The 57,536-nt window shown below is 60.2% G+C and carries 50 protein-coding genes (1 of these 50 running past the window's edge); 23 read left to right on the forward strand and 27 right to left on the reverse strand.

From position 1 onward, the window contains the following. Positions 1–261: 261 nt before the first annotated feature. The 10 genes from ACXAIC_RS19810 to ACXAIC_RS19855 all read right to left on the reverse strand — a co-directional run bounded on the left by ACXAIC_RS19810 (position 262) and on the right by ACXAIC_RS19855 (position 9,301). On the reverse strand, positions 262–663 hold the full coding sequence (locus ACXAIC_RS19810) for a transposase (RefSeq protein WP_475184204.1): 402 nt from the start codon (positions 661–663) through the stop codon (positions 262–264). Positions 664–793: 130 nt separating this feature from the next. Next, complete coding sequence (locus ACXAIC_RS19815; RefSeq protein ID WP_475184207.1) at positions 794–1,468, reverse strand: DUF1028 domain-containing protein; 675 nt, start codon at positions 1,466–1,468, stop codon at positions 794–796. Positions 1,469–1,501: 33 nt separating this feature from the next. Beyond that, positions 1,502–1,924, reverse strand: coding sequence for a RidA family protein (locus ACXAIC_RS19820; protein ID WP_475184210.1), 423 nt, complete (start codon positions 1,922–1,924; stop codon positions 1,502–1,504). A gap of 22 nt (positions 1,925–1,946) precedes the next feature. Then, on the reverse strand, positions 1,947–3,197 hold the full coding sequence (locus ACXAIC_RS19825; protein WP_475184213.1) for a flavin-containing monooxygenase: 1,251 nt from the start codon (positions 3,195–3,197) through the stop codon (positions 1,947–1,949). Between the two features lie 63 nt (positions 3,198–3,260). Continuing rightward, positions 3,261–4,625: an aminotransferase class III-fold pyridoxal phosphate-dependent enzyme gene (locus ACXAIC_RS19830; RefSeq protein WP_475184214.1), complete on the reverse strand. Its 1,365-nt coding sequence runs from the start codon at positions 4,623–4,625 to the stop codon at positions 3,261–3,263. Beyond that, entirely contained in the window at positions 4,622–5,398 is a 777-nt protein-coding gene (locus tag ACXAIC_RS19835) for a carbon-nitrogen hydrolase family protein (protein ID WP_475184215.1), read from the reverse strand. Before ACXAIC_RS19835 ends, ACXAIC_RS19830 begins: the two co-directional genes overlap by 4 nt. Before the next feature lie 16 nt (positions 5,399–5,414). Further along, on the reverse strand, positions 5,415–6,443 hold the full coding sequence (locus ACXAIC_RS19840; protein ID WP_475184217.1) for an extracellular solute-binding protein: 1,029 nt from the start codon (positions 6,441–6,443) through the stop codon (positions 5,415–5,417). Positions 6,444–6,480: 37 nt separating this feature from the next. Next, positions 6,481–7,290 (reverse strand): ABC transporter permease, encoded by an 810-nt coding sequence (locus ACXAIC_RS19845; RefSeq protein WP_475184219.1) that lies wholly within the window; start codon positions 7,288–7,290, stop codon positions 6,481–6,483. Further along, positions 7,287–8,213: an ABC transporter permease gene (locus tag ACXAIC_RS19850; protein WP_475184221.1), complete on the reverse strand. Its 927-nt coding sequence runs from the start codon at positions 8,211–8,213 to the stop codon at positions 7,287–7,289. The genes ACXAIC_RS19845 and ACXAIC_RS19850 overlap by 4 nt, the downstream gene beginning before the upstream one ends. Beyond that, entirely contained in the window at positions 8,213–9,301 is a 1,089-nt protein-coding gene (locus ACXAIC_RS19855) for an ABC transporter ATP-binding protein (protein ID WP_475184222.1), read from the reverse strand. The genes ACXAIC_RS19850 and ACXAIC_RS19855 overlap by 1 nt, the downstream gene beginning before the upstream one ends. 86 nt (positions 9,302–9,387) lie before the next feature. Here ACXAIC_RS19855 and ACXAIC_RS19860 point away from each other — a divergent pair, with 86 nt between their 5' ends. Both ACXAIC_RS19860 and ACXAIC_RS19865 read left to right on the forward strand, forming a co-directional pair. Beyond that, on the forward strand, positions 9,388–10,206 hold the full coding sequence (locus ACXAIC_RS19860; RefSeq protein WP_475184224.1) for a helix-turn-helix transcriptional regulator: 819 nt from the start codon (positions 9,388–9,390) through the stop codon (positions 10,204–10,206). Positions 10,207–10,458: 252 nt separating this feature from the next. Continuing rightward, entirely contained in the window at positions 10,459–12,090 is a 1,632-nt protein-coding gene (locus ACXAIC_RS19865) for an alpha-D-glucose phosphate-specific phosphoglucomutase (RefSeq protein WP_475184226.1), read from the forward strand. 173 nt (positions 12,091–12,263) lie between these two features. Here the strand turns inward: ACXAIC_RS19865 and ACXAIC_RS19870 are convergent, their stop codons facing one another. Both ACXAIC_RS19870 and ACXAIC_RS19875 read right to left on the reverse strand, forming a co-directional pair. After that, positions 12,264–13,598 (reverse strand): MFS transporter, encoded by a 1,335-nt coding sequence (locus ACXAIC_RS19870; RefSeq protein WP_475184228.1) that lies wholly within the window; start codon positions 13,596–13,598, stop codon positions 12,264–12,266. A 149-nt stretch (positions 13,599–13,747) separates the two neighbouring features. Continuing rightward, positions 13,748–15,010 (reverse strand): urate hydroxylase PuuD, encoded by a 1,263-nt coding sequence (locus ACXAIC_RS19875; RefSeq protein ID WP_475184231.1) that lies wholly within the window; start codon positions 15,008–15,010, stop codon positions 13,748–13,750. Positions 15,011–15,117: 107 nt separating this feature from the next. On the opposite strand from ACXAIC_RS19875, the gene ACXAIC_RS19880 reads away from it, so the two are divergent. Then, a complete protein-coding gene (locus ACXAIC_RS19880; protein WP_475184233.1) occupies positions 15,118–16,035 on the forward strand; it encodes a LysR family transcriptional regulator in 918 nt (305 codons plus the stop codon). A 282-nt stretch (positions 16,036–16,317) separates the two neighbouring features. On the opposite strand, the gene ACXAIC_RS19885 is transcribed toward ACXAIC_RS19880, so the two are convergent. Together ACXAIC_RS19885 and ACXAIC_RS19890 are read right to left on the reverse strand one after the other, a co-directional pair. Beyond that, positions 16,318–17,871, reverse strand: coding sequence for a DHA2 family efflux MFS transporter permease subunit (locus tag ACXAIC_RS19885; protein WP_475184235.1), 1,554 nt, complete (start codon positions 17,869–17,871; stop codon positions 16,318–16,320). A 4-nt stretch (positions 17,872–17,875) separates the two neighbouring features. Next, entirely contained in the window at positions 17,876–19,048 is a 1,173-nt protein-coding gene (locus ACXAIC_RS19890; RefSeq protein WP_475184237.1) for an HlyD family secretion protein, read from the reverse strand. Positions 19,049–19,222: 174 nt separating this feature from the next. Between ACXAIC_RS19890 and ACXAIC_RS19895 the strand changes: the two genes are divergently transcribed. The 3 genes from ACXAIC_RS19895 to ACXAIC_RS19905 all read left to right on the forward strand — a co-directional run bounded on the left by ACXAIC_RS19895 (position 19,223) and on the right by ACXAIC_RS19905 (position 21,940). Continuing rightward, a complete protein-coding gene (locus ACXAIC_RS19895) occupies positions 19,223–19,906 on the forward strand; it encodes a TetR/AcrR family transcriptional regulator (RefSeq protein WP_475184239.1) in 684 nt (227 codons plus the stop codon). A 109-nt stretch (positions 19,907–20,015) separates the two neighbouring features. Next, a complete protein-coding gene (gene puuE / locus ACXAIC_RS19900) occupies positions 20,016–21,431 on the forward strand; it encodes an allantoinase PuuE (protein ID WP_475184241.1) in 1,416 nt (471 codons plus the stop codon). Continuing rightward, on the forward strand, positions 21,428–21,940 hold the full coding sequence (locus tag ACXAIC_RS19905; protein ID WP_475184243.1) for an ureidoglycolate lyase: 513 nt from the start codon (positions 21,428–21,430) through the stop codon (positions 21,938–21,940). The genes puuE and ACXAIC_RS19905 overlap by 4 nt, the downstream gene beginning before the upstream one ends. Positions 21,941–22,013: 73 nt before the next feature. Here ACXAIC_RS19905 and ACXAIC_RS19910 read toward each other — a convergent pair whose 3' ends face one another. From ACXAIC_RS19910 to ACXAIC_RS19925, 4 genes are all read right to left on the reverse strand, one after another. Next, complete coding sequence (locus tag ACXAIC_RS19910) at positions 22,014–23,000, reverse strand: type I glyceraldehyde-3-phosphate dehydrogenase (protein WP_475184245.1); 987 nt, start codon at positions 22,998–23,000, stop codon at positions 22,014–22,016. 196 nt (positions 23,001–23,196) lie between these two features. Beyond that, a complete protein-coding gene (locus ACXAIC_RS19915) occupies positions 23,197–24,033 on the reverse strand; it encodes a bifunctional allantoicase/(S)-ureidoglycine aminohydrolase (protein WP_475184247.1) in 837 nt (278 codons plus the stop codon). Between the two features lie 121 nt (positions 24,034–24,154). Then, a complete protein-coding gene (locus ACXAIC_RS19920) occupies positions 24,155–25,093 on the reverse strand; it encodes a LysR substrate-binding domain-containing protein (RefSeq protein ID WP_475184249.1) in 939 nt (312 codons plus the stop codon). Positions 25,094–25,321: 228 nt separating this feature from the next. Beyond that, on the reverse strand, positions 25,322–26,125 hold the full coding sequence (locus tag ACXAIC_RS19925) for a creatininase family protein (protein ID WP_475184251.1): 804 nt from the start codon (positions 26,123–26,125) through the stop codon (positions 25,322–25,324). Between the two features lie 175 nt (positions 26,126–26,300). Between ACXAIC_RS19925 and ACXAIC_RS19930 the strand changes: the two genes are divergently transcribed. From ACXAIC_RS19930 to ACXAIC_RS19940, 3 genes are all read left to right on the forward strand, one after another. After that, entirely contained in the window at positions 26,301–27,350 is a 1,050-nt protein-coding gene (locus tag ACXAIC_RS19930; RefSeq protein ID WP_475184253.1) for a putative metalloprotease CJM1_0395 family protein, read from the forward strand. A 203-nt stretch (positions 27,351–27,553) separates the two neighbouring features. Continuing rightward, complete coding sequence (locus tag ACXAIC_RS19935; protein ID WP_475184255.1) at positions 27,554–28,711, forward strand: MFS transporter; 1,158 nt, start codon at positions 27,554–27,556, stop codon at positions 28,709–28,711. A gap of 365 nt (positions 28,712–29,076) precedes the next feature. Beyond that, a complete protein-coding gene (locus ACXAIC_RS19940) occupies positions 29,077–29,628 on the forward strand; it encodes a MarR family winged helix-turn-helix transcriptional regulator (protein WP_475184257.1) in 552 nt (183 codons plus the stop codon). Positions 29,629–29,647: 19 nt separating this feature from the next. On the opposite strand, the gene chrA is transcribed toward ACXAIC_RS19940, so the two are convergent. Beyond that, complete coding sequence (gene chrA / locus ACXAIC_RS19945; protein WP_475184259.1) at positions 29,648–30,988, reverse strand: chromate efflux transporter; 1,341 nt, start codon at positions 30,986–30,988, stop codon at positions 29,648–29,650. Positions 30,989–31,302: 314 nt separating this feature from the next. Between chrA and ACXAIC_RS19950 the strand changes: the two genes are divergently transcribed. Beyond that, positions 31,303–31,581: a hypothetical protein gene (locus tag ACXAIC_RS19950; protein ID WP_475184261.1), complete on the forward strand. Its 279-nt coding sequence runs from the start codon at positions 31,303–31,305 to the stop codon at positions 31,579–31,581. Between the two features lie 980 nt (positions 31,582–32,561). Here ACXAIC_RS19950 and ACXAIC_RS19955 read toward each other — a convergent pair. Then, complete coding sequence (locus tag ACXAIC_RS19955; RefSeq protein WP_475184264.1) at positions 32,562–33,041, reverse strand: methylated-DNA--[protein]-cysteine S-methyltransferase; 480 nt, start codon at positions 33,039–33,041, stop codon at positions 32,562–32,564. A 126-nt stretch (positions 33,042–33,167) separates the two neighbouring features. Here ACXAIC_RS19955 and ACXAIC_RS19960 point away from each other — a divergent pair, with 126 nt between their 5' ends. From ACXAIC_RS19960 to ACXAIC_RS19975, 4 genes are all read left to right on the forward strand, one after another. Beyond that, complete coding sequence (locus tag ACXAIC_RS19960) at positions 33,168–34,076, forward strand: DMT family transporter (RefSeq protein ID WP_475184266.1); 909 nt, start codon at positions 33,168–33,170, stop codon at positions 34,074–34,076. Positions 34,077–34,408: 332 nt separating this feature from the next. Further along, entirely contained in the window at positions 34,409–35,053 is a 645-nt protein-coding gene (locus ACXAIC_RS19965) for a L,D-transpeptidase (RefSeq protein WP_475184267.1), read from the forward strand. An 81-nt stretch (positions 35,054–35,134) separates the two neighbouring features. After that, positions 35,135–35,635: an OmpA family protein gene (locus ACXAIC_RS19970; RefSeq protein ID WP_475184270.1), complete on the forward strand. Its 501-nt coding sequence runs from the start codon at positions 35,135–35,137 to the stop codon at positions 35,633–35,635. 104 nt (positions 35,636–35,739) lie between these two features. Then, positions 35,740–36,831 carry a LacI family DNA-binding transcriptional regulator gene (locus ACXAIC_RS19975; RefSeq protein ID WP_475184271.1) on the forward strand — a complete coding sequence of 364 codons (1,092 nt, stop codon included), beginning with the start codon at positions 35,740–35,742 and terminating at the stop codon, positions 36,829–36,831. Between the two features lie 151 nt (positions 36,832–36,982). On the opposite strand, the gene ACXAIC_RS19980 is transcribed toward ACXAIC_RS19975, so the two are convergent. The 4 genes from ACXAIC_RS19980 to ACXAIC_RS19995 form a co-directional block, all read right to left on the reverse strand. Continuing rightward, positions 36,983–38,620 carry a BCCT family transporter gene (locus ACXAIC_RS19980; RefSeq protein ID WP_475184272.1) on the reverse strand — a complete coding sequence of 546 codons (1,638 nt, stop codon included), beginning with the start codon at positions 38,618–38,620 and terminating at the stop codon, positions 36,983–36,985. Positions 38,621–38,648: 28 nt separating this feature from the next. After that, positions 38,649–39,062 carry a universal stress protein gene (locus ACXAIC_RS19985; protein WP_475184274.1) on the reverse strand — a complete coding sequence of 138 codons (414 nt, stop codon included), beginning with the start codon at positions 39,060–39,062 and terminating at the stop codon, positions 38,649–38,651. A 240-nt stretch (positions 39,063–39,302) separates the two neighbouring features. Beyond that, entirely contained in the window at positions 39,303–41,471 is a 2,169-nt protein-coding gene (locus ACXAIC_RS19990; protein WP_475184276.1) for a diguanylate cyclase, read from the reverse strand. A 170-nt stretch (positions 41,472–41,641) separates the two neighbouring features. Continuing rightward, a complete protein-coding gene (locus ACXAIC_RS19995; protein WP_475184277.1) occupies positions 41,642–42,811 on the reverse strand; it encodes a pyridoxal phosphate-dependent aminotransferase in 1,170 nt (389 codons plus the stop codon). 349 nt (positions 42,812–43,160) lie between these two features. On the opposite strand from ACXAIC_RS19995, the gene ACXAIC_RS20000 reads away from it, so the two are divergent. The 5 genes from ACXAIC_RS20000 to ACXAIC_RS20020 all read left to right on the forward strand — a co-directional run bounded on the left by ACXAIC_RS20000 (position 43,161) and on the right by ACXAIC_RS20020 (position 47,345). Continuing rightward, positions 43,161–44,243 (forward strand): CobW family GTP-binding protein, encoded by a 1,083-nt coding sequence (locus ACXAIC_RS20000; RefSeq protein ID WP_475184279.1) that lies wholly within the window; start codon positions 43,161–43,163, stop codon positions 44,241–44,243. Positions 44,244–44,249: 6 nt separating this feature from the next. Next, positions 44,250–45,227 (forward strand): WD40 repeat domain-containing protein, encoded by a 978-nt coding sequence (locus ACXAIC_RS20005; RefSeq protein WP_475184281.1) that lies wholly within the window; start codon positions 44,250–44,252, stop codon positions 45,225–45,227. A 5-nt stretch (positions 45,228–45,232) separates the two neighbouring features. Further along, positions 45,233–45,736, forward strand: coding sequence for a DUF2937 family protein (locus tag ACXAIC_RS20010; protein ID WP_475184285.1), 504 nt, complete (start codon positions 45,233–45,235; stop codon positions 45,734–45,736). An 85-nt stretch (positions 45,737–45,821) separates the two neighbouring features. Then, positions 45,822–46,718 (forward strand): LysR family transcriptional regulator, encoded by an 897-nt coding sequence (locus ACXAIC_RS20015; RefSeq protein WP_475184287.1) that lies wholly within the window; start codon positions 45,822–45,824, stop codon positions 46,716–46,718. A gap of 87 nt (positions 46,719–46,805) precedes the next feature. Continuing rightward, complete coding sequence (locus ACXAIC_RS20020; protein ID WP_475184288.1) at positions 46,806–47,345, forward strand: TetR/AcrR family transcriptional regulator; 540 nt, start codon at positions 46,806–46,808, stop codon at positions 47,343–47,345. An 84-nt stretch (positions 47,346–47,429) separates the two neighbouring features. Here ACXAIC_RS20020 and ACXAIC_RS20025 read toward each other — a convergent pair whose 3' ends face one another. Next, positions 47,430–48,521, reverse strand: a complete 1,092-nt coding sequence (locus tag ACXAIC_RS20025; RefSeq protein WP_475184290.1) for a Glu/Leu/Phe/Val dehydrogenase dimerization domain-containing protein — start codon at positions 48,519–48,521, stop codon at positions 47,430–47,432. A gap of 236 nt (positions 48,522–48,757) precedes the next feature. On the opposite strand from ACXAIC_RS20025, the gene ACXAIC_RS20030 reads away from it, so the two are divergent. Then, positions 48,758–50,905 (forward strand): HoxN/HupN/NixA family nickel/cobalt transporter, encoded by a 2,148-nt coding sequence (locus ACXAIC_RS20030; RefSeq protein ID WP_475184291.1) that lies wholly within the window; start codon positions 48,758–48,760, stop codon positions 50,903–50,905. Positions 50,906–50,933: 28 nt separating this feature from the next. Here ACXAIC_RS20030 and ACXAIC_RS20035 read toward each other — a convergent pair whose 3' ends face one another. Next, positions 50,934–51,602, reverse strand: a complete 669-nt coding sequence (locus ACXAIC_RS20035) for a response regulator (protein WP_475184294.1) — start codon at positions 51,600–51,602, stop codon at positions 50,934–50,936. Positions 51,603–51,609: 7 nt separating this feature from the next. Continuing rightward, positions 51,610–52,971 carry a cache domain-containing protein gene (locus ACXAIC_RS20040; protein WP_475184297.1) on the reverse strand — a complete coding sequence of 454 codons (1,362 nt, stop codon included), beginning with the start codon at positions 52,969–52,971 and terminating at the stop codon, positions 51,610–51,612. Between the two features lie 192 nt (positions 52,972–53,163). On the opposite strand from ACXAIC_RS20040, the gene ACXAIC_RS20045 reads away from it, so the two are divergent. The 3 genes from ACXAIC_RS20045 to ACXAIC_RS20055 all read left to right on the forward strand — a co-directional run. Beyond that, on the forward strand, positions 53,164–54,264 hold the full coding sequence (locus tag ACXAIC_RS20045; RefSeq protein ID WP_475184298.1) for a TRAP transporter substrate-binding protein: 1,101 nt from the start codon (positions 53,164–53,166) through the stop codon (positions 54,262–54,264). A 76-nt stretch (positions 54,265–54,340) separates the two neighbouring features. Then, on the forward strand, positions 54,341–55,375 hold the full coding sequence (locus tag ACXAIC_RS20050; RefSeq protein WP_475184300.1) for a TRAP transporter small permease subunit: 1,035 nt from the start codon (positions 54,341–54,343) through the stop codon (positions 55,373–55,375). 21 nt (positions 55,376–55,396) lie between these two features. After that, a protein-coding gene (locus ACXAIC_RS20055; RefSeq protein ID WP_475184302.1) for a TRAP transporter large permease crosses the window boundary here: on the forward strand, positions 55,397–57,536 show its 5' portion. The gene runs 527 nt beyond the window's last position; 2,140 of the gene's 2,667 nt are visible here — the first part of the coding sequence; it begins with the start codon at positions 55,397–55,399; the stop codon falls past the right edge of the window.

Here is a 57,536-nt window from a genome sequence, read left to right on the forward strand (position 1 = left end):
AACCTGAAGGTCGCAGGTTCAAATCCTGCTCCCGCAACCAAATGCGACAACAGCCTCATCCCGAAAGGGGTGGGGCTGTTGTCGTATTCGGGTGGGCATTCCGGATGAGGACCTTGCAAAGCGGGCCAAAAAGGCCCGATACGCGGTTCTCGAAAAGGGCTAAGCCCGAAGGCCCAATGGAACAACACGAACATAAAAGCCTCCGCACCCAAACAAAACGATAATACCCAGCTGAAAAGCGGGGGGGGTTGCGGAATTGGGTCACCGGAGGCCGTGCTTTGAGGGACTTCGGACGTTGTCGCACGTCTGGCCCGATACCCCGTATCGACCGGCGACGCACTCCTGGCCGAAGACCCTCAAAGCACGGTCAAATAGGTCATCATCAATTGTGATTGGTATAACACCATGGCATGAGATAGCTGGCTTGGCAGGACAATCTGCGCCGGACAGTTCCAACTCAACGAAAGACCCGTCCTTAACATTACCCTGGTCAACTGGCGCAGCGGCAAAACGCGGATCCTCCAGCCAATTGCGGTTGATATTGGCGTTCGCCGAATATCGGCGCGCCACCTGGGCAACCGACGTACCGGGAAGGACCGCTTGCCCGCAAATCTCCCGCTTCTCCTCATCAGACCAGATCCGCCGTTTCTTTCGATTCCTCATCAGGAGCCTTAAGTGTCCATTTAAACAAGCGGACACTTTAAGCACCAAATCGAAAAGCGGCAGGTCCGGTTCAACGGACGCTCATAAATGAAGAAGAGCCTCGACCAGACTATGGGCGAGGACCAGGGGCTCACGCTTCTCCGGCAACTCCGTAGTCCGGTGCCGAGGCCGGGTTCAGGGCACGGGTGACATAGTCGTTCAGCTGGGGCTTGTAGAGGTTCCAGAGTGTTTTGAGGTCTGCGATCGGGTCTTGCTCGGCCCAATCGACCCTGAGATCAGCGACCGGCCAGCTGACATCCCGCACCAGATAAAGACCGGCGGAATGGACCGGGCCAGCTTCACCGCCTGTGGCAAGACCCGTCTCAAGGGCTGCGATCAGCCGGTCGCCCAAAGCGCCGGTTGAGGCGCTGAAGGTGTCGGTCATGGCCTGAGGGACATCGCGATTGGCGAGGAGGTTTCCGGCTGCCGCGCAGTCCGGCCCCAGGGCCGTGGCGTTGGTGCCAAGGGTATGCCGGCCTGAGAAGACCGCCGTCTGTCCGTTTGCATCCAGGAAGATAAGCTGGCGCCAGTCCGCCGTGTCGTAGCCTTCCAGAAGGCGGGCAAGGGCGGCTTGCGCACCAAGCCCTCCCGCCATCAGGTCAAGGCCCTTGGGTCCAAGGGACGGATCGGTGATGTTCTGGGTGGCGACAACCCCAGTGCCGGCCCTTGCAAAGGCGCAGCGGGCGGCAACGGCCGGGGAGGAGGACGAAATGGCCATGCCCAGGCTGCCGGTGGTTTGGCAGCGGGCGGCGATGGAAAAGGTCATGATCGTGGCCTCCTTTGGACCGTGGCGGACGGGCTAGGTGTCAGCATCGGGAACAACGGCAATGGCATCGATTTCCACCAGCCATTCGGGCCGGGCGAGGGCGGAGACAACAAGACCGGTGGAAACCGGAAACACCCCTTTCAGCCACTTGCCCACCACCCGGTAGACGTCTTCCCGGAACCGGGGATCGACCAGATAGATCGTGACCTTGGTGATATGCTCCAGCTTGCCGCCGGCCTCTTCCACCAGCATCTTGATATTGGCCATGGCCTGCTCCGCCTGACCCGCCGCATCGCCGATGGCAACGGAGTGTGATGTCTCTAGGTCCTGGCCGATCTGGCCGCGCACGAAGATCATTGTGCCCCTGGCGGCGACCACCTGGCAAAGGTCATTGTCCAGCTTCTGGTCGGGATAGGTGTCCTTGGTGTTGAACTTGCGGAATCTTTTATGGGCCATGAGCCGCTCCAGATGTTGATGGTCAAGCCGGGCCGGGATAGCGCAGATAGGCGGCCTGTTTGGCGATGTGGTCGGCCAGATATCGGGCGTCATACCACACGCCCCAGATGAAGGACGAGCCACGCCGGGTCTGCCAGGGAAGGCCGAGGAAATAAAGGCCGGGCACGGGGGATATGCCGCGCCGGTGAACAGGCGCCCCTTTAGCGTCAAAGGCATCCAGGTTTAGCCAGCTGTCATTGCGGGTAAAGCCTGTGGCCCAGATGACGGTTGAAATGCCCGCCGCCCTCAGGTTCAGCTGCCGCAAAGGGCGGGTTATGCAATCGGGAGCCGGGCCGATCTGCCGGGCCTCAGGTTCTTCCGGCAAGTCGATACCTGTGCGGGTAACATAGGCGTCGGCCTCGTCCAGAAGCGCAAGGTAAGCCGCGTCGCCCCGGGAGATGTTGGCGGCAAGATCGTCTGCCAGATGCAGACTGCCATCCGCATAGCGTTCCGTGCGCCCGAGCAGTACCATGCCTCTTTCTGCAAAGCGGCGGAAATCCACCGTCCGGCCGCCCCTGGCGCCGCTCACCGCGATGGTGACATGCTCATCTGCGGGGGAGGCTTCCTTGTCCCATTTGTTCAGGACGCCGAGCCACCAGACAAAGTCCCGGCCGCGATAGCGCCGGGGCGGGCGGTCATGGGGCCCGACCGAAAGATAGGTCCTGCGCCCGGCGGTCAAAAGCTCTTCGGCGATCTGGCTGCCGGAGGATCCGGCTCCCACCACCAGCACGGCCCCCTCCGGCAGCTCTTCCGGGTTTTTATAGTGGGCCGAGTGGATCTGGTGCAGGCCGCTGTCCCTGGGGAGAATGTCCGGGATCAGCGGTGTCTGAAAGGCGCCGGTTGCGGAGATGACGGCACGGGCCTCAAAAGTCCCGGCGCTTGTGTCAACCTGGAAGCCCGGTTTGCCCCTTAGCTGCGTCACGCTGGTCACCTCGACACCGCAGCGCACCGGGGCCTTGATATGCTCCGCATAACGGACGAAATAGTCCGCCACCCGTTCCTTGGGCACAAAAGCTTCGGGTCCGTCTTCATGAAAGATGAGACCAGGGAACCGGTCATGCCAGGCCGGACCGTTGGCGACAAGGGAATCCCAGCGCTCGGACCGCCAGCGTTCGGCAATGCGGCCCCGTTCCAGAACCACATGGCTGAGGCCGTGGCCGGTCAGGTGTTCGCTCATGGCGATCCCGGCCTGTCCACCGCCAACCACAAGGGCCTCCACTTTTTCCGCTGTCATGGGGCTCATCTCCCGTTCATGGCATAGGGGCCAAGCCTCTGATGGGCCGGCCTTTGCTGCGTCTCAAACGCTTTTGGCGACGTCCTCGATACTGTCTTCCAAAATGGCGCCAACCTGACGGATCTGGTCGTCGGTCATGATCAGGGTGGGGGACAGGATCAGGATATTTCCAAGGGGGCGGGCGATCAGGCCGCGTTTCTGGGCCGCACGTGCCAGTTTCAGGCCGATCTTGTCTTCTGGCTGAAAGCCCAGCTTGGTGGCCTTGTCCTTGACGAATTCGATACCCATCATGAAATGGCTGCCACGCACTTCGCCGACGATCCCGTGCTCCGCCAGCTTGTGCAACGTGCTTTCAAACAGTTTGCCGCTGGTGCGCACCTTTTCCGGAATGCGCTCGCGTTCCAGAAGCGCGATATTGGCAAGGCCTGCGGCGGCGGCGGCCGGGTGGCCGGAATAGGTCATGCCATGCAGGAACATGCCGCCTGGGCGGGATATCACCTCGTGAATCTCGTCGGACACAATGGTGGCTGACAGGGGCTGATAGCCGGAGGTGAGGCCCTTGGCGGTGGTGATGATATCGGGCGTGTGGCCGAAGACCTCTTCAGAGGCAAAGAAATGCCCGAGCCGACCGAAAGCGGTGACAACCTCATCGGCAATATATTTGATGTCATAGGCAGCGCAGACTGCCGCCATGCGCTTGTGATAGCCGTTCGGTGCCGTGATGACCCCGCCCGCGCCCTGGATGGGCTCGGCAATGAAGGCTGCGATATTGTCCGCGCCAAGGCGCTCAACCGTATCTTTGAGATCGGCGACCAGCAGATCGCAGAATTCGCTTTCCGTCAGGCCTTCCCCCTCGCGCCAGTGGTGCGGGCTCTTGAGGTGATGGACAAGGCCGTCCGCAGCGTCCCAGCCGTCTGAATAGACCGGGGTCGTCATGGCCATGGCAAGGTGGGTGGAGCCGTGATAGGCGCCAAAGCGGCTCAGGATCTTTTTCTTGTTCGGCCGGCCCAGACGGTTGTTGTAATGGTGCAGGATGCGCACGGCGCTGTCATTGGCCACCGAGCCGGAATTGGCAAAATAGACCGTGTTCAGGTGGCCGGGGGCCAGTTCTGCAATCTTCCGGGCAAGAGCGGCCGCGGCCGGATGAGTGAAATTGTAAAAGGTCGAATAGAAATCGAGCTGCTGCAATTGCTCGGTGATGGCGCTGATGATTTCCGCCCGGCCATGACCGGCATTGACGCACCACAGGCCGCCGATTCCGTCAATCAGCTCATTGCCTTCACTGTCGCGCACCATGGCGCCCTTGGCACCGACAATCACCGTGCGGGCGCCATTTTGTTTCAAAAGGTCCAGATCGGCAAAAGACTGGATCAGGTGGGTGTCGGCGGTCAGCACCGCATCGGTGGTGATCTGGCTCTGAAGGGTCATGTGAGTTTTGCCTCCCGAAAGTCTTTGTGTTGCATGGACATAAGATCCGGAGCGATCTCCCGGACCGGGCCAATATCGGCCACCAGCAGGGCCTCGCCGCGCCCGGCAGCGGCCATCATCTGCGCGTCCGGACCGGCCATGACGGAGTGACCGGCAAAAGTGAGGCCGTATTCCGAGCCGCAAAAATTGGCGTAGACGATGGTCACGCCGGTTTCCGCCGCACGGGCGGGAACGAATGTCTGCGAGACATGCTCAAAGCGCGCGGGATTGGCGGTCGGCACGAGAACCAGGCTGACGCCTTGATCTGCCAGTGCGCGGCAATGCTGGGGAAATTCGATGTCATAGCAGATCAAGAGCGCGGTTCTGTGGCCCGCAAAGTCGAACAGGCTGTAGCTGTCGCCCGGGGAAAAGCTTGCCTTTTCCATGTCCCCGAAAAGCTGGATCTTGCGGTAGTGGCCGAGCAGATTGCCTGCCCCGTCATAGGCACTTGCGCTGTTGTAAACGGTGCTGCCGTCCCGCTCGGCCCAGCCAAGGGTAAGGCCGCAGCCGGTCTGTTTCGCAAGGAATGAAAACCGTTCGCACCAGGGGCCGCCCAGGGGCTGGGACAGGTCCTGGTGCAGGTCCGGCCGGTTGTAGCCGGGCAGGAACAGTTCCGGGAAAACGGCCATCTGGGCCCCGGCCCGTCCTGCTGCTGCCAGCTGGGTTTCGAGACGGGCAAAGCCCGCCTCGATATCACCGCCGATCGGCGGACCCTGGTAGAGAGCCAGTTTCATGGCCGCAGTTCCCAGCTTACTTTTTCAAATTGGTCCAGATGGCGTCATAAAGCACCTGCACCTCTTCCGGGCAGGCCTGAACGAAGACACCCTTCTGGTCTGCAGGCGGGTTGGATTCCGGCGAATTGGCAACTTCCGGCGTCAGGAACTCTTCAACGCCCTTCACCCCGGCGGTATACTGGGCATAGTTGGTAACAGCTGCCGCGTTTTCCGGCTCCAGCAGGAAGTTCATGAACTTCAGGGCGTTTTCCCGGTTCGGAGCGTCCTTCAGAAGCACCACATTGTCCATCCAGACGATCATGCCTTCTTTCGGGAAGACATATTCGATATTGGCGCCTTCTCCACGGGCCTTGGCGGAAAAGCCGGACCAGATCATGCCCGCAGCGGCGTCCCCGGACACAAGCACGTCCTTGGCAACGTCGGAGCCGAAGGAGGCCCAATCGGCCTTGGCTTTCTGCACCAGGGCGTTCAGCTCCTTCAGCTGGGCGCGGTCACTGGTGCACTGGGGAATGCCGAGATAGAGCGAGGCCAGTGTCAGGGTTTCTCCGGCCGTGTCGAGCACGTTGATCTTGCCCTTCAGCTCGGCGGGCGGATCAAAGATCAGGGCGAGACTGTCCAGCTTGCCGCCATAGACATCCTTGTTGACGGAAAAGGAGGTGGAGCCCCACTGATAGGGAATGGAGCTCTTGCGGCCCGGATCAAAAGACACATCCAGCCACTTGTCTTCAATATTGCCGAAATTGGAGAGTTCCGAGGGCTCGAATGTATCGAGCATGCCTTCCCCCTTCATGATCTCCACCATGTAGTCGCCGGGCACGGCCACGTCATAGCTGCCGAGCTTGCCGGCTTTAAGAGAGGCCAGCAGCGCCTCGTTGCTGTCGAACGTGTCCATGGTGACTTCGACGTCGTATTCCTTGGCAAATTTGTCGAGCAGCTCCTGGGGGATGTATTCGAACCAGTGATAGATCGACAATTTTCCTTCGGCCTGGGCCGCGCCGGTGAGGCTGGCGAGGGCCAGTGCGGTTGTGAGAAGCAATTTCTTCATTTCAAACTCCACTCTGTCTGGGTGTGCTCTTTTATTGTTATTTTCGGGTTTGGCCTGCCCGGCCAATCAGCCAGGACAGGGAAACAAAGACGATCGACACCCCCAGCATGAGGGTGGAAATGGCCATGATATTCGGTTTGATACCCTGTTTGACCGAGCCGAAAATGGCGGTCGGCAGGGTTTCGATCCCTGCGCCTTTCACGAAATTGGTGATCAGGAAGTCATCCAGGGAGATGATGAAGGCCAGAAGAAAGCCGGAAAGAATGCCGGGCATCATCAGGGGCAGCAGCACCAGCGTAAAGGCTTCGCGCGGGGTGGCGTAAAGATCCATCGCCGCCTGTTCATACATGTCGGAAACGCTTTGCATTCTTGCCGAAATCGGCAGATAGGCAAAGGGAATGCAGAAGACGATATGGGCGATCAGGATGGTGAGGAGGCCGGTGGTGAAGCCGATGGCGGAAAAGAACACCAGGCTGGCAACTGCGGTTACCACTTCGGGCACCATCAAAGGCAGGTTGATCAGGGCAAAGCTGAAGGTCTTGCCGCGAAAGCGCCCGGCCCGGGTCATGGCCACGGCGGCGGCCGTTGCAATGGCGGTCGCGGTGACGGCCGCACAGACGGCGATGGTCAGAGAGTTGACGGCCGCCTGCTGAAACTTCGGGGCCTCCGGACCGGTAAAGACATCCAGATACCATTTCAGCGACACGCCGCCCCAATTGGTGATCGAGGTGGAGGCGTTGAAAGAATAGACGGCCACGACGATGAGCGGCGCGTAGAGTACGATGAGGCAGGTGAGCGTGATGGCAAGAAAACCGGGAAAACGGCGGATGTCTGTCTTGGCGGTCATGACCGTGCCTCCGCCCGGGTCTGATTGCGAGCATAGATCAGCAGGATACACAGAACCAGCGTCAGAAGGATCATCGAGGCGGCAGCGCCAAAGGGCCAGTTGCCCGCATTGCCCTTGAACTGTTCCTCAATCAGGGAGCCGATCATGAAGGTCTTGGCTCCGCCCAGCAGGTCGGGGGCGAGAAAGGCGCCGAGGGAGGGAACGAACACCAGAATACAGCCTGCGACAATGCCCGGCTTCACCACCGGCAGGATCACCAGACGCAGGATCGTCCAGGTGCCTGCATAAAGATCGGCAGCGGCCTCGGAAAGGGAAAAGTCATACCGTTCGACAGCCGCATAGATGGGCAGAACCATGAAGGGCAGGTAGGAATAGAACAGGCCCAGCTGAACGGCGAAGTTGGTGTTGATCAGGCCAAGCGGCTCGGAAATGACGCCACTGGCCAGAAGGAATTCGTTGAGCGGCCCGGTGTCGCGGATCAGGAATTTCATGGACACCGTGCGGATCAGAAGATTGACCCAATAAGGAATGGTGATCAGAAACAGCCAGATGGAGCGTGTTCTGGCCTCCCGTGTGGCGATGAACCAGGCGGTCGGAAAGCCGATCAGCAGGCAGACAAAAGTCGCCAGACCGGCCTGCCAGATCGAGCGCCAGAAAATGCCGATATAGGTCCATTCAAGCCGCGGCGGCTCGTCTCCAAACAGGCCCCGGTCGAAAAAGAACTGGTCATAGGCCGCAAGGGAAAAATCCCAGATAACCCCGCCCCGAAACTCTTTGGTCAGGACCGAGTAGACCGCCATCATGGCAACCGGTGCCAGCAGGAAAATGCCGATAAAGACCCAGGTGGGCAGCATCAGCCGGCCCGCATTGCCCTTGTAGATTTCCGATGAGGTGCCGGCGCCCATGGGCGCACCGGCAGCCATCAGTCTGCCAGCAGGCGCGCGGCACCTGCTTCCAGTTTCAGGCCAACTTCCGTGCCTTTTTCAGGCACTTGGGTGGTTTCCGCATTTTGCAGGCGAACCGTCAGGGTTTCGTCATCGGCAAGGCGGACATGCAGCTGAATATCCGTGCCCAGATAGGTGTGGCCCGTCACTGTTGCGCTCAGTTCTCCGGCGCCTGCACCAGTAACCTGAATGCGCTCCGGCCGGACGGACAAATGACCCAGGCCCGGATCGACAACGGCGGCGGCAGGACACCGGAACGGGGTGCCGCCGGGCAGGACCACGGAGGCCAGATCCCCGTCAATGGCGATGACGTTCACGTCAAGCAGGTTGGTCTCGCCGATGAAATCGGCCACGAAGCGGTTCACAGGCGTTTCATAAATCTCTCTGGGCGAGCCGATCTGCTGAACCCGCCCGTTGGACATGACCGAAATGCGGTCTGACATCGTCAGCGCTTCTTCCTGGTCATGGGTCACAAAGATGAAGGCGATGCCGGTTTCCCGTTGCAGTGTCTTCAGCTCGGTGCGAACGGCCTGGCGCAGTTTCAGGTCCAGGGCGGAGAGTGGCTCATCCAGCAGCAGAACTTCGGGCCGGGGGGCAAGGGCACGGGCGAGCGCAACCCGCTGCTGCTGGCCACCGGACAATTGCGCAGGTTTGCGTTTGGCGAACTCGGAAAGCTGCACCAGCTCCAGCACATCCTGCGCGCGGCGCTCGGCGTCCACCCGGCTCCAGCCCTTGCGCAAAAGACCGAACAGGACGTTTTCGGTAACGCTCATATGGGGGAAAAGGGCATATTGCTGGAACACGGTGTTGACCGGCCGCTTGTGGGGCGGCAGCGCGGTCAGATCGGTCCCCTTCAGGCGGATATGGCCGCTGCTGACGTCCTCAAACCCGGCAATGGTGCGCAAAAGCGTGGTCTTACCGCAGCCGGACGGCCCCAGCAGGGTGAAGAATTCCCGTTCTCTGATGTCGAGCGAAACCCCATGCAGCGCAGTGAAGCTGCCATAGCGTTTGACAACTTGATTAACGGAAACGGCAATTTCCGGGCTGGTCATCTGCGCGTCTTGCATGATACCCCTCTTTTTATGTTTTTGAGCGTAAAAAGAACAAATTTAGGGGTATATACCCCCAAGGAGGTATCTTAAAGGGGGCGGCGGTGCATCTGCCAAATTCAGCGGAAGGCCATTTGGGCGAGGCGATCGCAGCGCTTGGCAGTGAGCGCTTTGAAGGGGTGCTGTATCAATGGCTCAACCGCTGCTTCCAGATCGACAACACCACCATGCTGGCTTATTTCCAGGACCGGCAGCCGGAAGTCCTGTTTGCCCAGGCGGTTGAAAAGCGGGTGCATGAAAAACTCGACAGTGACTATGTCGCCGGGATCTACCTGCTGGATCCGTTCCACACCCTGCATGTGGAGGAAGCGCCCGCCGGGCTCTACCGGTTGAAAGACATTGCGCCGGACCAGTTCCAGCGAAACGAATATTACGCATCCTATTATCAGCGGACCACGCTGATCGATGAGATCGGCTATATCGCCTATCCGTCAAAAGGCGTTTCGGTGCATATCTGCCTTGGACGAGATGCGTCTTCTGCGCGGCGCTATTCCAGCCGGGACCTGCATCTGGCCAGTCGTCTGGCCCCCATCGTGTGCAGTCTTGCCGGGCAGCACTGGTGCGCACTGGAAACAGGCGGGGTCTATTCGGAGGCGGATCTGACCCGGCGGCTGATCGCGGCCGGGGAACAGAAGCTTGGAGTCCGGCTCAGCCCGCGCCAGGCAGAGGTGGCGCTGTTGATCCTGCGCGGACATTCGTCCGTGTCGATCGGGCTCCGGCTCGGCATCAGCTTTCAGACGGTCAAGGTGATCCGCAAGCAACTCTACCGCAAATGCACCATCTCGTCCCAGGCGGAGCTGTTTTCCCTGTTCATGCCGCTTCTGTCCGAAGCGGATCATAAAACCAACATCTCCAAGGACTAATTTGCCGAATCGGCAGGCATCCGCTTGTCTTGTTTTAAGGTGTGGAGGCCGCTACGGTACGCGCCCGGGAAGGGATCGCATCTTCATGTTTGATCTGCCGGTCCCGAACAGGTTTCAAGCGGCTCGTTCAAGAGGCACGCACATAATTTGCCAGGACACTTCATCCCCCATACCAGTTTCAAAAGCGGACGGCGGAAAGCGGCAGCCCTCTTTCCCCGTCCACGACCGTTTGCGTAAGGAGCACTGACCATCATGTCCAAGGTTACCTATAGCTGTACGCCGTTCGAAGGGCAAAAGCCTGGAACGTCCGGGCTGCGCAAGAAGACCCGGGTCTTCATGGCCCCCGGCTATGTGGAAGCATTTGTCCAGTCGGTCTTCAACGGCACGGGTGGAGCCGCCGGCAAGACGCTGGTTGTTGGTGGCGACGGCCGGTTCTTTAATGCCGAAGCCATTCAGACGATCCTGCGCATGGCGGCGGCCAATGGGGCCAAGCGCCTGATCGTCGGGGCCAACGGGCTTTTGTCGACCCCGGCAGCCTCCAACCTGATCCGCAAGAGCAAGGCGGATGGCGGGCTGATCCTCTCGGCGAGCCACAATCCGGGCGGGATCGATGCGGATTTCGGTCTGAAGTACAACATTTCCAATGGCGGCCCGGCTCCGGAAACGGTGACCGCCGCCATTTATGAGGAAACCACAAAGATCAGCGAATACCACACGCTGGACAGTGAAGACCTTGATCTGACGGTGCCGGGGGAACAGCAGCTTGGGGCCATGGTGGTGGAGATCGTGGATCCCGTGGCCAGCTATGCGGAGCTGATGCGTTCCCTGTTTGATTTTGCGAAGATCCGGGCCCTGTTCGAGAGTGGGTTCTCTTTGCGTTTTGATGCCATGCATGCAGTAACCGGCCCCTATGCCAAGGCGATCCTGGAAGACGAGCTGGGGGCGGCGCCCGGCTCGGTTCTCAATGCTGTGCCTTCTGTTGATTTCGGCAAAGGCCATCCAGATCCGAACCCGATCTGGGCCAAGCCGCTGGTGGATCTGGTCATGTCTGCGGACGGGCCGGATTTTGCGGCCGCATCCGATGGCGATGGCGACCGGAACATGATCCTGGGAAAGGGCATTTATGTCACGCCCTCAGACAGTCTTGCAGTGCTGGCCGCCAACGCCCATCTGGCGCCGGGCTATGCCAAAGGGCTGGCCGGTGTCGCCCGGTCCATGCCCACCAGCTCGGCCTGTGACCGGGTCGCTGAAAAGCTCGGCATCGGCTGTTATGAGACCCCGACAGGCTGGAAATTCTTCGGCAATCTGCTGGACGCGGGCAAGGTGACCCTGTGCGGTGAGGAAAGCGCAGGCACGGGCTCTGACCACGTGCGCGAAAAGGACGGCCTGTGGGCTGTGCTGTTGTGGCTGAACATTCTGGCAGTACGGGGTGGTTCCGTCCAGGACATCCTGACCCGCCATTGGGCAACCTATGGCCGGAACTATTATTCGCGTCACGACTATGAAGCGGTGGATGCGCAAGCGGCCAAGACCCTCTTTGCGGAGCTGGTGGAGAAACTGCCGGGACTGGAAGGAACGGACGCCGGGGGCTGCACGGTCACGGCGGCTGACCAGTTCTCTTATGAAGATCCGGTCGACGGTTCCGTCAGCCGCAATCAGGGCATCCGGATCTGGTTCGAGGGCGGCGGGCGCGGTGTCTTGCGCCTGTCGGGCACGGGGACGGAAGGCGCCACCATCCGGGTCTATCTGGAGCGTTATGAGCCGGAGACCGGTGACCTGGGCATTGAAACCCAGGCAGCTCTTCAGGAGATTGCCGGGGCGGTCTCCGCGATCAGCCGTTTACAGGCCCATACCGGGCGCACGGCGCCGGATGTGATGACCTGAGCGGGCCGGGTTCCTTCGGTTTCAAACCGGTTTGTCTTTTGCGGTGCTCTAAGTATTTGCCGGATGCTCCGCGAAGGATGGGGGCTGCCCGATCTTGCGGCAGCTTTGCGCGATCAGATGGGCCGTGGCGTGTTTCGGGAAAAAGCAGGCGCGGCGGCTTATCGCACGATGCTCTAGAACCGCTGGGCGGGCCAGGTCGCGTGCAAGGTGTCGATCACATAAATATGGGCGTGATGTTTGCCATGGGCGTGCTTCAGATGGGGATGATCGGGCGGCAGCTCGGGATGCTCATGGGCAATCACGTCCCGGTCGTCCGAGGGCCACAGTCGGGAGGCTAAAAGCGTGCCGATGGCGGCAACGCCAGCAAGGGTGATCAGGGTCACCGGCAGACCGGCGCTGCTGCCCAGCCACCCGGCCAGCGGGTAGGTGATCAGCCAGCAGCCATGGGAGAGAGCGAACTGCGCGGCAAAGACCATGGGCCGGTCTTCCGGATGGGCGGATTTGCGCAGCAGCCGTCCGGAGGGCACCAGCACAGCCGAATTGCCGAGCCCCATCAGCAGCCAGGTCACCAACAGCCAGGGCCACAGGTCTGCCGGAGGCGCAAAAACCATCATTGCGGCAAAACCTGACACCAGAAGCGGCAGCGCGATGGCGCCCCAGAACATGAGGGTCCGGTCGTTGACCATGGTCAGCACGCGGGGCAGGGCAAGAGCCATTGCCATGGAGCCGCCGCCATAGGCGGCCATGGCGAGCGCCAGATCGCTGTTCGTGCCGTTCAGCAGGGTTTTGACAATGACGACCGAGTTCACGATAACGATGGCCCCGGCTCCGGCGATGGTCAGGTTGAGGGCCAAAAGGCCTTTCAGGCGCGGGGTCTGGAGATAGATCCGCAAGCCCTGGGAAATCCGTTTGAAAGCGGACAGGCCCTTGACGGCATTGGCCACCGGCAGGGTTACGGTGACAACCAGAAGGGCAGACAGCAGAAAACCGGCGACGGTGCCGCTGAACAGCCAGTGATAACCAACCAGCCCGATCAGCGTTGCGGCCACCACGGGGCTGAGCAGGTTTTCCATGTCATAGGCCAGGCGGGCGAGCGACAGCGCATTGGTGTAATCGTCCTCCTCTGTCAGCACATCGGGAATGGTGGCCTGAAAGGTCGGGGTGAAGGCGGCGGAGGCGGATTGCAGGACGGCGATCAGCACAAAGATCTGCCAGACTTCCGTCACAAAGGGCAGGGCAAGCGCGGTGCCTGCCCGGATCAGGTCCAGCGTAACCAGAACGGCCCGGCGGGGCAGGCGTGCCGTAAGCCCTGCCGCCACCGGCGACAGGGTCACATAGACGATCATCTTGATGGCGAGCGCGGTGCCAAGCACCGCACCCGCATTGGGCCCGGCAAGGTCATAAGCCAAAAGGGCGAGAGCCACGGTCATCAGGCCGGTGCCGAACAGCGCCAGGATCTGCGCGGCAAACAGGTGGCAGTAGGTGCGGTTGGCAAGGACAGTGAACATGGCGTATCGGCTTTGCAGGAGGGAACGGCCAGAGCACTCTCTGCCCAGTCCGTACCGCTACGATAGCCGCCCGGTGCCACCAGTAGCAAGAGGGCGGCCGGACTCGGCGACTTTTCAAGAGGAAGGCAGAAAGAGACTTTGCGGCGGTTTTATTTCGCAGCGATGCCAAACGGGGACTTGGAGCGGGCATCCCGGTACCAGTTGACGATGGTGCGCCGCTCGTCCGCTTCCATGAAGGAGACATTGGCCGGTGGCATGGCATTGGTCAGGCCCGCCTGCAGATAGATCTTCTGGGCCGCGCGGATCACATCGGACCTGGTCTCCAGGACGATGCCCTTGGGCGCCCAGTGAATGCCGTCATAAAAGGGCTCGCGCGCATGGCACATGGAACAGCGCCCCGGCACGATGGCCATGACATCCTCAAATCCCTTCGCGTCAGCAAAGACCTGTTCGGCCGGGGTTAGCGGCCGGGCTTCGGAGGTCTCCAGACTGCTGTCCTTCCACATGGGCGCCATGCTCAGCTGAATGATGATCACAAACAGGATGGCGGTGATCAGCCAGGTCCACATGGGCGCGCCCTTGCCCGCATGTTTGGTGTTGAAATAATGCCGGATTGTTACGCCCATCAGGAAGACCAGCCCGGCAATCACCCAATTGTATTCGGAGGCAAAGGCAAGCGGGTAGTGATTGCTGAGCATCAGGAAAACGACCGGCAAGGTCAGGTAATTGTTGTGCAGGGAGCGCAGCTTGGCGATCTTGCCGTATTTTGCGTCCGGCGTCCGCCCGGCCTTCAGATCGGCCACAACGATCTTCTGGTTGGGAATGATGATGAGAAACACATTCGCCGTCATGATGGTGGCGGTGAAAGCACCCAGATGCAGCATCATCGCCCGGCCGGTAAAGACATGGGTGTAGCCCCAGCCCATGGCCACCAGCAGCAGGAACAGCAGGATCATGAGCAGGGTGGGGCTGTCGCCGAGCTTTGATTTGCACAGCCGGTCATAGACAAGCCAGCCGATTGTGAGGGACCCGGCGGAGATCAGGATGCCCTGCCACAGGGCCATATCCGTCTTTTCCGGATCGATCAGGAACAGTTCCCCGCCGACCCAGTAGACGATCATCAAGAGGGCGGCGCCGGACAGCCAGGTGGAATAGGCTTCCCATTTGAACCAGACCAGATGCTCGGGCAGGTTTTCCGGTGCCACCAGGTATTTCTGGATGTGGTAGAACCCACCGCCATGGACCTGCCATTCCTCGCCAAAGGCACCGGCTGGCAAATGGGGGGATTTGCGCAGGCCGAGATCCAGGGCGATGAAATAGAAAGACGACCCGATCCAGGCAATCGCCGTAACCACGTGCAGCCATCTGACGGCAAATTCCAGCCAGTCCCAGATGATGGCGATGTCCAGCATGAATGTCTCTCCAGTCCTATCGTCCGGCCAAGCCTAGTCTAACTTGAAATTCTCTGGTATCTCGACATAATTCCGAGCAGTTTCAAAAAAAACGGAATAATCGGGCTGTGGCCTATCTGGAGAATATTCGGACGTTTTTGCGGGTCTATGAATTGGGCAACATGTCCGCTGCGGCACGTGATCTGCGCATTTCTTCTGCTGTTGCCTCCGCGAGGGTTTCCCAGCTTGAAGAGCATTTGAATGTCCGCCTGTTTCAGCGCACCACCCGGGCGCTGAGCCCGACCGAGCATGGCACCTTGTTTTACCGGGGGGCGACCAAGATCATCGATGCGGTGGAAGAGGCGGAGGCGGAGATCAGCACCGCGACCCGCTCACCTAGGGGCACGTTGTTCATTGCCGCGCCCATCGGCCTGGGCCAAAGGCTGATCGCCCCGGCCATCCCGCAGTTCAAACAGGCCAATCCGCTGATCGATATCCGGCTGCGCCTGTCGGACCGCAAGGTGGATCTGACCGGAGAAGGGCTGGATGCGGCCTTCTTTTTGGGCCTTCCGGAAGATTCCACCTTGAAGATCCGCACCATTGCGGACTGTGCGCGGGTGTTATGCGCCGCCCCGGACTATCTGGAACGCAAGGGCGCGCCACGCGGCAGCCAGGATCTGGGCTCCGGTGCCCATGACTGCCTCAACATGCGCTATCCCGGGGCGCCCGAATTCCAATGGCCCCTGCAAACCCGCGAGGGTGTCAAACGGGTGAGTGTCCGCGGCCCGTTTGAATCCGACCACGGGGATGTTCTGACCGGCTGGGCGCTGGAGGGCCATGGCATTGTCCTGAAACCGGTTTTTGAAGTTGCCGATCACCTGGCGGCCGGGCGGCTTGTGCCTGTGCTGGAAAACGAGCCGCCGGTGCCGGTACAGATGGCCTGCCTGTTTACCCACCGCAAGCGGCAGGACCCCAAAGTGCGTCTGTTTCTGGATTTCATGATCCGGCACATCCAGGCGTTTCTGGCCGGCTTGCCGGCGCGGTGACGGCGCTGCCGGAGGCGGCCTGTGGAGCGCCGGGAAACAGGCATTTGAAGAGACCAGCTCAACGCTTGTCAGGGGCCAGCAGCCCGGTTGAGCTTCGATGAAGCGGCCCTTCAGGTCCGTATTTTTGGAATGGACCATCATTCTGGTGATCTTTGTAATCGTGCTGGCTATGGAATTCGTCACCGGCAAATTGCGCGCGTGCCTGCAACAGCTGCCTGGCCGGGGGGATGGGCTTCCTCCTTGCGCAATCTGACCGGCGCGAGGCAACAGCTATTCCCCAAATCAATGGGACGGGGCAGAGGCCGCCGCAGGCGGTTTCCGCATCAGCAGCGCCGCGGCGGCCAAAGTCGCAAACAGCAGGGAAATCAGCAGGAAAACGTCAATATAGGACAGAACCAGCGCCTGGGCCGCAACCCGGTCTGCCATCTGCTTGAGTGCACCCGTCTGGCCATCGATCCCACGGGCCTGCAAATTCGCCGCCATCATGTTGAGCTGCCGCATGGCTTCCGGATTGCTCCAGGACACGGCCTCCGACAGGCGCAAGCTGTGAAGGTCCTGGCGGTCGGACAGGATCGTGTTGATGCCCGCAAGCCCGACGGCGCCCCCAAGGTTGCGCGTGAGATTGAACAGGCCTGAGCCGCCCTTCATTTTGGATGGCGGCAGGGTGCCGAGTGCAAGATTGTTGATTGGCACCATGCAGATCATCAGGGACAGACCGCGCAGGATCTGTGGCAGCAGCAATTGATTGAAGTCCCACTCTGCGGTCATGCCTGTCAGCAGCCATGTTGAGGTGGCGAAGCCGAGAAAGCCAATGAGCAGCATGAGGCGCAGATCCATGCGGGCCGACAGGAAACCGGCCAGAGGCGCGGAACAGAACATGGCAATACCGGAGACGAAGACCGTCTCGCCGATCATGAGGCTGTCATATCCCCGGACGGACCCCAGATAGAGCGGGTAAAGATAGGTCAGACCGTAAAGGCCGATTCCCATAACAAAACTGAACAGGGAGCCAACGGCGAAGTTGGTGTTCAGGAAGGAAGACAGATCGACCACCGGCTCGTCACGGGTGAGGGCCCGCCAGAAGGTGATAAGGCCGCCCACAATCATGACGGCGGCCAGGACCGCGACGGTCTCGTCCTGCAGCCAGTCATTGGAGGGTCCTTCTTCCAGCACATATTCAAGGCCACCGAGAAACGCGGCCAGGGCTATAAGCCCCCACCAGTCGAAGCGGGGCAACAGGGTCCAGTCCGGCTTGTCAAAATCGATCAGGGTCCATGCCCCAAGGGTTACGGCGATCCCGGGGCCGACATTGATCAGGAACAGCCAGTGCCATGAAAAGGCATGGCCGAGATAGCCCCCGACCGTCGGGCCGACCGTTGGGGCCAGGGTGGCGATCAGGCCAATCAGGGGTGAGACGATATTGCGCTTGTCGGGTGGGATGATGGTAAAAGCGGCGGCAAAGACCGAGGGGATCATGCCGCCGCCCAGGAACCCTTGCAGGCCACGCCACAGGATCATTTCATTGATGGACCCGGAGGCTGCGCACAGGAGCGAGGAAACCGTGAAACCAAGGGCAGAAAGCGTGAACAGCAACCGGGTCGACATCATCCGGGCAAGAAATCCCGACAGCGGGATCATGACCACTTCGGCAATCAGGTAACTGGTCTGAACCCAGCTGATCTCGTCGGAACTGGCGGACAGGCCCGCTTGAATATCCTTGAGCGAAGCTGAAACGATCTGAATGTCAAGGATCGCCATGAACATGCCGACGACCATGATCAGGAAGGCAAAAAGCCGCCGGCGGGTCAGGGGGGCGGCGGCTTCTGCGGTGGCCATCTGATCAGTCCGCGTGGGCGACAGAGACCGGATGGTCTCCGGCTGTGCGGCTGTCGACATCCACGACGACCGACAGGCCCGCGCGAATGGCGCGCGTTTCAAGGGCCTTTTGGGGAATGTTGATCCGGACCGGAACGCGCTGGACAATCTTTGTGAAATTTCCGGTGGCGTTTTCGGCGGGCAGCAGGGAGAAAATGGCGCCCGTCGCTGGTGCTACAGAGGCAACCGTGCCGTCAAAGCTCCGCCCCGGCAGGGCGTCGAAGGTCAGATGGACCTTGGCACCGGGGGCAACCCCTTCCATCTGGGTTTCCTTGAAGTTGGCCTCAATATAGTAGCTGCGGTCCGGGACCAGCGCGGCAAGACGCTTGCCGGCTGTCACCAGATCTCCCTTTTCGATCGCAATATTGGCAATGGTGCCGCTAGTGGGCGCGCGCAGCACTGTCATGTCGAGATTGCGCTGTGCCTGGGCCACGTCCAGCTCCAGTTCCTGGCGTTGGCTCCTTGCCTCGCCATATTGCCCTTCAAGCACCGCGATTTCGGCTTTGGCGCTGTCGACGGCCGCTTTGGCGCTGGCCAGCTTGGCCTGGGCCGTATCCTGGTCCTCGGTGGCGCTGTCCAGCTGGGCCTGAGAGGTGACCTTCCGGGCCACAAGGTCGCTGATCCGGCTGAAGCTGATCCTCGCATTGCGCAGTTGGGCCTTGGCAGCGTCCCGGTTCGCTTCGGCCTGGGCAACGGAAGCCCGGGCGGCTTCGATCTGGGCCTTGATGCGTTTGAGTGTCTGGCTGGCAGTCTCGACCTTGCGTTTGGCCAGATTGAGAGCGATCCGGAAATCGCCATCGTCCAGCTTAACCAGAATGTCTCCGGCCTTGACATGGTCGTTGTCGGAAACCGAAAGCACCTTCACATATCCCTGCACCCGGGAGGAAATCAGGGTGATGTCGGCCTGAACATAGGCGTCGTCGGTTGAGACCATGAAGCGGCCGGTGGTCCACCATGCGTGGCCCTCATAGGCGCCCCCTATGAGAGCGGCCAGAGCAATGAGGCCGGGAAGCACGCGTTTGCGCCAGGAGCGTCTTGCCTTTGCGGGCGTCCCGGACGCTGGGGACTGATCCAGGCTGTCCCTGGTCACCGGCTGTGACTGTGAGCGCTGAGGCTGATCAATCGGATCGTGTTTCATGAAAAGGGCTTTTCGGGGTTCGGGGAGACGGGTTTTGCCTGCCCGGGATATGATTTGCCGGTCGAAATGCGTCGAACCAGTTGGTTCGATTGAGCAGATAGCGCTGACGATGCCGGGTTTCAAGGGTTTATCGAACCAGATGGTTCGATTATATTCCAGACTCTGGAGGTTTTGATGGATACACGAATTTTGGCCCCGGACGGATCGCGCGAGCGCACCTGCGAAGACAAACCCGGCCGCCATGCCGCAGGCGAGGACCCGGTCAAGCGAGACCTGATATTAGATGGTGCGGGCAAGGTGTTTTTTGAAAAGGGGTTTGACGCGGCGAGCATGAACGACATCTGCCGCGCAGCAGGTGTGTCCAAGGGCACGCTCTATGTCTATTTTGCCGACAAGGTCGATCTGTTCGAGGCCCTTGTGGACCGCGAACGCCAACGGTTTTATCCCGAGATGGCAGCCGCGCTTGAGGTCGAAGGGTCCATGCGCGACAAGCTGGCCGCCTTCGGGCGCTGTATCGCCGGGATCCTGAGTTCGGAACAGGTTATCCAAGCGCAACGGGTGGTCATAGGTGCGGCAAACAAGATGCCGGATCTGGGAGCCCGGTTTTACAGTGAAGGCGCTGGCAGAGCAGCGGCCCTGCTTGGCCGCTTCCTTCAAACGGAGATCGCAGCCGGGCGGCTTCAGGTCAGGGAGATCGACTTGGCCGTTTATCATTTCAACGATCTGGTGGCGGGGCATCTGTGGCGCAAACGGCTGTTTGCCATTCTGCAGGAAGCACCTTCAGATGACGAAATCAACCGTCATGTCGACGCCGGTGTGGATGCGTTTCTGGCAGCCTATTGCAGCGCACCGGCATGACCCGGAGCCAACGGGAGCAGACACCGGATCGCAGGTGACTGTTTCAAGAAATGCCTGAAACTGCAGGCCGGATTTTGGTCTATAAAAAGAAAAACACCGGAGGTGATACGTGTCACGCTATGTTCGCAATCTCAGGGGCTATGGCCCGTTTCCGCCGGACCCGAAATGGCCGGGCAACGCCCGGGTGGCGGTTCAGTTTGTCCTCAATTACGAGGAAGGCGGAGAGAATTGCGTGCTGCATGGGGATGCGGCCTCAGAAGCTTTCCTGTCCGATATTGCCGGAGCCGCCCAATGGCAGGGGCAGCGGCACTGGAACATGGAATCCATATATGAATATGGCGCCCGGGCCGGATTCTGGCGCTTGCACCGCCTGTTCACCAGGGCCGGCATTCCGCTGACCATCTACGGGGTGGCGACAGCGCTCGCCCGCAGTCCGGAGCAGGTCGAGGCCATGAAGGAAGCGGGCTGGGAAATCGCGAGCCATGGCCTGAAATGGGTTGAGCACAAGGACATGCCTGCAGAGGAAGAACGGGCGGCGATTGCCGAAACCATCCGTCTGCATACGGAAGTCGTTGGGGAACGCCCGCGCGGCTGGTATACCGGCCGCTGTTCGGAAAACACGGTCCGTCTGGTCGCCGAAGAAGGGGGCTTTGACTATATCTCCGACACCTATGATGACGATCTGCCCTATTGGCTGGAAGTGGAGGACCGGGATCAGCTGATCATTCCCTACACCCTGGAAGCCAATGACATGCGCTTTGCCGTCTCTCCCGGTTGGACCGACGGGGAGGATTTCTTCAACTATCTGCGCAATGCCTTTGACGTGCTCTACGCGGAAGGCGATGAGGACGTGCCGAAAATGATGTCGGTCGGTCTGCATTGCCGTCTCGCCGGGCGTCCGGGAAAGATCACCGCGCTGCAGAAATTTCTTCAGCATATCCAGGCCCATGACGGGGTCTGGTGCCCGCGCCGGATCGATATCGCAGCCCATTGGCGGGCCCAGCATCCGCATCGGCGCAGCCTGAAGCCGAGCCGGATGGACCGCGCGGAGTTTGTGGAGCGTTTTGGTGGCATTTTTGAGCATTCACCCTGGATTGCGGAGCGCGCTTTTGATCTGGAACTCGGCCCGGCCCATGATTGCGCCGCCGGGGTTCACAATGCCCTGTGCCGCATGTTCCGCTCCGCCAGCGAAGACGAGCGTCTTGGGGTTTTGAACGCCCATCCGGATCTGGCGGGCAAACTTGCCCAGGCGGGGCGTTTGACGGCGGAAAGCGCCTCTGAACAGGCGCAGGCCGGACTGGATCTTCTGACCGACGAGGAGCGGGAGACCTTCACTGCGCTCAATTCAGCTTATGTGGAGAAACATGGGTTTCCGTTCATCATTGCCGTTCGGGATCATGACAAGCCATCCATTCTGGCCGCTTTTGAACGGCGGATCGGCAATGACCGGGAGACCGAATTCCGCGAAGCCTGTTTTCAGGTGGAGCGCATTGCCCGGCACCGGCTGAAGGACCTTTTGCCGTGACGGGGACCGGGAAACCAAACCCCGGCCTGACGGCCGTGCCGCTGACTGTGGCCGCCTTTGCGCCCTATGGTGAGGTGATGGAGGTGTCGGGCGCCCCGGACAAGATTATCAATCAGGGCATGTGCGGCCGTCACCACGATCTGGCAGCGCTCGACTTCGGATCCGGGCGCGCCGGCATCAGCCTGTTTGATGCCAAGGCGCGCGCGCTGCCCTACAAGGTCGATATGGTGGAGCGGCACCCGGACGGCAGCCAGGCCTTCATTCCGGTCGATGGGGTGCCCATGCTGGTGATTGTTGCCAGCGACAAGGATGGTCAGCCGGTCAACCTGAAAGCCTTTGTCAGCCAGCCCGGGCAGTCGGTCAATCTGCACCGGGGCACCTGGCACGGGGTGCTCGCTCCGCTTGGGAAACCCGGCAGGTTCGTTGTGGTTGACCGGATCGGCGAAGGGGACAATCTGGAAGAATTCTGGTTTCCCGAGCCCTATATCGTTGAAGCCGTTGTGCAGTAGGGAACATCCCCTGCCATCGGATTTGCCGTTCTCTACCGGACAGCGGATAGCGAGCTATCCGGTGAGGCGGGGCTCAGCCGGGCGCGGTCATCCGTCTGGCCATGTCGATCATGCGCCGGGAAAATCCCCATTCATTGTCATACCAGCCGAAAATCCGGGCCTGCCGGTCTCCGGCGCTCAAGGTCTCGGGCAGGGCGATCACCAGGGACTCCGGGCGGGCGCGCAAGTCTGTGGAGACAACCCTGTCTGACGTGAAGCCGATCACGGGATTGCCGGCGAAGATCTCCAGCAGCAGGTCATTCACCGGTTTCGCAACGGTCTGTTTAAATGTGACGGTCAGATCGACTGCCGATACGCTGATGGCGGGCACGCGCACGGCGGCGCCGGTGATGCGCCCCTCCAGATGCGGCAGAACCCGAGTGACGAGGTGTGTGGCGCTGGTGGTCGTGGGCACCATGGACACCCCGCCTGCGCGGCTGCGCTCCAGTGGGCCGCGCGGCGCATCCACCATGGGCTGGCTGGCTGTGTAGCAGTGGATCGTGGTCATGTGCCCGGTCTCAATGCCGACGGCCTCTTCCAGGCCGCGCAGCAGCGGGGCCAGCGCATTGGTGGTGCAGGAGCCGTTGGAGACCACCATTTGATCTTTCAGGAGATGATCATTGGCGCCCAGAACCAGGGTGATGTCGGCGGCCGGGGATGGGCCGGAAATCAGTACTTTGGCTGCGCCTGCCACCAGACCCCGTTCGGCGATGTCCCGTGTTTTGGCCTTGCCGGTGCATTCCAGAACAATATCGGCGCCGGTCAGATCGACGGCCGTCAGATCCGATTCCCGGGAAAAGGGGATCGTCAGCCCGTCGACGATGAGACTGCCGTCACCGGCAGCAACCTCCCCGGGATAAGGGCCGAAGACGCTGTCATATCTGAACAGATAGGCGCAGGTCTCCAGGGGGGCGATATCGTTGATCCGCAGCACCTTGATGTCCGAGGGCTGGGGGAACGCCAGGATCTGACGCAAAACGGTCCGGCCGATCCGGCCGAACCCGTTGATGACAATCCGCATTGCAAGGACCTGTTTTGTCTCTGCCTGGATCAGCCGGCGCAACTGGCCCAGAGGGGCGCCGGAACGTTGATCGAAGTTAAAAGGAGCCTCTTGTCTCGGGCCGTCTTTTGAAAGGCCTATCACCTTTTAACGTCTTGATCTTATTTATATTGTCCTTAAGGACAATCTTGGGCCGCCGGATCTTGCCTTAGCGGAGTTAGCCGAAACGGGCAGCCAAACGCAGCGGCATGTGCCGGTTGACGTCCTTGTAAAGCAGATAGCGGAACGGGCCGGGCCCGCCTGCGTAACAGGCCTGCGGGCAGAAGGCGCGCAGCCACATATAGTCCCCGGCCTCCACCTCGACCCAGTCCTGATTGAGCCGGTAGACCGCCTTGCCCTGCAGCACGTAAAGCCCGTGTTCCATCACATGGGTTTCGGCAAAGGGAATGACCGCGCCGGGCTGAAAGGTGACGATGTTCACATGCATGTCGTGGCGCAGATCTTCCGGATCGACAAAACGGGAGGTGGCCCACTTGCCCTCCGTGCCGGGCATGGCGACCGTCGTTGCCTGGCGCTCATGGGTGACGAACAACGCAGGCCGGTCCAGTCCCTCGACCGGTTCATAGGCCTTGCGGATCCAGTGAAAGCGCACGGGGTGATCGCCGTGGTTCCACAAGCTCCAGTCCGTCTCCGGCGGCAGAAAGGCATAGCTGCCTTCCTCCAGCGCATGGGTTTGGCCCTCTGCCGTCAGGGTCGCGCTGCCGTCCACGACAAAGAGCACGCTTTCCGCAGCCCGGTCCGTTTCCGGCCGGCCCGAGCCGCCTTTGGGCGACACTTCCATAATGTATTGGGAAAAGGTTTCGGCGAAGCCGGACAAGGGCCTTGAAAGCACCCAGAGCCGGGTGTTGGACCAGAAGGGCAAGAAGCTGGTTACGATATCGCGCATGGTCCCGCGGGGGATCACCGCATAGGCCTCGGTGAAAACGGCGCGGTCGGTCAACAGGGTGTCCTGGCCGGGATGGCCGCCCTTGGGAGCGTAGAGAGAGTTTGGCACAGCGCATGATCCCGCTTGATTGAGTGATTGCGTAACTATGCCGCGTGCGGCCGGGCGGAACCAGCACGCTTGGCCCATCAGTTCCTGTTTGAATTTCAAGAAAATGGGGCTGCCCGAGGCTCTAGGCGGTTTTCTTGATCATGGCGGAGCGCATGGTCGCCATTTCCGCGCTCAGGAAATCGCAGAAATCCTTGGCGACGATGGAGATCGGCCGGTGGGTCGGCGTCAGGATCGACAGGCCGTTCTGGATGCGCGGGCGAAAGGGGCGGAACACGATCCGGGGCGGCCCCATCCCAAGGCGACCGTCTTCCTGGGCTTTATAGGCCGTCAGCATGTCACAGATGAGCGCGCACAGACCTGCTTCGACAAATTTGAGGCCGGACACGGCGGTCTGAAGCTCAAAGCGCTGGTTGAAATCCACCCCCGCATCGCGGAACCGTGCCAAGGTTTGCTTGTGGCTGCGATGTTCGGAATGCAGAAGCGCCAGCGGATAGCCGTCCAGCTCTTCCGGGGTGATGACTTCCTTGGCGGCCAGAGGGTCCGTTGAGGGAATGGCGCACATGCATTCCAGATCAAAATCGATCTGGTCAAAGGAATTGCGGGCCCGGGGCGTTTCGGTAAAGCCAATGTCGAATTGCTGGGCGGCGATCAGCTCCTCGATTTCCGAGGAAGAGCGGCTTGCCAGCGCCACTTTCACGCTCGGCTTGTCGGCGACGAATTTCGACAGGCTGTTGGGCAGGAAATCAGCGACGGCTTCGGGAATGCCGGCAATGCGCAGCTGGCCATGCTCCCGGTTTGCCAGGCCCCGCAGGGTCCGCTTGGAGATTTCCAGGCGTTTCAGAATGGCTTCGGCTTCTTCGAGAAAGAACTCTGCTTCCGGCGTCGGAACCAGCCGGCCCTGTTCCCTGACGAACAGTTTCAGCTCCAGCTCCGTCTCCAGTCCGGCAATTGTGGAACTGACAGCCGGTTGGGTACGCCCGAGCGTGCGGGCAGCTTCCGAAATGGAACCGCTGCGCATCACTTCGCGAAATGTCGCCAATTGCCGGATTGACAGGTTCATGGGTACTCGAACTGCGCCCCCCTAGCTCACAGGGCCATTAGTGTGTCGCCTAAGGGGCTCAAGGTCAACCACTGTCAATAAAACCTCTGGAATTTCACTGATTTAGCACGGGATTACGGGCCGGGCCCTGTCCACTTGCGGTGCTGGCCGATTGCGTTCGACTCCCGGTTGATTGCCGGGTAGCAATATTTGACAGCGCGTTTGCGCCTGGGCCGAAAGATGTCCAGATCATTCTTCCGCGTCCCAAAGGCGGGTCAGGTCGAAAGCGGCAACGTCTTCCAGGAGCTCGATAAACCCCCTCGCTGCGTGGTCCAGCGACAGGCGGCCTTTTTCGGCCGTGGCAAGAGCGGCATTGCCAAGAGCGCCGGTCGGATTAAGGTCCTGTACCTTCCAGCCGTACTGGGCCTTGCCATGGCCGCGCAGATGCTTGAATTCTGTCAGATAGGTCTGCTGCTCGGAGAAAAAATCCCGCGCCAGCTCCATGCGCACCAGCTCCGGGTGAAGGTGCAGCATAAGCGATGTTTCAATGTCGCCGCCATGAATACCATAGGCAAATTCGTCTTGCGGAAACAGTCCGTCCGGCTGACCGAACCGCAGCCAGTTGGTGGCGGTGACGAACATGTTGTGCCTGACGCGCAGGTCCCGGGCCACTATGTCGAGAATGGGCACATTGCCCCCATGGGCATTGATCAGCACCAGTTTGCGGAGACCGGTCCGGGCGACGCTCTCGCCGATTTCGATCCAGGCCTTGGTGACGGTCTCCCAGGAAAGGGTCAGCGTCCCGGGAGAGGAAATGTGCTCGTCCGACTTGCCGATCTGCTGTGTCGGCAAAAAGGTCACCGGTAGAGTGTCGGGCAAAAGCTCCAGAACCCTCTGGATCTGGCCGTTCGCAATGGCAGTGTCGGTGAAGACGGGCAGGTGGGGCCCATGCTGTTCAATGGCTGCGACCGGGAGAACGGCGATCCAGTGTTCCCGGCCGGGGGAGTTGAAATCCTCCGTTGTCATGTCATGCCAGAAGTGCCTGGGCAGCATTGTCCCGTCCCGTACTGTTCTATCGCAAGTTCGGCCCTTGCTTTGCACACCCTGACCGGTCAGGCAAGTGCCGCAAAGAGACAACAAAGAAGAGCAAGGCCCTCACGAAGATATGATCGTGCGGCATGCTCCGGCTTTAAGATATTGCTGATTGTTTCCCGGCAAAGTGGGCTTCATGATCGGCGCTTTGTTGTCCAATACGCCGGCGAACCTTTTGAGAAGCAGTGGTGTCGCGGGCGAACTGGAGCCCGGCGGGGGAGCGGGTGCTTCCGGCCGGGAGCGGGACGCCGTGCGCGACAGTCTGGCCAGCGGGCCGGTCCGCGCCGCCGGAAGCGGTTCCGGTGGTGTGCTGACCAAGCAGGCGGTTCTGGCCCTTCAGGAAACCGATCCGGCTCAGGCGCAGCGCGGCGGTGCCCACTCAGAAGGGCCGTCCGCAGATCTGTCCGCACAGTCTTCCGGTCGTGTTGCCGACGAGGGGCCTGCTGACAGCGGGCCAGCTTCTGCCAGCGCATCGGAGGGCCCGTTAGGGCGTCAGGGCGCCGGGGGACAGGCGCCCGGCGGCCAGGAGGGCGGACTGACCCCTGCACAAACGCAAGACGGGACGCAGGGCGGCGCCCAGGAGGAGGACCCGGATGGCGACGGGCTGAACGAAGCTGAAGAAAAACAGGTGCAAGAACTGGCCAAGCGCGACCGGGAAGTTCGGGCTCATGAACAGGCCCATGCCCGGGTGGGTGGGGCTTATGCCGGGGCGCCGAGCTACACGTTCCAGCAAGGCCCCGACGGCAAACGCTATGCAATTGGCGGCGAAGTTCAGATCGACACATCCAAGGAAAAGACCCCGCAAGAAACTATCCGCAAGATGCAGATTGTCATCCGTGCGGCGCTCGCACCGGCAGAACCTTCGTCCCAGGACCTGAAAGTGGCCCAGCTTGCCCGGTCCCAGCTATCTGAAGCCCAGGCGGAGGCCCGTCAGGCCAAGGCTGAGGACCTGCAGGGGGGCGATGGGGCAAGCGATTCCTTGTCCGGCCCCGGTGCCGGAGCAGAGAAGAAGGGGCCGGAGAAGCCGGCGTCAGAGGGCAAGATGTCTGAAGGTGAAAGGGCACAAGGTGGCGGGCTTCAGAGCAACGGGCCAGAGCCAGCCAATGGCCAGGCCGCCGCGGCCTATCAGTCTGCGCTTCAGAGGGCGCAGGAGGCGGAATCTTTACTGGCCTCTGTTCTGGCCTGACCGGTGTCATCTGGTCTGCCTCATCTGATCAGCCTGATATGATCCTTCCGGCGTGGCTTCGTTTGTCCGCAGCGGTGTCAGGATTGAACCCGGCGCGTGAACGCGCTACAGCCGGAGCTTAAGACTGTCAAAAGACTGGCTGTGCGCTTCGGGTCCGGGCTTCCCCAGGGGCCCAAAGGGCTTTGCCCCATCAAGGTCCTTCCATGCAGGTTCCAAGACATCAGGTTCTGGCCACCCGCCGGGTTGTTGCGGCGCTCTTTTTCCTGGGCGGTGCGATTATCGGCCTGTGGGCATCCCGGATTCCGGAGATTAAGGCATTCACCGGCTTGAGCGAAGGCGCGTTCGGCCTGTTGTTGCTGGTCCTGGCTTTCGGGGCGTTCACCGCCTTTCCGATTGCTGGAAAACTTATGGACCTGCACGGGCCGGCTCTGGTGTCCAAGCTCACGGCGGTGACTACCGTCGCGGCCTTTCTGTGTGTGGGGCTTGCGCCGTCCTTGCCGGTTCTGACGGTTGCCCTCTTTCTGGGCGGGTTTTTCTTCGGCGCGCTGGATGTATCCATGAATGGCTGGGGCGCGGAGGTGGAAAAAGCGCTGGCGCGCCCGGTCATGTCTTCCTTCCACGGGTTGTTCAGCCTGGGCGCGGGCAGCGCGGCGGCGGCGGGCGGCCTGGCCATCCGCCTTGACCTTTCGGTGGCTCAGCATTTCCTTCTTTGCAGCCTCCTGTCTGTACCGGTGCTGGTCTGGGCGTGCCGGCAGCCCTGGCCACGCGCGCAGGAAGGCGGGGCAGAAGAGGGCAAGGCGCCGATTTTTGCCGTGCCTCGTGGCGCCTTGCTGCTGGCCGGTCTGATTGCCCTGATCGCGGCGCTGGGCGAAGGCGCTCTGACCGATTGGGCGGCGCTCTATCAGATCTATGATCTTGGCTATCCGGAATCGATTGCGCCGGTTGCTTTCACGGTCTTTTCTGCCGCGATGGTGATCATGCGCTTTGCCGGTGACCGGGTGGTGGCTCTTTACGGACCGGTCCGTGTGGCCCGGGTCAGCGGGCTTGTGGCGTTTCTGGGCGGGGTGCTTCTGGTGTCCGGCTGGTCCATCTGGGCCGTATGGGCAGGCTGTTTCATTATGGGGATCGGCTATGCGGTGCTGTTCCCGCTGGCCATGTCCCGGGCAGCTGGCGAAACCCGGATGTCCAAAGGCCAGGCGCTTGCCGCTGTTGCCACGCTTGGCTATGGCGCGTTTCTGTTCGGCCCGCCGTTGCTGGGCCTTGTCGGCGAAGCCTTCTCGCTCGGGGCGTCTTTTGCGCTGGTGGCCCTGCTGACGCTGGCTGTGCCGTTTCTTGCAGGTGCGTTGAAGGTTCATGAATAGCGAAATTCCGGTGGTCACTCTCCTTTCAGCTCTCTTTGGGCTTGTTCTACGATCTCGCATCCCAGGCTCGGGAGAATGGCCGCCCGAGTTTCGCTAAGTAAAAGGAATGACCGTCCCGGACACGTTGACAAGGGTCTGAGCCTGCCACCCAGTGCCGGAAATGGTTTCTAAGGCGGCTTATGAGCGTCAGATGCGGGTGGCGGCCCCTTTCTTTTTCGCGCATGCACGAGGGGCGAAGGGCATTTGCCGTGGCAAAATAAGTGTGGCTGTCTCCGGCTGTCATTTGACGGTTAAATAGTCCGGCTAGGTTTCTGCCGCGATGTCAAAAATGACGATTCGGTCTGATCTTCGGGCAGGTATGGGCGATGGCGTTTAACTACAAAAAGAGCATAACATTTCGGCTGGTGCAGGCGGCCAAGGCCCAGCGGGCCCGATCGGGCGCGCATTTGATGCGCATCGGTTTGCATCCTGGGCAGGAACTTGTTCTGAAGGTTCTGGCCGATACGGACGGCCGGACCATGAGCCAGCTGGCGCTTGCGCTGGGTGTGCAGCCGCCAACGGTCACCAAAATGGTGACGCGCCTGTCGACACAAGGTTACGTGCGCCGTCAGGTGTCCGATACGGATGGCCGTCTTGCGCGGGTCTATCTGACCGAGGAAGGCCGGGACCTGGTTGTGTCGGTCGACAAGGCGTGGAAGCGGCTGGAGCGGGAGGCCATGTCCGGTCTTGATGACAAGGACCGCAAGAAACTGCGCAAGTTGCTGCGGCAGGTGGAAAAGAACCTGTCGGTTTCCGTTGATGACGACCCCGAGCATGAAAGCGATTTCGACACGGATGGGGATGAGACCGCCGGCGGGGATGAAAAGAAGGATGCGCCCAAGGCAAGCGGCAAGAGCAAAGAACTCTCAGCCGCCTGACAGGGCTCTTTGGATGCCTTCAAGGCAGAAAGGTCTGGGCGAGGGCACCGAGTAGGGCTGTCGCTATCAGAACGGTGGCGATCCCCCTTTTGGCCAGAAAGACCAGACAGGCCGCAATGGCGGCGATGGCTGCAAGCACCGGATCGAGGCTGGCCGGGTCTGGCCATGAAAAGGCAAACGGGCCTGCCGTCAGCCGGTGGGTCTCCGAAAAGAGCACACGCACCGCGAACCAGATGGCAAGGTTCAGGATTGTTCCGGCAACGGCCGCAGTGATTGCGGAGAGCGCCTTGGCAAGGGGGCGGTTGCCCCGGAGCCTTTCCATCCAGGGAGCGCCTGCCAGCACGAACAGGAAACTTGGGGCGAATGTGACCCAGGTGGTCAGTGCTGCGGCCAAAAGGGCCCCGGTCAGGGGTGAAAACGGCGCCGGAGCCTGCCAGCCGCCCAGAAACCCGACATACTGCGTGACCAGAATAAGCGGGCCGGGAGTTGTTTCGGCCAGCCCGAGACCATCCAGCATTTGCCCTGCGGTCAGCCAGCCTTCCAGATCGACGGCCACCTGGGCCATGTAGCTCAAAAGCGCATAGGCGCCGCCGAAACTGACCACCGCGAGCACGGAGAAGAACCGGGTGATCTCCCCATAAACCGTGCCGGGGGCCAGAACTGCAAGGAGGACAAGGGGCGGGCCAAGCCAGAGTACCGTTCCAAGGACAAGGGTCCGAAGCGTCGCGGCAGGGCTGGCCTTGACGGGCAGCATCTCATGAGCGTTTTCCTGCGGGGTCACCGGAGGGCGCCCGAAGGCAAGGCCCAGGGCGGCGGCAGCCAGGATGACCAGAGGAAACGGCACGGACAGGAAAAACAGGGCGCTGAAAGAAGCCGCACAGATCAGCCATGCAAGCCGGGAGGTGAGCGCCTTCGCCCCGATCTTCATCAGCGCTTGCAGCACGATGGCCAGAACGCCAGCCTTCACGCCGTAAAAAAGGGCGGTGACGAGTGATGTGTCGCCAAAGGCCACATAGATATAGCTGACGACAGCCATGGCGAAAGCGCCGGGCAGGATGAACAGCAGCCCGGCAATCAAGCCGCCCAAAGTGCGCCCGCTCAGCCAGCCGCAATAGGTCGCCAATTGCTGTGCCTCCGGTCCGGGCAGAAGCATGCAGTAGTTCAGGGCATGCAGAAACCGGTCCTCCGACAGCCACTTGCGGTTTTCGACGAATTCCTGATGCATCACCGAAATTTGCGCCGCCGGTCCGCCGAAGGACAGCAGCCCCACCTTCAAGGAAACCCGGGTCAGGTCCGCTAGAGACGGGCGTTCGGCCGGTGTTTTGGGGGCGGAGGGACCGTTTTGCGGGTTTTTGAGCATGCAAGGCCTGGCTACTGGGGGCGTCTGAGACGTCCGGATGACTGTGTTGGAGACGGGCAGGCAGAAGACCGCCCGGCTCTGACCGAGCTTGCCTACGCGGCTTTTGTGACGGCTGCGCGACGTTGGTTGCCCTTTGGTAAGATTACGAAAGAGTCATTTGCGCGGCCAGCCTGCACATCCCATTTAGAGAAAATAGTGTTTCTCTGGATTTGTCTTTCGCTGCCTGAAAACCGAGTTGCCGATGCAAAGACAAAACCGTTTTCACCAGGCTAAACGCTGTAGAAACACATCAGATGCTTTCGGAGGCAGATGACATGACCAGTTTCACTGTGATCCCGGGCAAGGAGACATCCGGAGCCGGCCGGTCTTTTGCACAGACCATCAATGAAGAGCGCGGAGCCCGCAAGGCCGCCGAGTTGCGGCGGCGATTCCGGGCCGCCTCCAGAAAGGCGGCCGGGGCGCCATCCTTTGGCGGGTTTGACGTTTCGCCTTTTGGGTCAGGTGGGACCTCCCTGCGCAAGGATGCAACCGCGCTGATGATCTGGATCGCCTTGGCAATTGTCATTGCTGCTGCCGGGAGCATGATCTTCTAAAGACGCCCTGGCAAAGGACCGTCCCATATATATCCGGAAGGACCGTTTGGAACCCATTTCAATCCGGCTTCAGATCCTCATGGGCCTCCAAGATCCGCCCACAGTCCCTGCCAGCGATGCACATTCGGCAAGTGTGCTCTTGCCGCAAGTCAGACAACCTGAAAGCCGGGCTCCTGAAGAGTTGAACTTACCGGCCTCAACCTGCCGACGCGCGCAGAGTGACTTTAAGCTCATCCGGCCTGAGTGTCAGCGGGGCAATTTTTGATGTTTCAAGAAACCCCGTGCTTTTCGGCCGGACCGGGGACCTGTTCTGCACATTTGCCAGCGCTCAACGCTGTGGGACGACGCCACGGTTGGCAAAATGGCAAAACAGGCGCCGGGTCCGGCTTGCTGCACATGTCACTTCGACAAAACGGGAATTGGGGTGTGTCTTGAGTGGAAAGCGTTTGGCCAGGATGACTGCTGAAAGGGTCTGGGACGCATCTCTCGAAAAACTCCTTTGCCTGTCCAGAGCACCGCGCCGCGCCGGAAATCTGATCTGGATGCGAGGACCATGGGGTGAAAGGTCTGTGTCTGTCCTTGCTGCTTCACCGGGCGCAGGGCCTGGGGAGATCGCAAGGATTTCCGGGCTCGTGACGGCCTGCATTTGCTGCCGTCTGATGAGAGAGTGTTGAGGAATACCGGGTCTCTGCGGGAATGTGAAAAACGTTCTGATCCACCGCCATGGAAGTGGTCTCCCTCTGGAACATCCTGCGTCGCAAATCACAAAAAACGTTACGCTGTTACAAACTACCTTGTTAAAGTTGCGGAAGTCAACCAATAAGTGTTTTTCTTGTTTGTAATCTTTTTGATTGTTTTCTCACGTTGCTGAAACCCATTGGTTTTGAAGTCATTTATGGAAAGGCTTTCATCTGCCTTAGCGTAAATCTAGACATGGGCAGGACACTCGGCAGGAGGAGGGAAGAGAGCAAATCCGCTTTTCAAACAAGGAACGGATATCCGCCTTCCAGTTTCAACAACGCAATCTTGGTGTCCAGGCCGCCAGACCCGGAATACCCTCCAAGGCCGGTGGCAGACAGGATCCGGTGGCAGGGAATGATGATCGGAATCGGGTTCGCTCCGCAGGCCTGGCCGACGGGCTGGCCATAGGTGTTAAGCTCCTTCGCGACCTCTCCATAGGTCCGGGTCCGGCCATAGGGAATGGCGCGCATGGCCCGGAACACAGCCTGATGCAGGTCGCCGCCATGGGGGGCAAGCGGCAGGTCGAAGCAGCGCAGCTTGCCGGACAGATAGGCCTGCAGCTGAGCGGCCGCTTCCTGCAGCAGGGGTGTTTCTGGTGGCGTCCCCGGGGGTGTTTCTTCTTGGCGCGCGGCACTATTCCAGTGTAAGTGGGTAATCGCGCCGTCCGATTCCGTGATCGACAGGCGCCCCAACCACGTTTCAACTTCCGAGACAGGCATGTGTGGCCTCTGCTTCCAGATGGTATGGAGCGGGTCTCTTCCCCGTCCCGTCCGGACTGGCGGTTTTGTCCGGTCCGGTTTACGCATCTATTCATCTGCGGATGATCGGCACAAGGCCCCGTCCAAATGTCACTAGACCAACAGACATCTTCTTCCAGCGGTCCGGCTGCCGCAACCGCGCCGGTTCTGGGCATTGGCCTGATTGTTCTGGCCTGTCTCGGGTTTTCCTTTCTGGATGCCACGGCGAAATATCTCTCCTCCAGCCTGCCGACCCTGCAGATTGTCTGGCTGCGCTTCGTCTCTCATGTGCTGCTGTGCCTTGTGCTGTTCCGGGTGTGGAGGGCCCCGTCTCTTTTCAAAACGGGCCGGCCGGTGCTGCAGATCGTGCGCGCGCTCTGCCTGTTGGGCATCACAATCTGCAACTTTATGGCCGTGCGCTATCTGCAGCTGGCAGAGACCATGGCAATCATGTTTGCCGCCCCCTTCGTGATCACCGCGCTGGCGGGGCCCATGCTCGGGGAATGGGCAGGGGTCAGGCGCTGGGCCGCCATTGGCGTCGGGTTCATCGGGGTTCTGGTCGTCACCCAGCCGGGTATAGGCAACATGCATTGGGCGGCGCTCTATTCAGTCGCCTCCATGATCTTCTACGCTGTCTATGCCATTTTCACCCGGCAACTGACATCGACCGAGAGTTCCGCCGGCATGCTGATCCTGTCCGGGCTTGTGGCCGCGATTGCCATGGCGCCTGCAGGTCTCTCCGTCTGGGTCACCCCGCCGGATCTGACGAGCTGGCTCTTGCTGTTTGCGACTGGTGTTTTCGGCGGCGGCGGCCACTTCCTGTTTATCTGGGCGCACCGGATCGCCCCGGCGCCCGTCCTGGCTCCGTTCATCTATATCCAGATCGTCTGGATGATTGCGCTGGGCTATTTGATTTTCGACGATGTGCCGTCTCTCTCCACGCTTCTGGGTGCGTCCATCGTTGTGGCGTCGGGGCTCTATATTCTTTACCGGGAACGGGTGCGCGGGCTCTCATAACAACCTTGCCAAATGAGCACCTATGCGACTGTGACATGAGAGCGTTCAGCTAGGAGCGTGTCACGGGGCGATGTGGGGCATCGTCCAGGACGCGCGACACGGCGGAACGCTCTCATCGTGGCCTTCGGTGGCGATTTCAGGCCGGCCGGGCTCACATGCTGGTAAATCTGACGAGAGAATGCTGCTGTTATCGGTCTCCTGGCTGGCCGGTGCCGATGGCAGGTTGACGCTACGTGCGACTTTCCGTCTTAATACGCAGCTGAAGGGAATGCGGGGGAGTGCCCCGGACAGCAGAAGGTCCGCAAGGGGCCGGCCTTTTCAGGAGGGACGGGATGGAAATGGATCGCCGCAGGTTTTTGGGCGGGATGGTGGCCGCCGCAGGCACCTTGGCCCTGCCGCAGGCCGCGCAGGCCAATGCCGCCGCCAATGCCTATTTCAACGGGTACCAGCAGGACAACGGGTTCCAGTACCGCCGGACGAATTTGAACCGGATCGATCCGGTCTGGCGCCGGCAGATGGTCAAATATTTCAGCCCGGAGCCGCCTGGAACCGTGGTTGTAGATACCGGGAACCATTTTCTTTACTGGGTCTGGGAAAACAATACGGCGCTCAGATATGGTGTTGGTGTGGGCCGCGAAGGCTTCAAGTGGTATGGCCGGGCCCGCATCGACCGCAAGGCGCTTTGGCCGCGCTGGGTGCCGCCGCCTGAAATGCTCAAACGCCAGCCGGACCTGCCGCGCAAGGTGGACGGTGGGGCTCCGAACAATCCGCTGGGTCCAAGGGCGCTTTATCTTTACCGGGATGGCCGCGATCTGGGCTACCGTCTGCATGGCACGCTGGAGCCCTGGAGCATCGGCCATGATGTGTCCTCCGGCTGCATCCGCATGCTGCCGGAAGATGTGATCGACCTTTACCAGCGGTGCCCGAAAGGGACTGGCGTTCTTGTGCTGGAGCATCTGGGCGCAAATGCGGGGTAAGGCTGGAAACGCTGTTTTTTGACGTGGACGTTTGGATTGGGTGCTTTCTTGGGTAAGCGGAGCGGCCGTTGGGGCCAGGGGATGGCGCTAGCCATCGTGATCGGGGCCGGATTGACCGGCTGCAACTCGGCGGGCGGCCTGTCCTCGCCGGATGTGACAAATGCGACGGCAGCCGGGTTCGGGCAGATTGCGCCCGGGTCGGAGGAGGAATTCATCATCAATGTCGGGCGGCGGGTCTATTTCGACAAAGGCTCGGCAACGGTCACCGACGAAGCCGAGATGACCATCAAGAGCCAGGCCGAGTGGTTGAAGCGCAACAAGAAATGGCTGGTCAAGGTACAGGGCCATTCGGACGATCCGGGCAGCGAGGCGGCGCAAAAGACGCTGTCCACCCAGCGGGCGAATGCGGTCATGGCCGAACTGGTTAGCCTCGGGGTCAGCCCGAAGCGGATCTGGGTAAAGGGGTACGGGGTGGAGCGTCCGGTGACGGATTGTGCCACCATCGAATGCGAGTCCCAGAACCGGCGGGTGGTGGTCAATCTGCGCGAGGAATTTGACGATTCCGCGCCTCAGGCCCGGTAAGGCGCCTTCCGAAAAGCCATAGCCGGCGAAATTGCCTGTTTACCGCCTGGGCGGGGAACTGTATCGGTTGCCGTCGCCTCTGCGGGAATAGAGACCACTGCTGAATGTCTGAAGACAACGATTCCACACCGCCTTCTGCGGACCTGCCCCCCAAACCGGGAAAGCGGCTGACCCTCGGCCATATTGCCGACCAGCTGGGCATCTCCACGGCCACGGTGTCGCTCGCCTTGCGGGACAGCCCGCTTGTGGCGGAAGAGACCCGGGAAAAGGTCAAACAGACGGCGCAGGAAATCGGGTACATCTACAACCGGTCGGCCGCCTCCCTGCGCACCTCCCGCAGCCAGATTGTCGGCGTGGCGGTTCATGACATCCTGAACCCGTATTTTGCCGAAGTGTTTTCTGCGCTGGAGGATGTTCTGGAAGAGCAGGGGCAGATGATCTTCATCTGTAACCACCGGGACGACGTGAAACGCCAGCGCGGCTTCGTCAACACACTGTTGCAGCACCGGGCCGATGGCCTGATCCTGTGCCCTTCGGTCGGCACGACAGCTGAAGAGATCAACCGGCTGGTGGATCAGGGCATTCCGGTGACGCTGGTGGCCCGTGAAGTTCCGGGTGTCTGGGCGCCCTGTGTGCGCGGCGATGATATGGCCGGCACCTATCAGATAACCAAACACCTTCTGGCGCAGGGGCATCGGGAGATTGCCATGGCGGGTGGCCGCCGGGACAGTTCCACGGGGCGCCTTCGCAACGAGGGCTGGCGCAAGGCCATGGCGGAAGCGCGCATCGATCCGGACAGTCAGGTGGATCTTCCCGAGTTGATGACACAGGCCGATGGGCGGGCTGCGGTTGCCGCGTTGCTGGAGGCGGCCACCAGGCCAACCGCCGTGGTTGGCTTCAACGATCTGGTGGCCTTCGGCATGATGACCACCTTGCGCCGCGCCGGTGTGGAACCGGGCCCGGATATGGCGGTTACCGGCTATGACGATATTGACGGCGCCGATGCGCGCACGCCTGCTCTGACCACCGTGGCCAATCAGCCGGAGAAGATCGGCCGTCTGGCTGCGCTCACCTTGCTGCGCCAGGTCTCCGGGGACCGGGTGCCCAACACGCCGATCGTGATCGAGCCGGAATTGCGCATCCGCGAGAGTTCGCCGCCCCCGGGCGTGCGCCTGGCCCCCCGGCTTGCGGATTAGGCGAGGCCCGGGACTCCCCGGCCATTGCCTGCCGCGTCGCCGCCCTTTTCAAAGGGGGCGCAGGCTGCCGTTTCTCTGGCGGACGCAGAAGAGATCCTGAAAACTGTAGGGAGAAAGCAGGCGCCAGGGTGTGACTGGCGCCTGCTTTCTGTCAGCGCGGTTCGTCTTTCAGGCCCTTGAAGATTGCGTAGCAGGCCAGAAGCAGGACGATGGTGAAGGGGAAACCGGTGGAGACCGCCATGGCCTGGAGCGCGCCGAGACCGCCGCCAAGCAGAAGGGCAATCGCGACCAGCCCCTCAAAGGTGCACCAGAATACCCGCTGGGACACAGGGGCATCCACCTTGCCGCCTGCCGTGATCGTGTCGATGACCAGGGAGCCGGAATCCGACGAGGTCACGAAGAAGACGATCACCAGAATGATGGCGATAAAGGAGGTGATTGGAGCCAGTGGCAGATCTGCCAGCATCCCGAACAGGGACAGTTCCGGACTGTAGCTGGTGATCACATATTGCCGGACCTGGCTGCCCGTGTCCGACAGAACCTGGTCGATGGCGGTGCCGCCAAAGGCGGTCATCCACAAAACGGAAACAAAGGTTGGAATGATCAGCACGCAGATCACAAATTCCCGGACGGTCCGCCCCCGGCTGACCCGGGCAATGAACATGCCGACAAAGGGAGACCAGGAGATCCACCAGGCCCAGTAGAACGAGGTCCAGCCCTGGCGGAAGCCGTCATCTTCCCGGCCGAAGGGCATGGAAAGGGGCAGGATCTGCTGGGCGTAGGAGCTCAAGTTTGCAATGAGATCGGACGCCAGAAGGGCTGTGGGGCCGGCGGCAATGACAAAGACCAGCAGGAGCGCTGCCACCAGCATGTTCACCTCCGACAGCACTTTCACACCCCCGTCCAGGCCACGTAGAACGGAGACGAGCGCGACGGCTGTGATGGCGATGATCAGGACCACCTGGGCCGTGGTGCTGACGGGAATGCCAAAGACAAAATCAAGGCCTGCATTGGCCTGCTGTGCGCCAAAGCCGAGGGAAGTTGCCAGCCCGAACAGCGTTGCGAAGACGGCCAGGATATCGATGATGTGGCCCGGCCAGCCCCAGGTCCGTTCCCCGAAGATCGGGTAAAAGACTGAGCGCATGGTCAGCGGCAGGCCTTTGTTGAACGAGAACAGGGCCAGGGCGAGGGCCACAACGGCGTAGATGGCCCATGGGTGCAGGCCCCAGTGAAAGATTGTTGCCGCCATGCCCATCGCCTTTGCGGCAGCGACGTTGTCCTCAATGAGATTGCCTTGATCATCAAACGGTGACGGGACGCCGATGGGGGAGGAAAAGGCCATGTGATAGACCGGTTCCAGCACGCCGAAAAACATCAGGCCGATGCCCATGCCGGCAGCGAACAGCATCGCAAACCAGCCGAAATAGCTGTAGTCGGGTTCCGCCGCCTTACCGCCGATGCGCACGCTGCCAAACGGCGTGACGATCAGCAGCAGGCAGACCAGAACGAAAATATTGCCTGCGAGAATGAAGAACCAGTCGAGATTGGAAGTCAGCCATTTGCGCATGGCATCAAACAGCGGGCCGACGTCATTCTGAAAGGCGAGGGTCAGAAAAACGAAGGCGATGATGGTCAGGCCGGACACCAGAAAAACCGGGTTGTGAATGTCCAGATTAAACGGTCCCAGTTTGGTTTCGATATTGTCCTGGCCGATTTCATAATCCGTGTCGATGAGGCTGGCCGCGCCCTCCGGATCCGGGATCCCCTGGCTGGAAGTGTTGTCGCTCATGGCGCAATCCTTGTCATTTTGGGAGCTGTTATCTGACGAGAAAGACAGAGACATCTGCGTGGGAGGCGATGCGTCCGCCGTTGGAGGGCCAGACATGGTTCACCGCATTGGGGATATGGGTTGCCATGACCACAAGGTCGGCTCCGGTTTCGGCAATGGCTTTCATAAGCGCAGGCTCCAGTTCCGCAGCCGGATCATGGGCGATCATCGTGTGGGCGGAGGCTGTGATCCCGTGTTTGCTGGCCTGCTGCTGGGCAAACCGGTCAAGCTTGCCGCGGAATTCTTCCGGCGTATGCGCCATTGCGCTGGGGGCAGCCGCCGTGGCGGCGGCAAAGACAACGGGAATGCCGTTTGTGCCGGCAATCTGGGCGCTCACGGAGATTGCTTTTTCAAGTTTGTCCGCGTGGCCCAGATCGATTGGAGTCAGTATTTTTTTGAACAAAATGTCCTCCCTTTCGTATTCCGGTGATGCAGGATGGGGTTTGATCACGGAAATGATGGAACGGGAGATATTTTCTGATTATTTCGATTCTCGAATATTTTTCGTTTTTGCCCGCTCGGTTTCAAAAATATTACGCCTATGTTTTCAAGACGTCAAAGAAACGGCGCTCAGGTGAAATTTAATGACATATCCCCTACGGCAGTTTGTGGCTTGGAGGATGCCGGGTGTACCCGGGTGCTGTCAGTCTTCTTCAGGGGACGGGGCGAGAGCAGGCGTGTAAGCGACGCATTTGTTACGGCCGCTGGTCTTGGCCTCGTAAAGAGCGGTGTCGGCCTTCTGCATGAGGGTGGAGAAATCCACGTCCTCCGGGCAGGAGAGCGCAAGCCCCAGGCTGCATGTAATGGTCTGCTCGATATAGTCCTTCTGGCAGTGCGAGATGATTTTCTTGCGCAGCCTTTCGCACACCGTCATGGCATCCTTAAGCCCGGTTGCGGACAGAACCACGCAGAATTCTTCACCGCCCACCCGGCCGAAAATATCGACAGCGCGCAATTCGTCCCCCACCACATTGGCAAAGGTTTTCAGGACATCGTCTCCTGCCGCGTGACCATATTGGTCATTGATCAGTTTGAATTTGTCGATATCCATCATGACGGCAGTGAAGGGCTGTTCCGTTCTGCGGAAACGCTGAACTTCAGTGGCGGCGCGTTCCAGGAGGGCGCGGCGGTTAAAGATCTTGGTCAGGTCGTCGATGCTGGCAATCCTTTCCAGGTTTATCTTTGCATCCATCAGGGCCTGATGATCCCGCTGGCGGGCAATCTCATGGCCGATCCAATCTGCGAATTGCCGGACAATCTGAATATCTGCGGGTGTGAAGGGGCGTTTGCGGACTTCCGGAGCGGTGAAATTAATTGTTCCGTGGACCTCTCCGTCCACCAGAAGCGGGGCGCCGATATAGGTCTCGAGGCCGAAAATCTCGTAGCAGGGATGCCCGGCAAACTTCGAGTTGGCGGCATTGGTGGTGGCCAGAGGCTCATCTGCAGCCAGCGTCAGGGTGCAATACGTGTCCTTGAGCGGGAAGGTCTGGCCCGGTGTGATCGCATTGTCCGGGCTGTGTGCGTGGCTGATTGTGTAGTGCCCCTCATTCACGTGGCTGATGATGGCGAAGGGCAATTCGTAATGGGCGGAGCCGAGCCGCAGGATTTCCCGGATCTTGTCTTCATGGCTCAGAGCGCGAGTCGAGGTGATGGAATATAGCTCGGACAGCGTCTGCTCGGTCTTCTTGCGGTCCGTGATGTCATTGATCAGGACAACGAGGCCGTCGACGGCGCCATCAGCGTTAAAGCGCGGATTGCAATCCACTTGGCATTCCCGGAAAATTCCATCAGGAAAGTGCAGGCTCACTTCGGCGGTTGCCGTGGTGCCGCCAAGGGCGGTCATTAAGAGTGTGCGGATCGCATCCCTTTCGTTCCAGGGCAGCTTTTCCCGCAGGCGGGTGCCGATCAGCTCTTCGCTTGTGCCGTTGAACCATTCGCACCCTGTCTTGTTGAGGTAGAGGCAGCTGCCGTCCAGTGCCACTTCTCCCACGCAGGCGGTCAGGCTGTCGGCCATCAGATGCAGGTTGCGGTAGGCTTTTTCCGTGAGGGCTTTTGCCTCTTTCAGTTCCGTGATGTCGGCGCGGATGCCGGCAATGCCGCCGGTCTGGGTTCGGGTTTCGGCAATGCGCAGCCAGCGGCCGTCCTCCAGTTGCTGTTCAAGGATCGATCCATCGGCTGACTGGTGCTGCTGAAGCCGCTTTGCCAGCCACGTGTCGTCGTCCAGGCCGCCGGTGTCGTATTGTTTGCGATTCAGTCCGAAGCGCAGAATGTCCTCAAACCGGTTGCCCGGAAACATGGCAGGGGCAGAGCTGGCATAGATCTCCCGGTAGTTTTCATTGCAGATGATCAGCCGGTCTTCGGCATCATAGAGCGCGAACCCTTCCGGAATGGCCTCCAGGGCATCTTCCATGGTCAGGGCAATGTCGCTCAGCTTCATTTCAAGCTGTTTGCGGTCGCTGACATCCCAGGCGATGAACAACAGCCCCTTCAGGGTCTGATCGATATCGAACAGCGGTGAGCTGACCACCTCTAGCTCGGTCCGGGTTCCGTCTCCGAGGATCACGTCCAGGGGCAATTGCCTGCGATGACCCAGATCCTGCGGGGATTTGTAGAACTCTCCCATGGCCTCAAACTGGGCGGGGTCGGCGATAAAACGCTTGGCGGTGGTTCCGGTCAGCTCTCCCGCGCCGACACGCAGCAACCGTTCCATTGCCCGGTTGGCAAATGCAATGGTTCTGTCCGGCCGGGTGATCAGAGCGCTTTCGTTCAGGTCCCCGAAGGATTTTTCCAGGTCGAGTGTAAAACTCTCCACGAATTGCCTCCCCGTATCGGCCTAAGCAGGTGTAACCGAGGAGGTATTAAAGGCGCAGGAAGATTAAAAAATATCTTACTTAGGGATATTTTTGTGTCATATCTCCTTTTTTGGAAAGAGAGATATTTTTATATTCGTATTGAGCCTAGTATTGGTATTTTTCTGTAGTCTTATTCTGCAAGGAATTGCTTTATTCGTTCAAGGGCGCGCAGGATATTCTCGGTTGAATTCGCATAAGACAGTCGGATGTAGCCTTCTCCGAGTATGCCGAAATCTGGTCCGCCGATGGTTGCAACGCCCTGCTTTTCCAGAAGCGTAGAGGCAAGCTCCTTGGCTTTCCAGCCAGTGTCCTTGATGTTCGGATACGCATAGAAGGCGCCAAAGGGCGTCCGGCAGGAAATGCCAGGAAGTGCGTTCAGCCCCTCCACGATGGTTTTCCGGCGGCTGTCGAATTCGCGCACCATGTCCTCAACGGCTGTCTGAGGACCGGTGAGGGCGGCCAGGCCTGCCATCTGCGCCGGGGCATTGACGCAGGACCAGGCATTGACGGCAAGCTTGCGCGCCTTGTCGGCCAGGGCGTCCGGCCAGAGGGAGAACCCCATGCGCCAGCCGGTCATGGCATAAGTCTTGGACCAGCCGTCCAGCAGGATCAGCCGGTCTCTTATGCTGTCAAATTGCAGCAGGGACACGTGCTCCGTGCCGTCATAGGTCATCTGGGAGTAGATTTCGTCCGACAGGATGGCGGTATCCGGCCAGGCATCCAGCCCGGCCACCAGGGCCTCGATTTCGGCGCGCGGGGTGACGCCGCCGGTCGGATTGGCCGGGGAGTTGAGGATCAGCAGGCGGGTCTTGTCCGACAGCAGGGAGAGGGTTTCTTCGGCTGAAAACGCGAAGCCGTTTTCCTCACGGATCGGCACCGGAACCGGTGTGGCTCCGGTAAATTCGATCATCGAGCGGTAGATTGGAAAGCCCGGATCCGGATACAGGATTTCAACGCCGGGTTCGCCGAACATAAGGATCGCCATGAACATGGTGACCTTGCCGCCGGGCACGATCATCACATTGCCCGGGTCGGTCTCGGCTCCGTGACGCTTGTGGAGATCGGCGCAGACCGCTTCGCGCAAGGGGGCGATGCCGGGGGCGGGTGTGTAGCCGTGATGGCCGTCCCGCAGGGCCTTCACCGCTGCTTCCACGATATGCTCCGGTGTGCTGAAATCCGGCTGGCCAATGCCCAGATTGATAATGTCCCTGCCCTGGGCGGCCAAGTCTGTTGCCCGGGCCAGAACCGCAAAGGCGTTTTCTTCCCCGATCCGGTCAAATCCGCTGATCGTCTTCAGCATCGGTTGCTCCCTGAGATCTTTTTGTGTGTTGCGCGCAACCTAGCGCTTCGGTACGGCGTCTGGAAAGACCGGATCGCGGCAGAACTGTTCGCATCGGCCCTCTTGCTGGGCGGAGGGCTGCGGCCTGACCGTTGCCACAGAAAAATTCCGGCGTCCCTCCCATTCAGCTGCCATTATGCTTATATAGCCCGCAAAACAACCTTTCTCGTCCGGGCGGGCACACTCCTTTCCTGAAGCATGTTGCGTTCCAGGGCCCGCAGGCAGAGAGGCTCTGTCTCTTTGCAATCCTTCAGGGGCGGGCCTGCCGGAGCAGGCGGGCCAGCCTTTGATTCAGCCAGAAAGTTTCGCCATGTCTTTGACACAGGACACCCAGGCACAGGTTCCGGTCACCGTGCTGACCGGCTATCTCGGTGCCGGAAAAACGACCCTTCTCAACCGGATCCTGTCCGAACAGCACGGCCAGAAATATGCGGTCATCGTGAATGAGTTCGGGGAAGTGGGGATCGACAATGACCTGCTTGTCGAATCCGACGAAGAAATCTTTGAAATGAACAATGGCTGCATCTGCTGTACCGTGCGCGGAGACCTGATCCGCACAGTGCAGAACCTGATGAAGCGCAAGGGAGCTTTCGACGGCATCATCGTGGAGACCACCGGTGTGGCCGATCCGGCGCCCGTGGCGCAGACTTTTTTCATGGATGATGATGTGCGGGCCTCCGCCCGGCTGGATGCCGTTGTTGCCGTTGTCGATGCCCGGCATGTGTTGCAGCGCCTTGAAGACACGGAAGAAGCCGAGGACCAGATTGCCTTTGCCGATGTGATCCTGATCAACAAGACCGATCTTGTGTCTGCGGACGAGATCCGCACCGTGGAGGCCCGCATCCGGTCAATCAACCCTTATGCGGTTCTCCACCGGAGTGAACGTTGCGGGATCGATATTTCCATGGTTCTGGACCGGGGGGCGTTTGATCTGGACCGGATCCTGACCCTTGATCCGAAATTTCTGGGCGAGGCCGAGGATGATCATGTCTGCGGGCCTGACTGCGATCATGACCATCATGACCATCATGACCATGGGCATGATCACGCGCATGACCACGGCCATCACCACCATCACGATGACAATCCTCATTCGGTCAAGAGCATTTCGCTGACCGCAGGGGATCTGAACCCGGAGCTGTTTTTCCCCTGGATCAACCAGGTGGCCCAGGTTCAGGGGCCGAACATTCTGCGCATGAAGGGCATCCTGGCGTTCAAGGGGGATCCGGAGCGTTATGTCATTCAGGGGGTTCACATGATTGTCGAAGGGAATCACCAGCGCGACTGGAAAGAGGATGAACCCCGCGAAAGCCGGCTTGTGTTCATCGGCCGGGATCTCAACTGGGATGTTCTGAAAGAGAGCTTCCAGGCGTGCCGCGCCGAGCAGGGCTGATCAGACGTGCCAATTGTTGCTCCCATTGAGACCGGCGGCTTTGTGGTCCGGGCCGGGTTCTTGAAAGACTGTGCCTATTTCGCGTCCGGGGAAGGTGATGTGACCTTGTCCGGCGCGGGGGAAAAGGTCCTGAAACTGCATAAGGCCGGACTGCTGGCCGCTGAGCCTGCAAAGGATGGGCTTTCGCTGATCACCTCCGGCGACGATGGCTGTGTCTACCGCTGTGGCCAGGACGGATCCCATGAGCTTGTGGCCGAACGGTCCCGCAAGTGGCTCGACCTGATCGCTACCTCGGCTTCGGGGGGGCTTGCCTTTTCCAGTGGCCGGGTCGCCTGGGTGATCCTCGGCGATGGCCGGGAAAAGGAGCTCACCCATAATGGCGCTGTTGGTGGTCTTGCCTTTGCGCCCAAGGGCACACGGCTGGCCGTGGCCCATTATGACGGGGCAACGCTGTGGTGGCCGGGCACGGATGGGGCCCCGGCGGAGTTGACCTGGAAAGGTGCGCATTTCGCCACGGATTTTTCACCGGACGGCAAATATCTTGTCACATGCATGCAGGAAAATGCCCTCCATGGATGGCGCCTGTCCGATGCGCAGGACATGCGCATGAGCGGCTATCCGGCGAAGGTCAAGTCGTTCAGCTGGTCTTTCAAGGGGCGCTATCTGGCGACTTCGGGCGCGAATGCCGCCATCTTGTGGCCCTTTTCCGGGAAGACAGGTCCCATGGGGCAATCGCCCCTGCAATTGGGGGGGCGCTCTGATCTGCTGGTAACGGCGGTGGCTTGTCATCCCCAGGAAGACGTGGTGGCGGTTGCCTATCAGGACGGGTCCATTCTCATGTGCCGGTTTTCCGATCAGGCCGAGGTTCTGCTGCGGCGGCCGGGTCAGGGGCCTGTTTCTTCCATGGGCTGGGACCGGCAAGGAAGCAGGCTGGCGTTCGGCACCGAGGCGGGCGAAGCGGGGATCATCAGCCTGGAGGAGTAAAGGCGGTGACGGTACGGATTTTCCTTCTTCTGGCCATGCTGTTCAGCGGTACGGCAACGTCTCAATTGCCGGAATTTTCCCAGCAATACCGGCAACGGCTCGGCGGGGCCATTGATGCTTTGGAAGAGGTGCTGGCCGATTTCCGCCGGGACGCGGCGCGCTATGGTTTGAGCATTTCCGAAGCGATTGCCCGGCAACGGGCGGCGGACGATCCGTTCATCCGGGCCCGGGGCGACAGCATGGCTCTGGCCGATGAACGCCTGGCCCGCTTGAAAGAGCAGCAGGTGCAGCTTCAAACGGCCGGTCCCTTGCAGCGGCTTGCCGTGGTTGCCCGCAGGTTCGATCCGCAACTGGCCCAGGCCACGGCGCAAGCCTATGAGCCTGCAGCGCCGGTCACCTTTGCGGGCTTTGTATGCGCCGGGGCTGGTGCATTAGCTGGGCTTTTGCTCATGCGTCTTCTTGTTGGTCTTGGCAGGTTCGGCTTGCGCCGCAGGCCGCAGGCGGGGTAGCGGTTTCGAGCCCGTCGCTGCTTTGACCCCGTGCCGTCAAATCAGGTAATCAAGGTGGACCGGGCCCTAGGCGAAAGGAAACCTGATGGACGCAATCACGCGTATGCGCTGTTTTATTCAAGTGGTCGATTCCAACGGGTTTTCAGCGGCGGCGCGGGAGATGGGCCGGTCCAAGGCGCTTGTCTCCAAATATGTGGGTGAATTGGAGGACGAACTGGGTGTGCGGCTCCTGAACCGGACCACCCGGCAGGTATCTCTGACCGAGGTCGGGGAAGCCTATTACAAGGAAGCGGCCGAAATTCTGCAGCGGATCGATGATCTTCAGGCCTCGGTGCAATCCACCCATCGCGAAGTCCGGGGCCGCCTCAAGGTGTCTGCGCCCCGGTCGATGGGCGACAATATGCTGAACAAGGCAATCATGCAGTTTCTGGTTCAGTATCCCGAGATCAAGCTGGATCTGCGCCTGGAAGACCGGTTTGTCGATATGGTCGAGGAGGGCTTTGATCTGGCCGTGCGGGTGACGCAACTGGAAGATTCCAGCCTAATTGCCCGCAAGATCACCCCGTTCCGGATTTTGGTCTGTGCAACGCCGCAAGTCATTGAACGCTATGGCGTGCCGAGAGTTCCGGCGGATCTTGCGACCCGGCCGTGTCTTGTCGATACGAACTACCGCAACAAGCAGAATTGGGTTTTTTATGAAGGCGGGGAAAGGTTCACCGTTCCGGTGAAAGGCCCGCTGGAGGTCAACAGTGCGGCTGCGGCCCGCGAGGCCGGGCTGGCCGGGCTCGGCTTCCTGCGCACACCCCATTTCTTTGTCGAGAAAGATATCGAGAAGGGGGACCTTGTGGTTCTTCTGGAGGACTATGAAGAGCCCTTGCGCGGCATTTATGCGGTTTATCCGCACCGGCGTCATTTAAGTGCCAAAGTCCGGGCCTTCGTAGACTTTCTTGTTGAATGTGCTTCCAGGACACCCGAGTGCTGAGGCTTGTGGGGGCGCCCGTTGAGCGGGTGTGAAAACGTCGCGGAAGTTTGACTTGCAAATACACTTGATGCGTATCAGTCTGCGCCGATGAAAAACACCCAGAATGAAATCGCCGCCGGTCTGGAACAAGTGTTCTGGAGCCGGGGATTTGCGGACCCGAGCGTGCCGGACCTGCGCGCTGGAGTGGGTGTCAGTATGCGCACTCTCTACCGTTATTTTCCGTCCCGCGAAGCCATGATCCTTGGGGCTCTTGAATACCGGCACCAAAGATATCTGGCCTATGTGCAGGAAGGTGCCGGGACCCCGGGCCTTGCTGCAGCCGAACAGCTGTTCGACAAGCTGGGCGGCTGGATGCGGGCCACCCAGGGCAAGGAGTGTTTTTTCCGTCAGGCCCTTGCTGCCAATCCGGACAGTGCCAGCATCAAGGCCACAGTGGCCCGGCACAAGGGTGAATTGCTGACGTTTTTCGGGTTTCTCAGCGGCCGCGATCAGTTTGCCACTACTCTCTATATGCTCCATGAGGGCGTGACCGCGTGTTATGGGGAAATGGGTGAAACGGCGGTGGAAGATGCCAAGAGGCAGGTGCGGCTGATGTTCAAGGCTGCCGCGGAAGAGCGTTGCTCCTGACCTGACAGAGGGGCCTGGATCTTTTTTGAAACGGCGGTCTGACCGCCGTTCCCCACGGCTCTTCTTGCCACAAAAGCTTGCGGCTCAGTTGGTTGCCCGGGCACCTTGCAGGCGTTCTTCGGCCAGAGTATCTGCGACCCGTTCCGGCGTGGTGTTTTCCTGGTCAGCGCGTTCAAATATGCGGGCGAGGGTGTTGCCGATGGCGAGCGTTTTCTCGCGCACCTTCAGATCGTCTCCGCCCGGTTCGGCGAGGGCAATGGAAATGACACCGCCCGCATTGATCGCATAGTCAGGCGCATAGAGGATGCCGCGCTGTTTCAGAGCGATCCCGTCCGCTGGCGTTTGCAGCTGGTTGTTGGCGGCGCCTGCGACAATACGGGCGCTGATCTGCGGGATCGTGCGGGCATTCAGGCCTGCTCCCAGGGCACAGGGTACAAAGATATCGGCCTCCACCCGGTGAGCCTCGCCCGGATCGACGGCGGTTGCTCCGAATTCCTCAATCGCCCGGAGCACCGCCGGGGCATGAATGTCGGACACGATCAGTTTCGCCCCGGCATCATGAAGCTGGCGGGCAACGTCAAAACCCACATGGCCAAGCCCCTGCACAGAGACCGTCTTGCCAGCAAGGCTGCCGGTTTCAAAGGCATGGCGGACGCAGGCCTTGATCCCTTCAAAGACGCCGAGGGCGGTGTAGGGAGACGGATCGCCCAGTCCGGTAGCCTGTGTGCCGCGCACGTGCCCGGTCTGGCTGGCCACGGCTTCCATATCACCGGTGGAAACACCCACATCTTCCGCAGTTATATAGGTGCCGGAAAGGCGCTCCAGATGGCGGCCGAAGGCTTCCATCATTGCCGGGGTCTTGTCCTTGCGTGGGCAGGCGATGATGACCGCCTTGCCGCCGCCAAGGCCAAGGCCGGCGAGGGCGTTCTTGTAGGTCATGCCACGGGACAGGCGCAGGGCGTCGGTCAGCGCATCGGCCGGTTTTTCATACGGCCAGACCCGGCACCCGCCCAAAGCAGGACCCAGCGTGGTGTCGTGAACCGCGATGATCGCGCTCAGGCCACTGTCCCGGTCGGTCACAAAGACGACGTTCTCATGACCTTTCATTTCCGGATGGTCGAAGACGGCGCTGGGATAAACAGATGTGTGCAAGGCATTCATGTCTGGTTCTGCCATTTGTTTTTGACTGCGAATATTTTAGCCTTTCAGGCAATAAAATTGTCTTCTTTATCCCGATATATAGATCAATCTGAGGTGAAAATTTTCAAATTATGCTATCTGTTGAATATTTTGTTCCTTTTCAATTTTGCGGTACGGAAGGATTGGCAGCCATTTTCCTGCCGTCTTCTGTGGTCACAGAGAGCGGCGCATGCCATTTAGGCGTGATACATCCCACGAGATAGGTGAACCCGGTGCGTTGTTCCCCCGCCCTTTCCCGTCAGGCCCTTCCTTCGCTGGCAGGGCAACTTACCGCATGCCTGGCGTTCCTGCTCCTGTCTGTTGCCAGCGCCTTCGCGCACCCGCATGTGTTTGTTGAAACCCGGTCGAAACTGATTTTCGACGACAAGGGCGAAGCGGTGTCCGTTGAGCATGTATTCCGTTTCGACGACGCGTTCAGCGCCTTTGCCATGCAGGGGTTCGACAAGAACCAGGATGGGGTCTATTCCCGCGAAGAACTGCACGATCTGGCCAAGATCAACGTGGAGAGCATGGCCGATTACGGCTTCTTCACCTTCGGCGACAACACCAAGGTTGAACTCGATTTCACCCTGCCCACCAGCTACTGGATGGAAGTGGTGACGGTGCCGATGGATAAATACTGGGTCATGAAGCCGGAAGATTTCGCGGCTATGAAGGAAAGTCAGGAGATGAATGGGGATACCATTTCCCAGACCGTTGATCTTCTGGAGCTGCATTTCGTTCTGCCTTTGAAACAGCCGACCGATGCCACTCACCCGATCACCCTTGATATTTACGACCCGACCTATTTTGTCGACTTCCGCTTCGCTGATACGCCCGACGCAGTCGGGACAGTGAATGCGCCGGGTCCCTGTCAAGTGACACGCAAGGCACCGCCGCCCCTGGATGATGCGACTGCGTATGCGCTCGCCCAGATAGGGGCGGATCAGCGGGACCTGCCGCCGGAGCTGCAATGGGCTGCTGACAGTCAGGTCAACCAGATGATCGTCAACTGTGCGCCTGCCCCTTCCACGGCCTCGTCGTCCGAAGCAGCTGCAGGTGCAACCGGGTCTGCCGTCAGGAGCACAACGGGGTCCGCGAGTGAAAGCGCCGATGTGGCCGGGTCCGCAATGACCGCTGCAGCTGAGGCTGGTACCACTGATGGTGCGGCTTCGCTCCCTTCCGCAGAGGCGGGCTCAGGGGCAGCTCCAATGGCTGCTCCTGCTGAGGCGGCAGACAAGGCCGGGACCTCCGCAAGCGCCACCGGATCACAACCGGCAGCGCCTGCAACGCGCCGGGCCAGCGATGTTGCCGCGTCGACGGCCGTCGCCGTGATTGATCCGGCCGTTTCGGCAAATGTGCATATCAGCCTTCTGGACCGGATCTTCGGCACGATCGCTCTCAAGCAGAAGGAGTTTTACCACAAGCTGGTCTCCAGCCTGCGGGCCTTCCGCACCAACCCGCATGCAGGCTGGCTGCTGATCGGCATCTCCTTTCTCTATGGCATTTTTCATGCCGCCGGACCCGGCCACGGCAAGGCGGTGATCACGTCCTATGTGGTGGCCAACAACGAGACCTTGCGCAAGGGGATCGTCCTATCCTTCGCCTCTGCCTTTGCCCAGGCGCTGACGGCCATTGTTCTGGTGGGCGGCCTGGCAATTGTCTTCAACCTGACCAGCGTTGCGATCCAGGACACCGCCTGGTGGTTCGAGGTCGGCTCCTATCTTCTGATCATCTGGCTGGGTGGATGGCTGCTCTGGCAGAAAGCTTTCCGCCCGCTCCTGTCCGGACTTGCTGCGCGCATGAGCGGGAACGGGTTGGCCTTGGCTGGCGCGCCGACCGGGGTCCATGTGCATGACCACGGGCATGAACATGATCACGAAGCGGGTCACAGCCATGGTCACGGACACCATGCACATGCCCATGCCCACGCTCATGGGCAGCACCAGCACGGTCATTCTCACGGGCATGACCACCATCATGAGATCGGTGCCGATGGGGTCTGTTCAACATGCGGGCATGCCCACGCGCCAACACCGGACATGGTTCAGGGCAAGATCACCCTGGCCCGGGCCGGGTCGATTATTCTGGCCGTCGGCCTCAGGCCCTGCACCGGGGCGCTTGTTGTTCTGGTCTTTGCCCTGTCCCAGGGGTTGATCGGCGCCGGTATTGTCGCCACCCTGGCCATGGCTGTCGGCACGGGGATCACCGTGTCTTCTCTGGCGGGACTGGCCGTTGGCGCCAAGGATCTGGCTGTACGCCTTTTCGGGGAAGGCAGTCCCATGGCGGGCAAAGTCCACCGGGCGATCGAAATTGTCGGGGGGGCCATCGTGTTCCTGCTCGGCATCACGCTGCTGATTGCCACGGTTGGCTGGGGGTAGCCTGCAGCCGAAAGGGTGTGCCGGGGGGCTATTCCAGCAGGCCCAGCTCCTGGGCCACCCGGTAGAGCTGGGCGGCGTTCTTGCTGCCGACTTTTTCGCGCAGGTTGAGACGGTGCGATTCTACCGTGCGCACGCTGATGCCGAGGGCTGTAGCCACTTCCTTGTTAGGATGGCCCTTGGCAATTTCCCGCAGCACCTGGCGCTCGCGCTCCGTAAGCCCGTAAGGGTCTTCCACCGGGGCCGAGGCGCTGGCCCCGACAAGTGTCGGGCCGATGGCGGAGGAAAAGAAATAGCCGCCCGAGGCAACGCTCGTGATTGCCGTGATCATTTCCGATGCAGAAATATCTTTCAAAATATAGCCGCGCGCGCCAGCCTGAACGACGCCGCGCACATATTCCGGACTGTCATAGATGGACAGGATCAGCACGGCGACATCCGGTTGCGCCTTACGCACCTGGGAAGCCGCCTCCAGCCCGTTCATGACGGGCATGGATACATCCATCAAAAGGATGTCCGGTTTCAAGGCCTTGGTCATGGCCACGGCCTCGCGGCCATTGGTGGCTTCGCCGACCACTTCCAGATCGGGAACTTTCTGAAGGCGGGCGCGGATGCCGTCGCGGACCAGTTCATGGTCGTCGGCCAGAAGAATACGGATCGGTTTGCCAGCTTCTAGTGAGGAGGTCGTCGTCAGGGGCATCTCCGCTTCATGCTGCCTTTTCAGCCACATTGTCCAGCGGAATTTGTACCTTGATCCGGGTTCCTCCGGCACTGGGCCGGCTGAGTATCAGCTTGCCGTCATAGGATTCGATCCGCTCGCGCATGTTGCGGAAGCCGAGGCCGCCGGTTTTCGGCAGCGGGTTGGGCAGGCCGACGCCATTGTCCTCCACACACAGTGTGAGCGTATGGCCCCGCACTTTCAGAGTGATGTTAACCTGGTCCGCCTTGGAATGGCGTGCCACATTGGTCATGCATTCCTGCACCACGCGGTAAAGAGCCGTCTTGGCTCCGTCGGACAAGCGGCTGTGACATTGGTCCGCATTCACCTCAACATTAATGCCTGACCTGCTTTCGATTTCGTTGCCCAGGTTTCCAAGTGCGGCCGCAAGGCCCATATCGTCCAGAACGCTCGGCCTCAGATCCCGGGAGATCCGTCTGACTTCAGCAATGGCCCCGTCGAGGGTCTTGAGGCATTTGGCGGCATGACCCCGCAGACCGAGATCGCAGTCGGCCTCGCTGTGGATCATCTCCACGCCATAGCGCACGGAGACGAGCAGCTGCGAGATACTGTCATGCAGCTCGGTCGAAACCCGTTTGCGCTCCTGTTCCTGCACGTGAAAGATCTGGCCGGTCAGTTCCTTTAGTCTGCTGTCGGCAAAGCGTTGTTCGGAAAAGCGCACTCCGGCAATCAGGGCGCCGGAGGTGAGAATTCCGGCAAGGGAGATCAGAAAGGTGACCAGCAGGGTCTGGCGGATGTTCTGGGCAATATCCGCCCGGATCGAGGCCACCTCGCGGGCTATGTCATCGGTGTAAAGGCCCGTGCCCAGCATCCAGCCCCATTTTTCCAGAAGAATGGCATAGCCGAGTTTCTCTGCCACATAGCCGACAGAAGGCTTGTGCCAGACATATTGATGGAAGCCACCACCGTTCTTGGCTTCGGCAATCAGATTCCGGATGACATAGTCGCCATTGTCATCCTGAAGATCCCACCAGTTCTTGCCGACCAGAGAAGGCAGCTTTGGGTGGACGATGTTGGTGCCATCGAGCGTGTAGACGAAAAAATAGCCGTCATGGTCGAAGGTCAGGTTATGGAGGATCTCCTTGACCTCTTTCTGGGCTGCGGCCCGTCCGTTCGGTTCATCTTCGTAGGTCTGTTTGATGGACGTCAATGCCAGGCTGACATAGTTGCGGATTTCCTGGCGCTTTGCCGTCAGAATGCGCTGCTCGACCGACCGGGTTTCGGCATCGATGAGCTTGCGTGATTGAAAGTAGGTCACCCCGCCGATCAGGAAGGACACCGCGATCAGGGGCACAATCGTGATCAGCAGCAATTTTGTCTTAAACGTCACGAAAGATGCCCTCATATTGCGCAAGGGGTTGCGTTGTTTGCGTGCTATTGCGTGGATCTCAGTAGTACTACGGAGAGTATGCGCAGAACCACGAATAGCCTTCCTGTAGTTCAGTCAACTAGACATACGGCGAGATCGGTGCAAGGGTGTATTCCGGTCCTGAATTAACTGGTCCAATTAGGGAGGTAACTAATGGATCGTCGTTCGTTTATCAAAAAGGCTGGTATTGGCGCTGGTGGTGTTGCAGCCGGTTCAGCGCTTGCAGCGCCGGCAATCGCTCAGGGTGTCAAGGACATGGTGATCGTGTCCACGTGGCCGCGGGATTTCCCGGGTCTCGGTATTCCCGCACAGCGTCTGGCGGCACGTATTTCCCAACTGACCGAGGGCCGCCTAAACGTACAGTATTTTGCTGCTGGCGAGCGCGTCGGTGCGTTTGACTCCTTCGATGAAGTCGCCTCCGGCAACGCGCAAGCCTATATTGCCGCTGATTATTACTGGAAGGGCAAACATCCTGGCTGGGCGGCTTTCACGGCTATTCCCTTCGGCCTGACCGTGACCGAGATGGACGCCTGGATCAAATATGGCGGCGGGCAGCAGCTTTGGGACGAACTTGCAGGCGAATTCGGCTTGAAGAATATCGCCATGGGCAACACCGGCGTCCAGATGGGCGGCTGGTTCAACAAGGAAATCGAAACAGCCGACGACCTGAAAGGTCTGAAGATGCGCATCCCAGGTCAGGGGGGCGACGTGATGGCGAAGCTGGGCGCGTCTCCTGTGTCTTTGCCGGGCGGCCAGATCTATGAGAACCTCGTTTCAGGTGCGATCGATGCGACCGAATGGGTCGGTCCGTTCAATGACTACTTCATGAAGTTTTATGAAGCGGCCAAGTACTATTACTATCCGGGTATGCATGAGCCAGGTTCCATGCTGACACTTGGATCCAACAAGGCTTGGTGGGACAGTCTCGACAAGATCGATCAGGAGATCATCAAGGCGGCCTGTGCCGAGGAAAACGCCAACACCATGGCTGAAACCAACGCCAATAACGGTGTCTACCTGAAACGCCTGATCGATGAGCACGGCGTTGAACTGCGCGAGTTCAACGACGAAATCTATGACGCATTCGGTGAAGCTTCCCAGGAAGTTCTGGAAGAAGCGATGGATCATTCCCCGCTGTCCAAGAAGATCTTCGAAGCGGTCATCAATGCGCGCCAGGAAATCGGCAGCTGGATGGCAATCTCTGATGTTGCCTACTCCAACAAGCGGAACCGCGTGCTGGGCATTCCGTCCTAAGCGGGTAAATTTCCTGAAGGGACGGGAGCGATCCCGTCCCTCTTTCATTTAGAAAAAACAAGAAGGCAAAGCCACGATGACGGCCTTGGACACGGTTCAAGACGGCTCGCCTGCCATGAAGTCCGGCGATCACACTCCCGGCAGTGCCCGCATCTTCCGCCTCTTTGGCTGGATCGTTCTGGCGATCATGGCAGCGTTCCTGCTGAATAATTATCTCACGTATTGGCAGAACCTGCCCGGCATCAATCCGATCTTCGGCAAGCCGGCGAACGGGTCCATGCCGATCTTGTGGTCGTGGCTGCAGCTGGGCCTTTATGCGGCCTTCCTGCTCTGGGCGATCACCTATGTCTTCACCAGGGGCAAGACATTGCGGGAAGACGCCGAGCGTATCAGCGCCCTCAACGCCTTCCTGATCCGCGCGGCGTTTTTCGCCGTGGTGATCGTTGCCATTACCGACACCGTGATCTCTTTCCTGCGGGTTGAAGATCTGCTGCCAGGCGTCACCGGAGAGACACTGGCCCATGAGCTGGGCAAGTCCAGGTTCCGCGGCGCCTATGTGCACATGCCGCTGATCGGCCTTTCTGTCGTCCTGGCGCTTCTGATCCGCCGCACCCTCGGTTTTCCCTGGCTGGCGCTGCTGGTCGTGGTGGCCGAATTGCTGATCGTGATCTGCCGCTTTGTCTTTTCCTATGAACAGGCGTTCCTCGCGGACCTTGTGCGCTTTTGGTATGCAGCCCTGTTCCTGTTCGCCAGCGCCTACACCCTCAAGGAAGAGGGGCATGTGCGCGTCGACGTCTTTTATGCGGGCATGAAGGCGAAGACCAAAGGGTATGTGAATGCCATCGGGTCCGTTATTCTGGGCATGACCCTTTGCACGGTCATTCTGGTGATCGGCATGGGGGGCAAGCAGAACATCATCAACAGCCCGATCCTGACCTATGAAGTCACGCAGGCCGGTTTTGGTCTCTACGTGAAATATCTCATGGCAGGCTTCCTGGGCGTGTTCGCCGTCACAATGCTGGTTCAGTTCGTGTCCTATTTCCTCGACGCCGTCGCCGATATCCGCGGCGAGCCGGGCGGGCGGGACCACGATAACCATCCTGTCAATTAAGGCCCGGCGAGATCTCCTGATATGGAACTGTTTTTCCTTCTTCTTCTTGTTCTCCTGATGGCGTTTGCGCTCGGCTCGGGTTTCCCGGTCGCCTTCGCGCTGCCAGGATCCGCCATCTTGACCATCGGCATCGCAGCCGGGTCGGGCTATCTGTTTGCCGGAGACCCGGATGCCTTCTTCTCCCATGGCGGCCCCGGACAGTGGCTGAGCGCGGGCGTGACCAATTTTCGCGGCATCTACTGGGAGGCGGAGCGCGATACGCTGATTGCCATTCCGCTCTTCGTTTTCATGGGCATCATGTTGCAGCGCTCGAAAATTGCTGAGGACCTGCTGGTCACCATGGCCCGCCTGTTCGGCCCCGTGCCCGGTGGTCTCGGCATTTCCGTTGTCTTTGTTGGTGCGCTGCTGGCGGCCACCACCGGCATTGTCGGGGCGACCGTTGTGGCGATGGGCCTGATCTCCCTGCCGGCCATGCTGCGTAACAATTATTCCGTGCCGCTGGCCACGGGCACGATTGCGGCCTCCGGTACGCTGGGGCAGATCATTCCCCCGTCGATCGTGCTCATCATTCTGGCGGACCAGCTGGCCAGCGCGGTTGATCAGGCCGGGTCCCTGCGCCAGACGCTTTACAAGGCGAGCACCGGCGAATTGTCCATGCCATCGGACTATGCGGTCGTTTCAACCAGTGCCGGCGAAATGTTTCTGGGCGCCTTCCTGCCAGGCCTGGTTCTGGTCGGACTCTATATGCTTTTCATTCTCGGCTTCGCCCTGATGAACCCGAAAGCGGCTCCGGCCGTTCATGAGGAAGGCACGTTTACCCGTCAGTTCGCAGGCAAGGTTGTGCTTACCCTGGTGCCGCCGCTGGCTCTGATCTTCCTGGTTTTGGGTTCGATCATTGCAGGTGTAGCAACGGTGAACCAGGCGGGCGCCATCGGTGCTGTAGGCGCCACGATCATGGCCGGTTACCGACTGCGGGACGGCGAGCGCGGAGCCTACAGCCCGGCGATCATCGCCATTGTCGGCCTGCTCACCATTGCGGTTGTCGTCAGCTTCATCGGTGCAGTGAACATCAAGCTGATCAACACCAGCCAGGACGTGCTTGGTCTGGTACTGGCCGTGATTGCGGTCTCCCTGCTGCTGATCGCGATCTTCTGGTCCGGCTGGCGCACGCTTAAACTGGAAGACACGCTGCGCGGTGTGATGATCGAAACGGCGAAAACAACGTCGCTGGTTTTTATCATCCTGCTTGGGGCGGCGATGCTCACCTCGGCCTTCCGGGCCTTTGGCGGCGAAGAACTGGTCAAGAACTTCCTGCAAGGCCTGCCGGGTGGGTTCTGGGCCCAGTTCCTGATCGTCATGCTGGTGATCTTCGTGCTCGGCTTTTTTCTCGACTTCATCGAAATTGCCGTGGTGGTCGTGCCCATCGTGGCGCCGATCCTGTTGGCAGACCCGTCTGCCAACGTCACCGCCGTGTGGCTGGGGGTGATGATCGGTCTGAACATTCAAACCTCGTTCCTCACACCACCCTTTGGCTTTGCGCTCTTTTATCTGCGCGGGGTGGCCCCTGCGGTGGTCAAGACCATCGACATGTACAAAGGCGTGATTGCCTTTATTGCCCTGCAGCTGGTGGCGCTCGGCATCGTCGGGTTCTATCCGCAGCTGGTGAACTATCTGCCCAACCGCTCAACCCTGTTGTCGGAGACGGCACCACCCCCGAAAAACCCGCGCCTACAATATTGCATGGAACAGCTCGTCTATGAGGACTTCCAGCAAAATGGCACCAGCATTCTGGAGGCCATCGACACGGCAGCCGGGGCGGATATCAGCTACCTGCCGGAAAAACTGCAGAAGAACCTGACAGAAGGCTTTGAAAAAGCCCGTGAGGCCCTGCCGCTCATGCAGTCCATCCATGATGCGGAAGGCGATGTGGCGGCCGTTTCCGGTGACTACCGGCCGGTGCACATCAAGGTGCGCGCCCTGGAGCGGGACGCCCGCAGGGTGGACGAGCGGATTGCTGACCTTCAGGTTATTGTCGACCGGTCCGGTGACAATCGGGTCTATACGGCGGAACAGGGCGCCCGCGCCCAGGCCACCATTGATCAGCTGAAGGAACAACATGACGCGATCCTGGCCGAGATCCCGGATGACTGGGATGAGGTCT

It is taken from the genome of Roseibium sp. AWQ4_254 (genome assembly GCF_056161025.1).

Bases quoted from the DNA above. Each gene is read 5' to 3' on its own strand.
- ACXAIC_RS19810 (WP_475184204.1), bottom strand. From the start codon at position 663: ATGAGGAATCGAAAGAAACGGCGGATCTGGTCTGATGAGGAGAAGCGG.
- ACXAIC_RS19815 (WP_475184207.1), bottom strand. From the start codon at position 1,468: ATGACCTTTTCCATCGCCGCCCGCTGCCAAACCACCGGCAGCCTGGGC.
- ACXAIC_RS19820 (WP_475184210.1), bottom strand. From the start codon at position 1,924: ATGGCCCATAAAAGATTCCGCAAGTTCAACACCAAGGACACCTATCCC.
- ACXAIC_RS19825 (WP_475184213.1), bottom strand. From the start codon at position 3,197: ATGACAGCGGAAAAAGTGGAGGCCCTTGTGGTTGGCGGTGGACAGGCC.
- ACXAIC_RS19830 (WP_475184214.1), bottom strand. From the start codon at position 4,625: ATGACCCTTCAGAGCCAGATCACCACCGATGCGGTGCTGACCGCCGAC.
- ACXAIC_RS19835 (WP_475184215.1), bottom strand. From the start codon at position 5,398: ATGAAACTGGCTCTCTACCAGGGTCCGCCGATCGGCGGTGATATCGAG.
- ACXAIC_RS19840 (WP_475184217.1), bottom strand. From the start codon at position 6,443: ATGAAGAAATTGCTTCTCACAACCGCACTGGCCCTCGCCAGCCTCACC.
- ACXAIC_RS19845 (WP_475184219.1), bottom strand. From the start codon at position 7,290: ATGACCGCCAAGACAGACATCCGCCGTTTTCCCGGTTTTCTTGCCATC.
- ACXAIC_RS19850 (WP_475184221.1), bottom strand. From the start codon at position 8,213: ATGGCTGCCGGTGCGCCCATGGGCGCCGGCACCTCATCGGAAATCTAC.
- ACXAIC_RS19855 (WP_475184222.1), bottom strand. From the start codon at position 9,301: ATGCAAGACGCGCAGATGACCAGCCCGGAAATTGCCGTTTCCGTTAAT.
- ACXAIC_RS19865 (WP_475184226.1), top strand. From the start codon at position 10,459: ATGTCCAAGGTTACCTATAGCTGTACGCCGTTCGAAGGGCAAAAGCCT.
- ACXAIC_RS19870 (WP_475184228.1), bottom strand. From the start codon at position 13,598: ATGTTCACTGTCCTTGCCAACCGCACCTACTGCCACCTGTTTGCCGCG.
- ACXAIC_RS19875 (WP_475184231.1), bottom strand. From the start codon at position 15,010: ATGCTGGACATCGCCATCATCTGGGACTGGCTGGAATTTGCCGTCAGA.
- ACXAIC_RS19885 (WP_475184235.1), bottom strand. From the start codon at position 17,871: ATGGCCACCGCAGAAGCCGCCGCCCCCCTGACCCGCCGGCGGCTTTTT.
- ACXAIC_RS19890 (WP_475184237.1), bottom strand. From the start codon at position 19,048: ATGAAACACGATCCGATTGATCAGCCTCAGCGCTCACAGTCACAGCCG.
- ACXAIC_RS19895 (WP_475184239.1), top strand. From the start codon at position 19,223: ATGGATACACGAATTTTGGCCCCGGACGGATCGCGCGAGCGCACCTGC.
- ACXAIC_RS19910 (WP_475184245.1), bottom strand. From the start codon at position 23,000: ATGCGGATTGTCATCAACGGGTTCGGCCGGATCGGCCGGACCGTTTTG.
- ACXAIC_RS19920 (WP_475184249.1), bottom strand. From the start codon at position 25,093: ATGAACCTGTCAATCCGGCAATTGGCGACATTTCGCGAAGTGATGCGC.
- ACXAIC_RS19925 (WP_475184251.1), bottom strand. From the start codon at position 26,125: ATGCTGCCCAGGCACTTCTGGCATGACATGACAACGGAGGATTTCAAC.
- ACXAIC_RS19930 (WP_475184253.1), top strand. From the start codon at position 26,301: ATGATCGGCGCTTTGTTGTCCAATACGCCGGCGAACCTTTTGAGAAGC.
- ACXAIC_RS19935 (WP_475184255.1), top strand. From the start codon at position 27,554: ATGCAGGTTCCAAGACATCAGGTTCTGGCCACCCGCCGGGTTGTTGCG.
- ACXAIC_RS19940 (WP_475184257.1), top strand. From the start codon at position 29,077: ATGGCGTTTAACTACAAAAAGAGCATAACATTTCGGCTGGTGCAGGCG.
- chrA (WP_475184259.1), bottom strand. From the start codon at position 30,988: ATGCTCAAAAACCCGCAAAACGGTCCCTCCGCCCCCAAAACACCGGCC.
- ACXAIC_RS19950 (WP_475184261.1), top strand. From the start codon at position 31,303: ATGACCAGTTTCACTGTGATCCCGGGCAAGGAGACATCCGGAGCCGGC.
- ACXAIC_RS19955 (WP_475184264.1), bottom strand. From the start codon at position 33,041: ATGCCTGTCTCGGAAGTTGAAACGTGGTTGGGGCGCCTGTCGATCACG.
- ACXAIC_RS19960 (WP_475184266.1), top strand. From the start codon at position 33,168: ATGTCACTAGACCAACAGACATCTTCTTCCAGCGGTCCGGCTGCCGCA.
- ACXAIC_RS19965 (WP_475184267.1), top strand. From the start codon at position 34,409: ATGGAAATGGATCGCCGCAGGTTTTTGGGCGGGATGGTGGCCGCCGCA.
- ACXAIC_RS19970 (WP_475184270.1), top strand. From the start codon at position 35,135: ATGGCGCTAGCCATCGTGATCGGGGCCGGATTGACCGGCTGCAACTCG.
- ACXAIC_RS19975 (WP_475184271.1), top strand. From the start codon at position 35,740: ATGTCTGAAGACAACGATTCCACACCGCCTTCTGCGGACCTGCCCCCC.
- ACXAIC_RS19980 (WP_475184272.1), bottom strand. From the start codon at position 38,620: ATGAGCGACAACACTTCCAGCCAGGGGATCCCGGATCCGGAGGGCGCG.
- ACXAIC_RS19995 (WP_475184277.1), bottom strand. From the start codon at position 42,811: ATGCTGAAGACGATCAGCGGATTTGACCGGATCGGGGAAGAAAACGCC.
- ACXAIC_RS20000 (WP_475184279.1), top strand. From the start codon at position 43,161: ATGTCTTTGACACAGGACACCCAGGCACAGGTTCCGGTCACCGTGCTG.
- ACXAIC_RS20015 (WP_475184287.1), top strand. From the start codon at position 45,822: ATGGACGCAATCACGCGTATGCGCTGTTTTATTCAAGTGGTCGATTCC.
- ACXAIC_RS20020 (WP_475184288.1), top strand. From the start codon at position 46,806: ATGAAAAACACCCAGAATGAAATCGCCGCCGGTCTGGAACAAGTGTTC.
- ACXAIC_RS20025 (WP_475184290.1), bottom strand. From the start codon at position 48,521: ATGGCAGAACCAGACATGAATGCCTTGCACACATCTGTTTATCCCAGC.
- ACXAIC_RS20035 (WP_475184294.1), bottom strand. From the start codon at position 51,602: ATGCCCCTGACGACGACCTCCTCACTAGAAGCTGGCAAACCGATCCGT.
- ACXAIC_RS20045 (WP_475184298.1), top strand. From the start codon at position 53,164: ATGGATCGTCGTTCGTTTATCAAAAAGGCTGGTATTGGCGCTGGTGGT.
- ACXAIC_RS20050 (WP_475184300.1), top strand. From the start codon at position 54,341: ATGACGGCCTTGGACACGGTTCAAGACGGCTCGCCTGCCATGAAGTCC.